This is a genomic window from Helicobacter pylori (assembly GCF_006440215.1).
Lineage (GTDB): Bacteria > Campylobacterota > Campylobacteria > Campylobacterales > Helicobacteraceae > Helicobacter > Helicobacter pylori_CS.
Genome location: NZ_VEZH01000002.1, coordinates 115,344 through 155,967, shown reverse-complemented (window position 1 = coordinate 155,967; position 40,624 = coordinate 115,344). Strand labels below are relative to the sequence as shown.

General features: G+C 33.3%; 30 protein-coding genes and 10 pseudogenes (1 of these 40 running past the window's edge). 30 read left to right on the top strand and 10 right to left on the bottom strand.

Annotated elements, in window-relative coordinates:
* Positions 1 to 138: 138 nt before the first annotated feature.
* The 20 genes and pseudogenes from FIM44_RS02230 (at position 139) to FIM44_RS02135 (ending at position 19,688) form a co-directional block, all read left to right on the top strand.
* A complete protein-coding gene (locus FIM44_RS02230) occupies positions 139 to 927 on the top strand; it encodes an integrase (RefSeq protein WP_100973870.1) in 789 nt (262 codons plus the stop codon).
* Between the two features lie 2 nt (positions 928 to 929).
* On the top strand, positions 930 to 1,160 hold the full coding sequence (locus FIM44_RS02225; protein WP_022576814.1) for a hypothetical protein: 231 nt from the start codon (positions 930 to 932) through the stop codon (positions 1,158 to 1,160).
* Complete coding sequence (locus tag FIM44_RS02220; protein ID WP_140578899.1) at positions 1,153 to 1,650, top strand: hypothetical protein; 498 nt, start codon at positions 1,153 to 1,155, stop codon at positions 1,648 to 1,650. The genes FIM44_RS02225 and FIM44_RS02220 overlap by 8 nt, the downstream gene beginning before the upstream one ends.
* On the top strand, positions 1,628 to 1,912 hold the full coding sequence (locus tag FIM44_RS02215; protein ID WP_140578897.1) for a TrbC/VirB2 family protein: 285 nt from the start codon (positions 1,628 to 1,630) through the stop codon (positions 1,910 to 1,912). Before FIM44_RS02220 ends, FIM44_RS02215 begins: the two co-directional genes overlap by 23 nt.
* A gap of 11 nt (positions 1,913 to 1,923) precedes the next feature.
* Positions 1,924 to 2,187 carry a competence protein ComB gene (locus FIM44_RS02210; RefSeq protein ID WP_140578895.1) on the top strand — a complete coding sequence of 88 codons (264 nt, stop codon included), beginning with the start codon at positions 1,924 to 1,926 and terminating at the stop codon, positions 2,185 to 2,187.
* A gap of 11 nt (positions 2,188 to 2,198) precedes the next feature.
* Positions 2,199 to 2,435: a hypothetical protein gene (locus FIM44_RS02205; RefSeq protein WP_001168532.1), complete on the top strand. Its 237-nt coding sequence runs from the start codon at positions 2,199 to 2,201 to the stop codon at positions 2,433 to 2,435.
* Positions 2,435 to 5,011, top strand: a complete 2,577-nt coding sequence (locus tag FIM44_RS02200; RefSeq protein ID WP_140578893.1) for a VirB4 family type IV secretion/conjugal transfer ATPase — start codon at positions 2,435 to 2,437, stop codon at positions 5,009 to 5,011. Before FIM44_RS02205 ends, FIM44_RS02200 begins: the two co-directional genes overlap by 1 nt.
* A complete protein-coding gene (locus FIM44_RS08555) occupies positions 5,008 to 5,148 on the top strand; it encodes a hypothetical protein (protein ID WP_000789926.1) in 141 nt (46 codons plus the stop codon). The genes FIM44_RS02200 and FIM44_RS08555 overlap by 4 nt, the downstream gene beginning before the upstream one ends.
* A complete protein-coding gene (locus FIM44_RS02190) occupies positions 5,141 to 6,241 on the top strand; it encodes a VirB8/TrbF family protein (protein ID WP_140578891.1) in 1,101 nt (366 codons plus the stop codon). The genes FIM44_RS08555 and FIM44_RS02190 overlap by 8 nt, the downstream gene beginning before the upstream one ends.
* Positions 6,238 to 7,893 (top strand): annotated as a pseudogene (locus FIM44_RS02185) (TrbG/VirB9 family P-type conjugative transfer protein). Before FIM44_RS02190 ends, FIM44_RS02185 begins: the two are co-directional and overlap by 4 nt.
* Entirely contained in the window at positions 7,890 to 9,098 is a 1,209-nt protein-coding gene (locus FIM44_RS02180; RefSeq protein ID WP_120909879.1) for a DNA type IV secretion system protein ComB10, read from the top strand. Before FIM44_RS02185 ends, FIM44_RS02180 begins: the two are co-directional and overlap by 4 nt.
* Positions 9,082 to 11,325, top strand: a complete 2,244-nt coding sequence (locus FIM44_RS02175) for a collagen-like protein (RefSeq protein WP_140578888.1) — start codon at positions 9,082 to 9,084, stop codon at positions 11,323 to 11,325. Before FIM44_RS02180 ends, FIM44_RS02175 begins: the two co-directional genes overlap by 17 nt.
* Before the next feature lie 12 nt (positions 11,326 to 11,337).
* Positions 11,338 to 12,315 carry a hypothetical protein gene (locus FIM44_RS02170; RefSeq protein ID WP_140578886.1) on the top strand — a complete coding sequence of 326 codons (978 nt, stop codon included), beginning with the start codon at positions 11,338 to 11,340 and terminating at the stop codon, positions 12,313 to 12,315.
* 16 nt (positions 12,316 to 12,331) lie between these two features.
* Positions 12,332 to 12,607 (top strand): hypothetical protein, encoded by a 276-nt coding sequence (locus FIM44_RS02165; protein ID WP_100973852.1) that lies wholly within the window; start codon positions 12,332 to 12,334, stop codon positions 12,605 to 12,607.
* A 4-nt stretch (positions 12,608 to 12,611) separates the two neighbouring features.
* Positions 12,612 to 13,556, top strand: coding sequence for a CpaF/VirB11 family protein (locus FIM44_RS02160; RefSeq protein WP_000362459.1), 945 nt, complete (start codon positions 12,612 to 12,614; stop codon positions 13,554 to 13,556).
* Positions 13,553 to 14,071 carry a replication regulatory RepB family protein gene (locus tag FIM44_RS02155; protein WP_140578884.1) on the top strand — a complete coding sequence of 173 codons (519 nt, stop codon included), beginning with the start codon at positions 13,553 to 13,555 and terminating at the stop codon, positions 14,069 to 14,071. Before FIM44_RS02160 ends, FIM44_RS02155 begins: the two co-directional genes overlap by 4 nt.
* The gene (locus tag FIM44_RS02150) at positions 14,068 to 16,311 is read left to right on the top strand and encodes a type IV secretory system conjugative DNA transfer family protein (RefSeq protein ID WP_140578882.1); all 2,244 of its coding nucleotides are present in this window, start codon (positions 14,068 to 14,070) and stop codon (positions 16,309 to 16,311) included. Before FIM44_RS02155 ends, FIM44_RS02150 begins: the two co-directional genes overlap by 4 nt.
* Before the next feature lie 19 nt (positions 16,312 to 16,330).
* Complete coding sequence (locus FIM44_RS02145; RefSeq protein WP_140578881.1) at positions 16,331 to 18,391, top strand: type IA DNA topoisomerase; 2,061 nt, start codon at positions 16,331 to 16,333, stop codon at positions 18,389 to 18,391.
* Between the two features lie 54 nt (positions 18,392 to 18,445).
* On the top strand, positions 18,446 to 18,916 hold the full coding sequence (locus FIM44_RS02140) for a hypothetical protein (RefSeq protein WP_000965788.1): 471 nt from the start codon (positions 18,446 to 18,448) through the stop codon (positions 18,914 to 18,916).
* Positions 18,886 to 19,688, top strand: a pseudogene (locus FIM44_RS02135) (nucleotidyl transferase AbiEii/AbiGii toxin family protein). The gene FIM44_RS02140 and the pseudogene FIM44_RS02135 overlap by 31 nt, the downstream one beginning before the upstream one ends.
* A 73-nt stretch (positions 19,689 to 19,761) precedes the next feature.
* Here the strand turns inward: FIM44_RS02135 and FIM44_RS02130 are convergent.
* The 3 genes and pseudogenes from FIM44_RS02130 to FIM44_RS02120 all read right to left on the bottom strand — a co-directional run bounded on the left by FIM44_RS02130 (position 19,762) and on the right by FIM44_RS02120 (position 21,497).
* Positions 19,762 to 20,427: pseudogene (locus tag FIM44_RS02130) on the bottom strand (hypothetical protein).
* Positions 20,405 to 20,782, bottom strand: coding sequence for a hypothetical protein (locus FIM44_RS02125; RefSeq protein WP_120925418.1), 378 nt, complete (start codon positions 20,780 to 20,782; stop codon positions 20,405 to 20,407). Before FIM44_RS02125 ends, FIM44_RS02130 begins: the two are co-directional and overlap by 23 nt.
* Positions 20,783 to 20,828: 46 nt before the next feature.
* A complete protein-coding gene (locus tag FIM44_RS02120) occupies positions 20,829 to 21,497 on the bottom strand; it encodes an AAA family ATPase (RefSeq protein WP_140578878.1) in 669 nt (222 codons plus the stop codon).
* A 636-nt stretch (positions 21,498 to 22,133) separates the two neighbouring features.
* Here FIM44_RS02120 and FIM44_RS08460 point away from each other — a divergent pair.
* The 6 genes and pseudogenes from FIM44_RS08460 to FIM44_RS02090 all read left to right on the top strand — a co-directional run.
* On the top strand, positions 22,134 to 22,298 hold the full coding sequence (locus tag FIM44_RS08460) for a hypothetical protein (RefSeq protein WP_000189763.1): 165 nt from the start codon (positions 22,134 to 22,136) through the stop codon (positions 22,296 to 22,298).
* Positions 22,299 to 23,187, top strand: a pseudogene (locus FIM44_RS02110) (ArdC-like ssDNA-binding domain-containing protein).
* Positions 23,187 to 25,233 (top strand): annotated as a pseudogene (locus FIM44_RS02105) (hypothetical protein). Before FIM44_RS02110 ends, FIM44_RS02105 begins: the two co-directional pseudogenes overlap by 1 nt.
* A gap of 9 nt (positions 25,234 to 25,242) precedes the next feature.
* A complete protein-coding gene (locus FIM44_RS02100; RefSeq protein ID WP_140578876.1) occupies positions 25,243 to 26,676 on the top strand; it encodes a hypothetical protein in 1,434 nt (477 codons plus the stop codon).
* Complete coding sequence (locus tag FIM44_RS02095; RefSeq protein ID WP_140578874.1) at positions 26,673 to 27,935, top strand: type IV secretion system protein; 1,263 nt, start codon at positions 26,673 to 26,675, stop codon at positions 27,933 to 27,935. Before FIM44_RS02100 ends, FIM44_RS02095 begins: the two co-directional genes overlap by 4 nt.
* A pseudogene (locus tag FIM44_RS02090) lies at positions 27,932 to 28,816 on the top strand (hypothetical protein); the annotation flags it as partial. The gene FIM44_RS02095 and the pseudogene FIM44_RS02090, both read left to right, overlap by 4 nt.
* A gap of 62 nt (positions 28,817 to 28,878) precedes the next feature.
* Here the strand turns inward: FIM44_RS02090 and FIM44_RS02085 are convergent.
* Positions 28,879 to 30,027, bottom strand: a complete 1,149-nt coding sequence (locus FIM44_RS02085) for an RNA-guided endonuclease InsQ/TnpB family protein (protein WP_140578871.1) — start codon at positions 30,025 to 30,027, stop codon at positions 28,879 to 28,881.
* Positions 29,996 to 30,464: pseudogene (gene tnpA, locus FIM44_RS02080) on the bottom strand (IS200/IS605 family transposase). Before tnpA ends, FIM44_RS02085 begins: the two are co-directional and overlap by 32 nt.
* 169 nt (positions 30,465 to 30,633) lie before the next feature.
* Here tnpA and FIM44_RS02075 point away from each other — a divergent pair.
* Positions 30,634 to 31,044 (top strand): annotated as a pseudogene (locus FIM44_RS02075) (hypothetical protein); the annotation flags it as partial.
* An 8-nt stretch (positions 31,045 to 31,052) separates the two neighbouring features.
* On the opposite strand, the pseudogene FIM44_RS02070 reads toward FIM44_RS02075, so the two are convergent.
* Positions 31,053 to 31,250, bottom strand: a pseudogene (locus FIM44_RS02070) (hypothetical protein); the annotation flags it as partial.
* A 199-nt stretch (positions 31,251 to 31,449) separates the two neighbouring features.
* Here FIM44_RS02070 and FIM44_RS02065 point away from each other — a divergent pair.
* Both FIM44_RS02065 and FIM44_RS02060 read left to right on the top strand, forming a co-directional pair.
* Positions 31,450 to 31,701 (top strand): hypothetical protein, encoded by a 252-nt coding sequence (locus tag FIM44_RS02065; RefSeq protein ID WP_000006537.1) that lies wholly within the window; start codon positions 31,450 to 31,452, stop codon positions 31,699 to 31,701.
* On the top strand, positions 31,673 to 32,476 hold the full coding sequence (locus tag FIM44_RS02060) for a nucleotidyl transferase AbiEii/AbiGii toxin family protein (protein ID WP_140578867.1): 804 nt from the start codon (positions 31,673 to 31,675) through the stop codon (positions 32,474 to 32,476). Before FIM44_RS02065 ends, FIM44_RS02060 begins: the two co-directional genes overlap by 29 nt.
* Before the next feature lie 316 nt (positions 32,477 to 32,792).
* Here the strand turns inward: FIM44_RS02060 and FIM44_RS02055 are convergent, their stop codons facing one another.
* Complete coding sequence (locus FIM44_RS02055; protein ID WP_140578866.1) at positions 32,793 to 33,860, bottom strand: tyrosine-type recombinase/integrase; 1,068 nt, start codon at positions 33,858 to 33,860, stop codon at positions 32,793 to 32,795.
* 1,154 nt (positions 33,861 to 35,014) lie between these two features.
* Positions 35,015 to 37,048 (bottom strand): relaxase/mobilization nuclease domain-containing protein, encoded by a 2,034-nt coding sequence (locus tag FIM44_RS02050; RefSeq protein ID WP_140578864.1) that lies wholly within the window; start codon positions 37,046 to 37,048, stop codon positions 35,015 to 35,017.
* Positions 37,049 to 38,039: 991 nt separating this feature from the next.
* Here FIM44_RS02050 and FIM44_RS02045 point away from each other — a divergent pair.
* A pseudogene (locus tag FIM44_RS02045) lies at positions 38,040 to 39,068 on the top strand (hypothetical protein); the annotation flags it as partial.
* Here the strand turns inward: FIM44_RS02045 and FIM44_RS02040 are convergent.
* Both FIM44_RS02040 and recJ read right to left on the bottom strand, forming a co-directional pair.
* Positions 39,029 to 39,910 (bottom strand): RluA family pseudouridine synthase, encoded by an 882-nt coding sequence (locus tag FIM44_RS02040; protein WP_140578862.1) that lies wholly within the window; start codon positions 39,908 to 39,910, stop codon positions 39,029 to 39,031. The pseudogene FIM44_RS02045 and the gene FIM44_RS02040 overlap by 40 nt on opposite strands.
* On the bottom strand, positions 39,910 to 40,624 hold the 3' portion of the coding sequence (recJ, locus tag FIM44_RS02035; RefSeq protein WP_140578861.1) for a single-stranded-DNA-specific exonuclease RecJ. The gene runs 836 nt beyond the window's last position; only the last 715 of its 1,551 coding nucleotides appear in the window; its start codon lies beyond the right edge, outside the window; the stop codon is at positions 39,910 to 39,912. The genes FIM44_RS02040 and recJ overlap by 1 nt, the downstream gene beginning before the upstream one ends.

The window sequence follows — 40,624 nt, the reverse complement described above, 5'->3', positions numbered from 1 at the left end:
ATCCAATTTTTTAAAAAGTTTAATATCTTTGGTGAGAAAAGAGTCCGCATCAATTAAACATGGATTTAAGAAAAAAGTTTTATTCTTTGAGAATGTTAGTTTCTGTCTCTAAGTCTCATAGAAAGGGACTTGAAAACTATGGCAAAGACATTAAAACCTAATTTAGATAAAGATGAGTTAAACACACTTTATAAGGCAAATCTTGCTTATGCTAAAAACACGCATGAGCATTATTTCAAATTTAAAAAAGATTTAGACTACAAACTCTTTAATCCTAGCATTATGCATGAGCAAGGTTCTATAAGTTTTGTAGGCGGACAAGGAGCTAAAAGATTATTAGACATACTCTACAAGCTCGCATTTAATGCTAAGTCTAATAAGATTGCCCTAGATAGACATTACGCCAAAATGTTTTTGCAAGTTGTATCAAGAACTCTAAGAAAGAATGTCAATATATTAGAAGAGCAAGGTTTTATTGAAGTCATTAAAGGAAAACAAAGATACTTGTATGTGTATCTTAAAGATTACAGAGAATTAGAGGGCTATAACTCCGTAGGAGCTAATCAAAAGAACAATATCCCATCGCCTTTTTTCTTACAGATTATGCGTTTCTTAGAAAAGTTTGCCAAAGAAATTGAGAGAGTAAAAATTAACAACAAAGAATGTGTTATGCATATTCCTAGCCAAGAGCTTATGCAAAGAGTTAATAATGTTGTTTTAAAATTCACGCCTATTTCTAATCCTAATACCACTTACACTTTATCCTACAAGGATTTAACAAACAAAGACATTCCTTCTAATCTTTGTTTCTATCAAACAGCCATTGTGAAGAAAAATCTCTTAAAGGCTTTAAAAGACAAAGAATGTGTAGGCGAACCTATTAACAACTCACCCAAAGTTTCAAACTACTTTCAAGAGAGTGCTTAAGAATGACACCAAGCACAACTTTGAATATTTGTTTCAATAAGAAAAACAGCAAACTGATTTTACAAATTGATTTTTCGCAAATGGATACCGAAACACAAGAAAAGTTTTTAGCGGATTTGTTTGAAAAAGCTTTACAAAAAAATCTACAAGCTTATTGGATAACAACAACTGAAACTAAGAATGAATTAACAAGAGAAGAGTTTTCAAATTTACTAAAGGAAAACAATGATTGAACTAATCTTACACAAGAAGTCTATACAAATTGATGAAACATTGCTGAATGTAAAAGAGCATTTAGAAAAGTTTTATTCAAACAAAGAACAAGAGACAATCGCAAAAACCTTAGAGAGCCAAACAGAGCTTACTTGCAGTTATTTATGGGATAAAGATTTTTCATTGCTAGAAAAGCATTTAGAAAATAGCTTAGGGCATTTTACTTTTGAGAGTGAGTTTGCCCTACTAAAAGACAAAGAGCCTTTGAATTTAGCTCAAATCAAACAAATCGGTGTTTTAAAGGTTATTACCTATGAAATGACACAAGCCTTAAAAAATCAAATCATTCATTTAACGCAAGTTGTCAATGAAGAAAATTTAGAGTTTGATGAAGAACTTGTTATTTATCACTTAGATTTTAAGCTCAATCAAAATACTTACAAAGTGTTAGCGAAATTTTGCGTGATTAAAAAGAAAGGAACATTGCATGAAAAAATTAAGGCATTTTAGAAAGCTTATCGTCTTTTTAGGTTTTTCACCTCTTTTATTACAAGCGGATATGACTACCTTTTTTAATTCCATTGAACAACAGCTCACTAGCCCTACGGCTAAAGGCATTTTAATGGTTATTTTTTTAGGACTTGCTATTTTTATATGGAAAAACTTAGATAGATGGAAAGAAATTTTAATGACCGTGCTTGCTATTGCAATTGGTGCTGCAATCTTTTTTAAAGCCCCAGCCTTAGCTAACTGGTTTATGAGTATTTTTTAAAAGAAGTCCCCATGCAATTAGTTGGTATTTCAGTTTCTAATCTCAAAGAAATCAGCTCCAAAGAAAAATTTCTTTGGCTCAATGCTAAGAGTTTTTTACTCTCAGGATTTGTGCCTTTTATTATGATACCTTGGCTAGATATATTGAACTCTTTTGTGCTTTATGTGTGCTTTCTCTTAATTTTTAGCATAGCGGAGTTCTTTGATGAATATATAAGTGACATTTTAATCGCTCATTCCAAAATTAAAACCAAAGCTAATTCATTTTACGCTTAAAAGGAAAAAATATGCAAAAAGAAGTCTTAGTAGAAAAACCTAATCCATTAACCATTTCTTACAACTTAGAACAAGCTATCTCTAGCTTAAAATCAAGTGTGAATGCGTTAATGAAAAAAGAAGCTCATTTAGATGCCTATATTCTTGTTACTAATATTAGAAATATTGTAGATGAGTTGCATAAAGAAGTTGTTTTAGCTAATCAAAGCAATAAAAACACCCCTAAAAGAAAAAGAAAGTCTTCTTAATGTTTGAAAACGCTCTTAAATATTGTAAAGAAAAAGCCATAGACCTTTTAACAGGTTTTGTTCCAAAAACCTATTCTATGACAGAGGAATGCAATATTTTAGGTTTGTATGATGATACTTTCATCATCACTAAACAAGAAAATTTAGTCGCTATTATGTCTTTACAAGGACTAAGTTATTCAAACTTAATGCAAAAAGATTTGGAGGGCTATTTTGATACAAGGCAAAATGTTTTAAACACCATTAGTAAAGACATTCAATTAAGAATTGTGACTAAAAGGCGTAAGGAATCTATCAATCAAAGTCCAAATATTGACAATATTTATGCCAAAGCTATTATCACACAATTTGAAAGCAAGGAAATCTATAAAACAGAGTATTTTTTAGTGTTTGAAACTATCACTTCTAATGTCAAGTCTTTCTTTGAAAAAAAGAAATTGGAAATGACTACTTCAATTAATGAAGAGTTAGAAGAAAGCTCTAAAGAAGATAAACAAGAGAATGAAAATAGCTCCAATGAAACTCATTCAAACACAAGCTCTAAAAAAGACAAGAAAAACAAGTTCAAAAAAAAGATAACCTTTAGCACCACAAGTAAAAGAGCCTTACTCATTCAAACCATAGAAAGAGTAAAAAACGCTCTTAAAGAATTTAAACCCACTTTACTAAATTCTAAAGAAGTATTAAATTTCTACGCAGAATACATCAATGGCAAATACATCGCCTTTAATCCTAAATTAAAGCGATTAAGCGATAGCTATATTGCATCTAATGTGCATTTTAAGAAAGATTACTTTGTCATTGAATTTCAAAATCAAAACACCTTTTGTGCGTGTGTGGGGATTAAGGCTTATGAGAGCGAAGAAATTTCTTCGCTCCCTATATCTACTCTTTTACACACCCAAATTGAACTAGATTTAATCTTTCATATCCGCTCTTTAGGGCAATTTGAAAGCCTGAATTTTTTAAAAACTAAGAAAAAGCTCACGCTTTCTAAAATAGTAAAAGCTGATATTGATAATTATATAGAATTAGTGCAAGCCAATCGTTTGAGCATGCAAGAGTGTGCTTTAAACTTAGTTATAAGGGCTAAAAGTAAAGCTAAATTAGACAAGTCTTTAAAAGAGATTTTATCCTTGCTTAATAATGCTGGACTAGGCAGTGTTACAGAAACTATAGGGCTAAAACCATCTTATTTTTCACTCTTCACAAATAACGCCAATATCAACCCTAGAATGAGACATCAAACTTCCCAAGTCATAGCATCTTTGATTTTGTTTGAGAAAAATAATACAGGTTTTAGAGCAAATTCTTGGGGGGATATGCCCTTATCTGTGTTTAAGAACCTAGACCATAGCCCTTATTTGTTTAATTTTCATAATCAAGAAGTCAAACATAAGGGCGTGTTAGCCCACAATGTCGCACGAGTAGTGGGACATACCATGATTATAGGAGCAACAGGTGCTGGTAAAACCACACTCATTAGCTATTTGATGATGAGTGCCTTAAAATATTCTAACATTGATATTTTAGCTCTTGATAGACTAAATGGTTTGTATTCCTTTACCAAGTATTTTGATGGGATTTATAATCAAGGCGAAAACTTTCATATTAACCCTTTTTCATTAGAAGATAGCGCAACTAATAGAGCCTTTTTATTGCATTTTTATGCCCAAATGGCAAAAGTGGATAGTTATGATGACCATAAGGATAAAGTAGAAGATAGAACAGCCCTTTTAAATGCTATTGATACGATGTATAGAAATTATAACGATGAAGTCAAACAAGCCAAATTTAGCAACCAAGAATTACCCCTTCCTTTTGATTTAAAAGAGTTTGTCAATGCCATTGTTAAAACCAATACAGACATTTTAGATAGTAGTTTTGAAGACTATTTAAAATCTTCCTTATTTTCTAGCCGAATGGATAGTCTAGATTTTAAAACTCGTATTAGCACCATAAATACTGATAGCATTTTACACAATGATGATGACGCTGGGCTTTTAGCCTACTATGTCTTTCATAAGATGATTGATAGAGCCTTAAAAATCAATCGTGGGTTTTTATGCTTTATTGATGAGTTTAAGTCTTACGCTCAAAATGAAATGATGAATAAAAAAATCAATGAAATCATTACTCAAGCTAGAAAGGCTAATGGGGTGATTGTTCTAGCCTTACAAGACATTAACCAACTAAGCGAAGTGAGAAACGCTCAAAGCTTTATAAAAAATATGGGGCAATTGATTTTGTATCCCCAAAGAAATATTGATACCAAAGATTTAAACGATAAATTTGGCATTAGACTAAGCGATACAGAAAAACATTTTTTAGAAAACACCGCCGTTAATGAATACAAAGTCTTACTCAAAAACATGAATGATGGCTCATCTAACATTATAGATGTGAGCCTAAGTTCTTTGGGTAATTACCTACAAATCTTTAGCTCTAATTCTAGCATGGTAGAACACATTGATAATCTCATTAAGCATTACCCTAAAACTTGGCGAGAAGTCTTTGTGAGTAACAAACACGAAAATTTTGATGACAAAAAACACTTAGAAAAGGTGCTTAAATGAAAAACATCATGCGTTTAGTTTTTGTGATAGTGGCTATGTTTCTATGTGCATGCTCAGAGAAATTCATAGAAATGAAAAAATCCCCTTGTGCGTTAAAGGACTTAAACAACTCTTTTTTAAGGGGGACACATGTCTAATTTGCAAGAACTTAGAGAGCATTTAAAAGAATTAGAAAATTCCTTTGAAATAGGCTCTTTTACTAAAGAAAATATTAAAGAATACGCTAAATGCTTTTTTATGAGTTTAAGCATGTTTTTAGAAGAACAAGAAAAAAACCAACAAGAAGAGCTCATTAAAAGCATTCAAACAAGCATTGCTAAAAACCAAGAGTTAGAAAAAATCTCTTTTGAAAAATGGGAGAATAAAATTCAAGAAAGGGTTTTGCCTAAGTTAAAACGCATTGTTACGCATAAGTTGCAAGAAAGTATCACATCTAGCATAAACACGCAATTAGAGAGTTTTAAAAAAGATGAGTTAGATTTATCTAGCGTGTTTGAAATCCAAAGAAAGAACACTCAAATAGCGTATAGATTAGCTATAGGGGGGCTTATAGGTATCATTGCTTTAAGTATAGCCATTTTTATTATGATGCCCTTAAAAGAAAACACGCCTTATTTTATAGACTTTGCTAATAGCGATAAGCATTTTGCTGTGGTGCAAAGAGCGGATACCAAAGTAGATTATGGCGAGGCATTTTTAAGAAATCTAGTCGGCTCTTACATTACAGCTAGAGAAACTATCAATCATATTGATGACAAAATCCGCTTGAATGAAACCATAAGAGAGCAAAGCTCTGAAGAAGTGTGGAAAACTTTAGAGCAGTTAGTATCAGGCAAGGGCAGTATCTATTCTAACTCTAATATGGATAGAGAAATTAAAATCATCAATATTTCCATCTATAAGCAAGGCAAACAACAAAATATCGCTGTAGCAGATATTGTAGCTAAGGTCTTTGATAAAGGCTATTTAATCTCTGAAAAACGCTACAGAGTGTCTTTAATCTATCACTTCAAACCCCTTATTCAATTTGATTATAGTTCTATGCCTAAAAACCCTACAGGCTTTATCGTAGATAAATATTCCTTGAGTGAAATCGCAAGCATTAAAGCCCTAGATAAGACTTATAAAAAAGTGGAAAGACCCCATTCTAAAATTGAATACAAAAAACAAAATCCAACTAACCCCCAAAACAACCCAGCTAATATGCCTAATAATAAGGAAGAACAATGATTAGGGCATTTAGGGGAATTAGTTTTACTTTATCGCTCTTAGCTCCCTTATTAGCAGAAAATAACATTCAAAATTATAATGAGCCTATGGATTATTCAAAAGGCGATGTTTCCTTACAACCCTTTAATAACCAGACTAACCAATAAACACAACCTAGCACTAACTACAACACACAGCCTAATTCTATGCAAACACCTATGCCAAATCAAAACCCTTATTCACAACCCACTACACCTATACAAAATAACCAACCAAATAACACACAAACTCAAACAATGCTAAATAACGCCAAGCAATTCACTAATAACGCTCTTAATAACACCAAGCAAACTATCACTAACGCCACTAATTATGTTAATGATAAACTCACCCCAAAACCTAATGATGCGCCTATTAGTGCGTTTAGTGCTAATAGCCCTTATGCAAATAAAGAAAACTCCAAACAAACTCAAAAGAGCGATGAAGTTTTAAGCGATGATAATAGCGATGAAGATAATTCTTTAAAACCTATGACAAACTTCAATGCCATCCAAGCCAATTTTTTTGCTAAAAATCGCTCTATCAAAGATAACGCCCACTTTATCCACTACACCATAGGCGATACTTTCAATATTCGCCTAAGATATGCTATGACAACCACTTTTATTTTTGATGAGCCAATCGCACAAGTGGTTCTAGGCGATGATATAGGCTTTTCTACTAAAATGCTTGGCGAAGATAAAGAGCATTTAATTTCTAATATCTTACTCATTAAGCTCTTGCAAATTGGCGTAGATAGCAATTTAACTATCATTGGAAAAAGCGGTAAGGTCTATAGCTTTTATATGTTTTCAACCACATATACTAGCTCTAAAAACCCAGCCTTAATGGTGTATATTTCTTCTAAAGAGTATTTTAAAAATTTCACTACCACTAAGAAAGAAATCAACAAAGAAAATAAACCCACTCATAGCACCCAAAACAAAGACATTAAAACAAGCCATAATGTCCCTAAAAAGATAACTAAAAAATCACCAAATATTAAAGAGCAAAACCCACTTACAAAATCTAAAAACCCTACTACCACTAAAATAGCGTTAGCAAATGCTCCCATTTCTTTAAATCGTTTCAAATCCCCTAGCTATCCACCTAGTAACGCTTTAGCTAATTCTAGAAGGGCTTCAGAAAATTTTAAAGTGATTAGCAATCAAACTAAAACTTTCAAAGAGCATAGACACAGCCAAGATGAAATGAAATATGTGGATTACTCCGCCAAAATCAAAGATGATGGCAAATTCATTAAAATTGGGGACAATGTCAATCACATCTATATCAACAAGAAAAAAATGGAATATGGCTATGTCATTATAGACAAGAAAAAACGCAAATGGTATTGCTTATGGATGTGTAAAAAGGTTGTCAAATCCAAATACAAAGATGATTTACCCACTCAAATCTTTAATGATGAGCAATTTACCTATTTTAAATTTAACCGCTCTAATGCTAGAAGTAAATTCCCTGTAGTTTATAAAGTTATAGATGACTATGATAATCCTGTTAATAGCAGAGTAGTAGGCGATTACTTAATCGCTGAAGATGTCTCAAATCAATGGAATTTAAAGCTTGGTAAAGCCTATCTTTGTATAGAAAAGATAGCAAAGAGGGCAAGATGAAACAATCCTTGCTTAAAAAGATAGGCTTAGGTGTTGGGGGCTTTGTTGTTTTAATGGCATTAGGATTGCTTGCTAATAAAGGCTCAAACAATAACAATAAAGAAGAAATCTTTCAAGTAAGTGAGAGTAAATTCCCTTTAAGTGATTATTTCTTTGAAGAAGTCAAAGAAGAGCCAAAAGAAAAAGCCAAAGAAACACCAGAAGTAACTACCCAAGAGCCTACAACACAAACTAGCCCCAATCCTAGTGTTTCAGCTAATCCTAACATTAAAGATTATAGTCATCTTAACAACAATCTTAATCAGCAAAATAATACTATCACGCATTTACAACAAGTTTTACAAAGCCCCTCTAAAATAAAGCCTAAACCAAAGCATACTAAAGAGCAATTAGAATTTTTAAACACACGCCTTAAACCTTTAGAACCAACTAAACCAGCCACTAAGCCTGAGACGGAATACGGCGTGGATAGTTTTACTAATTTAAAATATAAAGACATCGGCACTAATGAGCATAAGCTTTTAAGAACCATAACCGCTGATAGAATGATACCAGCCTTTTTAATCACGCCTATTAGCTCTCAAATTGCTGGAAAAGTAACCGCCCAAGTAGAGAGCGATATATTTGCTTCTATGGGTAGAGCGGTGCTAATCCCTAAAGGCTCTAAGGTTATAGGCTATTACAATAATAACAATCAAATTGGACAATACCGCCTTAACATTGCTTGGACTAGAATTATCACGCCTCAAGGCATAAACATCATGCTCACTAACGCAAGGGGGGCTGATGTGAAGGGTTATAATGGCTTAGTAGGCAAATACATTAGCCGAAACTTTCAACGCTATGGTATCCCCTTACTCACTAACACGCTCTCTAATGGTCTTTTAATAGGAATTACTTCAGCCTTAGCTAATAGGCAAAATAGAAAGGGTGATGGCAACCCTTTTTTTGGGGATTACTTGCTTATGCAACTCACTAGAAATACAGGCATGGGCATCAATCAAGTTATCAATCAAATGTTAAGGCAATATGGAGCGCAAAACCCCATTATCATCATTAGAGAGGGGAGCAGAGTGTTTATTAGCCCTAATTTAGACATCTTTATCCCTAAACCAAAAGATGGGGAGATTTTAGCGGAGTTCTTTAAAGAGAAAAAACCCCCAATCAAAACAAAAGAGGAAATTAACAATGAAGAAGAAATCTAATGTGTTTAAAATTTTAATGAGTTTATGTGTAGCACTTTCAAATAGCCATGCTCTTGTCATTCAGACTATGCAAGATTGGAATTTAAGAAAAAATAGCGAATTTAAGGCTTTAGTTGTTGTGGGTAATAAGGTGCAAGAAAATACCATTGCTATGGGTAATTACAAGGTTTCTAAAAACAGAGCTAATCTTTCTATTAGTGTAACTCATATTAAAAAGGGCAATGATTATAAGACCTTACAAAGCCCCACAAACGCCATTAAAGAAATTAAAAGCAAACTGGTTCTTAAAAAAGGCACAAGGATTGTCTTAGGCGGTGAAAACGATAGTGAGATGTCTAATGCCATAGGGGTGAGTAAAAGTGCGTATGTCTCTAGTAAAAATGGCAAAGGTTTTAGTGGGAGTGGGGCAAGTGGCATGGGATATGCAAGTGGTTATGGAGGCACAAGCAATAACGCTGGCTCTAATGGCACAAGTGCAAATGGAGTAAAAAATGGCACTTCTGGTAATAATGGGGCTAAAGGGGAAAATGGAAGTAGTGGAGCAAATGTAGCTAATGGCACAAGTGGTTATCAAGGCGTAGGCTCTAACCCATTCCCCCCAATTGCTGGGAGTGGAAATGGCTCTAGTGGGAGTTCTAATAGTGGCTATACCCCCTTTATGAGTGGAGGCGGAGGTATAGGAGGCATGGGAGGGGGCTTTATTCCTTTCCCTTATTCCCCCGGACTTCAAAATGGTAGTGGTGCTAATGGAATTAATGGCACTAATGGAATTGATGGCACAAGCGGAGCTAATGGGAGTAATAGTGCTAATGGAGGCACTGCTAGTGCAGATAGCCATTATACCAATGAATTTTGCACCGCTCCTATTAGAAATGGCAATACGATGAATATAGACATTGTGGATAGAAATGGCTCTTGCTTTAAAATGCAAGCTTTTAGAAATGACAATGTCTGTCAATACAACTACGACTTTGAAAATATGAAAGCCATTAAGCAAACACAATTTTATTTTATCAACAGAGAAAACAAAAGTATTAACATTGGGGGTTGTGTGGATTTATATGGGGAGCAATTTGAATTTCTTATGTATGAAGATGCCAATAAATGCAAGCTAGATACCACCACTAATAAAGGCTATGGAAGTGGCATGGCAAGTTTTTTTCAAACAGAAATTTTATTTCGTGGGCTTGATAACTTAATCCATGTAGCTAAACCTTGCACTGATTTTGCAAGTGTGCAAGAACAATTAGTTAAATACGATAATGACCCAAGCACTCGCACTGTTCAAAGAGTGATTAATCAATACTATATTAACCCCATTACTAAAGAAAAAGTCTTTATCAGTCATGATGTGGTTAGTCCTTTAAAATTTAGCTACCAAACTTATGCGTGCGGTAAATGGCAGTTTGATAACGATAAATTAGAGGCTTATCGCCCCACTCAAATTCGTATCTTTGATACGGTGTCTAACCAATACTACAATGTAACAGGCTGTGATTACACTTCTGATATGGGTAAAGTGCCTAAAATTATCCAACCTTATACCAAAATCAATGTAGAAAGTAGCGTTAAAGGCGAAGATGTAGGCGATTTAGACACTATTAGTGGCTCAAATTATGATTTGCCACAATATACCACTTTTGAAATTCAAGAAATGTCTTTAAATAGCAGTCAATGGATAACCACTTCTTATTGTGATGATGGATGGGGGTCTTGGACTAAAACACACAGCTATACAGGCTATTCTCAAGGTAATTTACGCACCCTAGCTAAATGGGTTACACAATATAAAACCATCAATCAAGGCACAACCATTGAATATATCCGCCCTAGAAATGAGGGCGATAGTGATGCAGTGTATGATACCTATAAATACTATTATGTCTCACAAGCTAAAAAAACGCTCAAACGCATTCCATCCACTATCTATGTGAATACCCCTAATTTAAGCGATGAGTATCGCAAAAATTTTGGACTCACTGTATTAAGCCAAAAGCTTAATCTCAATAATGGTGTTAAACAACTCATTAACACACAAGAATTTACCAATTGGCAAGCGACTTATTATCGCCCTAATGGGAATGGCAATCTTTGTATGAGTTATAACTTTAGCTCTGGAAATGCTTGGAAATCTAGCACTAAGGGTAAATATTGCTCATGGGCGCAGACGCCTAATGCTAATTATTCTTGTGCCTCACACAATAATTGGATTGTCCCTAACCGATAAGAAAGGAAAGTAATGGATTTACATTTAAAAAAAGCCTTGTTTTTAGCTAGTCTTAGTTGCTTGAATGCGAATGAAAGCTTTGTGGATAATAGCGATTTTTTAGCCATTATGCCTAGTGATAAAGAAGAAGAAAATACTCCACAAGTTAAATTAGAACACAAGCTAGAACAAAAAATTGCTCCACAAAATACCCTTAAAAAGCAACAATCAGCTCCTTTACAAAGTGCTGAGTTGTTACAAAGTCAAGTTAAAAGAGAAGTTAAAGAGCAAAAAAAGTCTCAAAAACACCTAGTAGCTATGCAAACTAAAAATGGCTTTTTCTTAGGCTCAGAAATTGCTATTACAGGCACAAGTTTAAAACAAAGTTTAAGCTTTATTTCTAATGATACAAATGATTTACTCACTTATAGCAAGACTTCTAAAAACGCTAATTTTAATATGGGACTATTAATAGGTTATCAGCATTATTTTGGAGCTAGTAAAAGGCATGGGATTAAAATCTCAAGCCATTTGTATGGAGGCACACCTAGTGATGTAAGCACAGACATAAAAATTTACAAATCTAAAGTTAGCGCTAATTACACGCCTTTAAATTTTGGCATAGATGTGAAGTATTTGTTTGATTTTTTAAATGTCATTAAAAAGAACCGCCATACACTAGGATTAAGTGTGGGCTTTGGCTGGCGTATGCAATATTATTTTGCAAAAATAGACCCCATAAAAACCAGCCATAGTGAGTTTATCACTAATAAACCTAAAGATATTTTTAATCATGGTTTTTATCCCACTATTGGACTACATTATTACTTAAACCATCATCAATTTGAAGTGAATTATCGCTTTGGAGGAGCAATTAACTATCAGTCAGTTATGCCTAGCAAAATTGTCGTTCAAAACGGGAATTTTAAGGGCGAGGTCTTGTTTTCTAATTTTCTTACCAAAGCGACTAATTCTAGCTACATAGCGTTCAACTACGCTTATTTATTTTAATTTTAAGGAGCCAATGATGTCAGATGAAATCACGCAAGAAAACGAGTTAGAAATTAACTCCAATAATCAAAACCAAGAGCCAAAGGAAGTAGAAAAAATGCCATTGAATAATATTCAAAAAGCTAAGGAATTAAAAAACAACGCCAATTTAATTGTTCGACGCACTGATAAGTTAGATAAGGCTATCAATAAGCGTGAAAGCTTGCAAAGAGAGTTTGAAAGACGCATTAAGCACTTGGATAACAAGATTGAAACGCTTAGTAACAATATTGAAGAATTAAAAAGAAAGTAATTCTATGGACTTAGACAAACTCAAAGATTATAGGGCTTTAAGAAACGCTATTTTAAGGCTATTGCCTTATTTAGATAGCGGTATTACAGAGCTAATTATGAATAAAGAAAAAGAAATTTGGCTCTATAAGCTTAATGGAGTAAGAGAAAAAGTCTTTGATGAAAATTTAGACAAAGCCTTTATTCTGGGGTTTGGGGAACAATTAGCGAGTTTTAGAGATTTGTTTTTTAATGCTAATTACCCCACCCTTAATACTTCCATTCCTACTTCTAGATACAGAGTGAGCATGAACCACTTTGCTATTAGTGCGGATAATGAGTTGAGTTTGAATATTAGAGTGCCAAGTGATAAAAAGTTTGATTTAAAAGCTTTCAAGCTTTCTAGTATCTGTCAATACGATTATGAGTATTTACAAAACTTAATGATTGAGGGCAAAAACTTACTCATTAGTGGAGGCACAGGCAGTGGAAAAACGAGTTTTTTAAACGCTCTAATTGAGTTTATCCCCAAACACACACGAATAGTAAGCGTTGAAGATAGCGAAGAATTAGATTTAAGAGCGTTTGAAAATCATAAATCCTTGTTAGTGGATAAAACTGAAAGCTCTAAATTTACCTATGAAAACGCCTTGAATATGGCAATGAGAATGTCTCCTGATAGGCTTATGGTAGGCGAGATTGACACACGAAATTCCATGCTCTTTTTAAGATTTGGAAACACTGGGCATAAAGGCATGGTTTCTACTTTACATGCAGATAGTGTGCATGGGGTTATAGAGGCGATTGCTTTAAATTTACAAATGAATAAAAGTGGTTTAGATGTCAATGTAGCAAAAAAATTCTTTAAAAGCAGTGTGGATATTGTCGTTCAAATTGTATTAGATAAAGCCACTAACACCAGATACATTCAAGAAATCTTACCAGCAAAAGATTTAAGAGATAGCCTATGAAAAAATATCAAAACAAACGAAAGCTGGGTAAGCGTATCAATTGCTTTATTTCAAATGAGTGTAAAGATATTTTAGAAAACTATTTAAAGGTCAAAAAGATTAGTGTTACGCAGTGTGTAGAAAATCTTGTATTAGGGCTAGACCCTAGCAAAGAAACGCTAAAAACAAAAGAATTTTATGAAAGCTTGTTTAAAGTCATTAGTATCAATCAGCATGTCTATAGAGAACTCATTGCTAATAGTAATAATCTCAATCAATTAACTAAAAACACTAACATTACCATTAAGTATAACAAACCCTTTTATTTGCAGAATTTAGCATTCTTAGAAGAGATTTTTAAGGTTATGGATACACTTAATAAAAATGTAGAAGAGTGTAAAAAAATCTCTTTGGAATTATTACTTCAAATTTACAAAGAACAAAAAAGCCAAACAGAATTTAACGCCATTTCAAAAATTCTCAACGCTCTTAATGAAAAACAATCTACTACTGATCCAAAAAAGGACAACGCATGAAAATGCAATTTGTGAAGGCTTTTTGCGTGCTTTTCAGCATTTTACTTATCCCCTTATTTTTTATCTTGGCAAATTATTACACTTTTGATGCCTTAAAGTCGTTGAGACAGGCTTATTTCTTTTCTCAAAGCGTGTTTGTAGGGCTTTATCATGGGGCAAGCATCTTTGATTTAAAATTTGAAGTCTATCTTACTATGCTAATCTCTTTAATGCCCTTTGTGGCTACGATTTATATCAATTTCCCAAAAACCACAGAAACTTCGCATGGCTATGCGAGATGGGCTAATGTTAAAGATATAGAATGCTTTAAAATTTTTAGCAAAGAGGGCTTTTGTAAAGTGGTGCATAGATTAGGGGTGCAATTTGATAATGGCTTTATTCTAGGTAAATTTGGTTTTCCAAAGCTTAGAAATGTGTGCTATGACAAGCCCTTAGGAGCGATGATTGTTGCACCCCCTGGTGCTGGAAAAACTGCATGTGTGGCTTTGCCAAATTTATTGACTTTGCCTAATAGCTGTATTATCACTGATATTAAAGGCGAACTAAGAGATAAGACCGCAGGTTATAGACAAAAATTCTTAAACAATAGAATTTTAATTTTTAATCCTTATGGTGATGATAACACTTGCTATTTCAATCCTTTTGATAAAAGGATTGTTGAAAAGATGACCTTTGCGGAGCAATTAAGGCATGTTAAAGCAGTAGGCGATGGTATTTTTGTAGATGAAGAAGACCATTGGGTATCTAAAGCTAAAGAGCTTTTTGTCTTTTTTGCTCTTTTACAAGTAGTAACCAAAGGGCATAGCTCTTTTTATGATGTCTCTATCGCACCAGCTAATGATTATGCCCCCTTAATACACCCTAAAAGCCCTTATTACAAGCAACTTTACCAACACGATAAAAAGACAGGCGAAGTTATCTTAGACCCACAAACTAACGCCCCTATGAAAAATCCCCAAGCTAATGTTTTAAAACTCTTTTTAAATCAAGTGGCTGACCAAAAATACATAGATATGAATGATGAAAAAAACTATGACCCAAGAGAACCTGAACCCCCTTATGGAACAAAAGGGGCGTTAGATGAGATTATAAGGACAGATGCTAGGAGTTTGGCAAACACTCCTGATGATGAATTTGGGAGCATTATGTCTTCTTTTAAGCGTTTTATGTATGTCTATAAAGACCCAAAAGTGCGTGAAGCTACTTCTAAAATGAGCTTTGATTATGAAGAATTAAGAACGGGCAATATCAGTATTTACATTGTAATCGCTCAAATTGATATAGGCACACTTTCTTCTTTAGTAAGAGCCTTTTTAGAGAGTATTGCTAAAAACCTTATGGTCAAAGAAAGCTCTAAACCTGAAGAGCGTATTTTTATCATTGCTGATGAATTTGTTAGATTTGGTAAGTTGCCTTTCTTGTTAGAAATGCCAGCACTTTGTCGCTCTTATAATGTTGTCCCCTTATTCATCACGCAAGATTATGCGATGATTAGAAAATACTATAGCGATGATGATTTGAAAATCTTAAAAGGCGTGGTGCATTATAACATTGTCTTTAAGATGAATAGTGCTGAAGATGCTGAGATTGTCTCTAAGGAAGTGGGCGAATTTACAAGACAATCTAAAAATTATTCTACCGAAAAAGGTCAATTGGTCTTTGGAGGTAGCTCTTCTTATAGCCATGAGGGTAGAAACTTACTCACAGCCCAAGATATTATGAATATCAATTCAGATGAAGTCATTGTTATTGTTACAGGGGCTAAAGCTACCCCTTTAAAACTTAAGGCTAATTATTGGTTCAAAGATAAAGAGCTTTTAAAAAGAGCTAATTTGCCTATTGATTTAGAAGTAGAGAGACAAAGAGTTGAAGAGCCTATACAACCCACTACAGAGATTGAAACAACCCCTAATCAAAACAAAGCTGACTTAGAACCAAGTAATAAGGGGGAAAAAGTAGAGAATGAGAGCAATGAGAGAAACACTAACGAGAATAATCCCACTACACCACAAGAGCTTGAAAATTCAAACTTAAAAGAAAGCGAGAAAGACAATGAAAGTCCCATTACCTTAGAAAATGCTAATGAAAATATAGAGCAAGGAAATCACAATGAAATTGATGAGATTTTAAAAAAGCCACTGAGTGAAATCAGTATGGAAGAGAAAAGAGCCTTGTTTAAGAAAATGCAACAAGGCGATGAAGAAAGCGAACAAGAAGTTACACAAAGCACCCAAAGTTAAATTTTAAAGGAGCAATCAAATGAATAACAGCGTCATCATTATTGAAAGTCCTAATAAGGTAGCTAAGATTAGAGAAATCACAGGAGCTAAGGTCTTTGCTACCATAGGGCATTTTATGCAACTTAAAAGCTATGATGAAAACAATAACTTTAAGCCAACCTTTGAATACGACCCACAAAAGAAAAAATGTATTTTTGAGATAATAGAGGCGTGTAAAAATAAAAAGGTTTATATTGCTACTGACCCTGATAGAGAGGGTTATGCTATAGGCTATCATTTTTATGAAAAGATTAAAAAAATAGCTAGTTCTATTTATAGAGCGGAGTTTTTTGAAATCACACCAAGTGGGATTAACAAAGGCTTACAAAATGCTCTTTTATTTGAAAACACTAATAAGCAAATGTATCAAAGTGCCTTAGCTAGAAGAGTGGCTGATATGCTTTTAGGTTTTACGCTATCCCCTTATTTAGGTAAGGCTTTAGGACAAATGAAAGGTAGTAGTGTTGGGCGAGTGCAAACCCCTTGTTTAAAACTCATTGTAGATAGAGACAGAGAGATTGAAAAATTTAAGGCTTTACCTGAAAATGAGAAAGTAAGCTATCAAATTCAAGCTAAGATTAACGATAGTGCCAACAGAGAAGTAACTATCAAGCATTGTGATGAAAAGGGCGAAGAGATTAAATTCAATGATAAAGAAGAGGCTTTAAAACTCTTTGAGAGCTTAAAGGATAATAAAGCTTGTCTTTTAAAGGATTTAAAAAACTCTGTTGTAGAGACTAAACCTAAAAAGCCCTTTATCACTTCTACGCTTTTAGAAAAAGCAAGTTCTATGCTTGGTTTAAGTATTAGCGAAGTGCAATCACTAGCTCAAAATCTCTTTGAGGCTGGACTGATTACTTACATTAGGACAGATGCGGAAAGTTTGAGCGTGGAGTTTTTAGATGAGACAGAGAGCTTTTATGCACCTATTTATAAGGACTTGTATTTAAAAAGAGAATACAAGGCTGGTAAGCAAAGCCAAGCAGAAGCTCATGAAGCCATTCGTATCACGCACCCCCACAAATACGAAGATTTAGAAAGCATAGTCTATAATGCTAGTATCACTAATCAAGACGCTTTAAAACTCTATAGATTGATTTTTGAAAGAACCATTGAAAGTCAAGGCAAGAATGCCATTTATGACAAGCAAGATTTGCTCTTTAAAATCAAAAACGAGTATTTTAAATGTTCTGTAAAGGGTTTAAAAAGTGCTGGATTTTTAGCAATGTTTTCTAAAAAAGAGCTAGAAAATGATGAAAGTAATGATGATAAAGACAATAAAGAAAAAGAACAAAACGCACAATTTAATCTAAAAATTGATGATGTGTTAAGTCTAAATGACTTAGTTTTAGCCACCATTAAAAGAAATGCCCCAAGCCCTTATAAAGAGGCAGATTTTGTCAAGCTTTTAGAAAATAAAGGCATAGGCAGACCTAGCACTTATGCGAGCTATTTGCCTACGCTTGTAAAAAGAGAATATATCAGCATTAGCCAAGATAAAAAACACATTATTACGCCTACACATAAGGGTAAAAGAGTGGTAGAAGTGTTTGAAAATGCTTATCAATTCATTATTGATTTGACCTATACTAAACAAATGGAAGAAGTGCTAGATGAGATTGTAGAAAATAAAAGCTCTTATGTGGATTTTATCAGCAATTTAAATTCTAAATGCCCTAAGATTGAAAAGCTAGAAAGAAATGATGATGAGATAAAACCTAGCAGTGAAGGACAAATCACTTATATAGAAAATATTTTAAGAGATTTGCAATTAAATTTAAGCGAAGAGTTTAAAAACTACAAAGAAGACAACAGAGTGGCTAAGGCGTTTTTAGACCGATACATTAAAGAGCATGAGTTTTTTAAGAAAAACAACAAAAAGGCTAGTAGCTCTAATAATGATGAAAATAGACCCGCTACGCCTAAACAAATTAGCTTTGCTGAGATGTTAGCTAAAAAGCATAATGTCAAGCTCCCCAAAGGATTTAAATATAGTATGAAAGTGTGTGGGGATTTTATCAATGAGTATCATAAGAAGTAGTAAGTGAAATTTTGCTAAACTAGAACCTAATTAAAACTAATGAGAGAGTTTAGCATGCTTTATATTCCACCCACTTCAAAAGAAGTCTATGTTAGCTCTATTGTGGCTTTAAATATCCATAGCCCACAAGGCACAGGAGATTGGCATAGTAGCTATGCTTTAATGGAGAATGCGTTTGATGATATAGGGGTTTATATCTATGGTGAAAAACAAGCTCATAATACTAATAAACTACTAGGCAATCTAGGCATTATAGATGGCACAGCAAGGCTCAATAAAATGGGCTATTACCCTAAACATACTCCCACTTATATTGCAGAGCATCCAAGAGCTTGTGTAGATTGTCTCTATGTTTCTGTATTGCAAACTGGAAAGCTAGGGGTTGTTATGCTAGATGAATGGTTTCCTAGTATTGAAGATAAAGAGAGTGTCTATGCTCTTATAGAAGTGATGAAACCCAAATTAAACAAGCAAGAAAGAGAGAATTTGGATAAATGGATAGCAAGAAACCCCATTATAGAGTGAGTTTAAGCGAACAAGCTCTTAATCATGAAAAACTGATGAGAGCCATTGTTAAAAATCTAGCCGACACCCCTATGGTATTAAAAGGCGGAACAGCTTTGTATCTAGGCTATGGCTTAAATCGTTTTTCAGAAGATTTAGACTTTGATTGTCATAAAAAAATCAATCTCTTAGGCAGAGTAAAGAGTGCTATTCCTAATGGCATTATCTTAAATGATATTCATATTAAAAAGACACTGATAGTGTGGGGCGTTATATGGTGCGTTATGCTACCAAAGACAATAAAGAAGAACAAACTTTAAAATTAGAAATATCTTATAGAGACGCACCAAAAGAGAGCGAAGTCAATGTGATTGAGGGAATGCGAATTGCTAAAATAGAGCGTATTATTGATAACAAACTCTGTGCTTGCTTTGATGGGGAGCATACAAGAACTAAAGCTAGAGATTTATTTGATTTGCATTTTTTAGCCAAGCATTATGAAGAACATTTTAACTTAGATTTAGCAAGTCGCTTAAAAGATTTTAGCAAAGACCCTGATAAATTAGTGAGCGATTATTTAGTAGATGTAAAACTAGATGCTTTATTAAATCAAATTATGGACTTAGAAGAAACAGCCCTAGAATTAGGGGTAATGGCTCAACTAATACATAAAAAACTTGAAAAACAATCTCATTCCCTTAATGCCTTGCAAGAGCAACAAGGCTATAGCAATAATGATAATAGCCTAGACAATTCTAATGAAAACACCTACACACCTAAGCGTAGGCGATAAGTAACCTTATTGAGTGGGTATTTGATAGTTTTTAGTTGTTTTGTCTTGTTAATTTAATTCTATTTAAAACTACTTAAATACCCTTGCTCTCTAAAATCTCTTTAAAACATTGTTGCAATTTTTTAGAAAATGGCTCTTTTTCTTTGTCATAGTCTTTTCCTAAGCTGATATAAAGTGCGGTGTCTTTGTCTTTAAAGTCTTTGATTTCTTTTGTAGGTTTATAACTCAAAAATTCTCTAATCTCTTTAGCATAACCTTTTACTAAAACTTGCAATAAGTCAATGTCATAAGAAAATTTATCTTTAAGGACATTTTGAGCGATTTCTATTAAGCACTCATCATAGATTTCTACACTTTCATTAAACACTTCTTCTACATCACTTTCTTTAATACCATTTAAAAATAGATAGTAATTAAAGAGCCTATCTTCTTTTTCTTCATTTAGCCATTCTAAATCATCTTCATATTCTTCTTCATCTATAGGCTTAAAATCACTAGGAATAGTGCTTTCATAATCAATAGGACTAAACTTACACATCAAGAGTGAAATAAGAATTTTAGGGGCATTCTCATTGCTTATCTTAGCAAACACCATATTGGCTAAGATATTAGCTAAGATTAACTTCTCTACTAAACTAGCTTGGCTGATTTATTGTTCTAGTGTATCCTTAAACTTTAAAGGGGTGTCTTTATAGATTATCTTATGCGTAAAAAATTCATTCAAGTTCATTGTTTTCATTATTGCCCTTTTCTTTGTTTTGTAATCTTTCTAGTTGCTTTAAAAGCTTTTGCTCTTGGGTATTTTTTCTGTGTTTTAAATGCCTAATAAGCGCTTCTTCAATAAAAGTGCTTCGTGTCTCTTTAAATGAGCCAAATTCTAGCAAAAATTCATCAAGTTCTTTTATCACACAAGGACTAAAGGCAATGTTAAAGCTCTTTTTCTTATCTTCATCTAACAAGCTTTTTTTACGCCCCCTTTTTTTAGGGATTTTTACTTCCTTTGTGCTAGGCTCTTGTTTTAGGGGGGTATCTTGGGCTTGTTCTTCTTGTTCTTCAAACTTCTTTTCTAGCTTATCAATTTGTTGTAAATCCATACTTGTATGCTCCTTATTGTGTTTATTTTTGTGCTTTTTAACTCTTCTAAAACGCATGTCTTTTCTCTTTTTCTAAATGGCTTTTTAATTCGTTATAAAAATTAACCCACTCATTGATAGCCTTTTTATCGCTGTATTCTATGACCCCTAAGCCTTCGCTTACACTGTGCTTATAAACAATGCGCTCACTCAAAGAGCTTTCTAAAAGTGTAATCCTATCGCTAGGATTATTTTCTTTAATAAACTCTATTAAGACTTGTCTTTCTTTAAAGGTAGGAATAATAGGCATTCTATTGATGACAATTAAGGCTCTTAGATTTTCATTAAGCTCTTGGAGTTGCTCAATTCTTTCTAGCATATTAGCTAAGACTTCAGTGTCTAATTGGCTAGGAGTTGTTGGCACTAGCACAATATCACTTAAAAACATAGCTTTTTGGGTTTCTTTGCTGTATTCCCCCTTAGTATCAATAAGGATATTTTCATACTTAGATACCATTTGTTTTAAGGTATCACTAAACCCACTACTACGATTAAATAAGCTAAAAGTTTTATATTCGTTATTTGAACGGATTTCCGTAAAAGTTTCCATAGACTTTTGGCTATCTGTATCTAAAACAACCACTTCTTTATTGTCTTTGAGTAATTGCACGGCTAAGTTTAAACAAAGCGTGCTTTTACCACTCCCCCCTTTTTCATTAGCAATGCAAATGGTCATGTTATTTTCCTTATTTTAGTTGTTTTAAAAGTATATCACAATTATATAGATTTTGAATTAACTTTAAACAATTTGATTGTTTAAGATTTTTTATATAAACATAGTAAATAATTAAACTTAGTAAGGGATAATAAACTATGTTATTTAAAGAGTATTTAGTTTTTAATTTAATATTACAATATTAAAAGAATTTATTCTTATTTAGCTTATATCATTAAACTATTAAGAAATTAAATTATCAATTAAATTTAAAGCATTTTAAGCGAACTTTCTCAAGAAATTCTAAGGTTTAATTTGTCTTTTTCATTTTTAAAAAAAGTTTTTTTAAACATTAAAAAGGAGCAAAAAACTATCATTTTAGCTTAAGATTAGCTTAAATTTTAACTTTTTTTCATTAAATTTTTAGGTTTATTTACTTTTCATTTACTTTTAGATTAAGTTACGCATTTTATGGGGTTGCATGGTTTGAGCCTAAAAAATGTGTGCGTACACACTTGTGTTTTTTGCTTAAAAATAGCTTAAAAAGTGGCATATGTGTACGCACACACTTTGAAAAAGTAAATAAGTCAAGACCTTGATTTCCTTGTAATTTTAATGGCATTCTAAAAAGATTTTTTAAAAACAAGGACAGAAAAAATGACACAAGATTTTTTAGAACTTAAAGAGGGAAAATACCCTATGAATGAATGGCAAATGATAGAGTTTATGCAAATGGGAGTAGAGCCTAAAAGCGAACAAGAAACAAAAATAGAGTTAGAACATTCCTTAGAAAATGAAGTCAATAAAAACAAGGAGCATTAAATGAAAGCGTGGAATGAAATGGATATTAAAGAGCAAAAAGAGGTTTTTGCTAGGTTTTTAGCGAGCGAAATTGCTAAAAGTTTAGAATCTGGATTAGAGTTTAAGCCAAATAATAGAGCTTATAATGGTAATGCTGGCAATGCCTATAATGGCTTAAATTCTCTTATTTTAGATGCCAAGCAACATGAGAATGGCTATGAGAGTAATGTTTGGGTAGGTTTAGATGATGCCTTAAAACTTGGGGCAAACCCTAAAGAAGTGGAGCATATTAAAAACAACACTAAGAGTAAAAATAATCCTAATGGCTTTTATGATAAGGCAAGTATTGCTTATATTAGAGATTATGAAATGCGCTATGTTAAAGCAAGAGATGAACAGGGTAATTTAATCCCCCTTAAAGACAAAGAGGGCAATCTTAAGCATTATTCTAATGGCGAAGTGATTTATGAGAATGAAAAAGTTCCTCAAAGAGACAAAGAGGGTAATATCAAGTATATGCAAGATGGCAAAACGCCCTTTTACGAATTTAAAAAAGAAAAGATAGACATAGAGCCGACTTTAGAGATTAAAAATCTCTACAATGTCAATGTTTTTCAAACGCTAGACAAAACTAAGCTTAAAGAATTAGACCCTAAAACTTTAAGAACACAATACATTAGCAATACTTTCTCTATGAATAATCAAAATTTGGTGATTTATGATTTAATCCAAGCATTTGAATGAAAAGCAGTATAACAAAGTGCTAGATTATGTCAATCAATATGGGGCAACCCATCATGAAAAAAGAAAGCAACACAAAATCTATCAAGAACCACAGCAACAAAAGTATGACCACTACTTTGCTAATGATGAAGTAGTGCTTACTCAATCTAAAGGCAGGGGCAGATAATGCAAGATTTTATCAATGGATTTTTAAAGACGTGGAAAGCTTGGAGTGATGATGGAAAGGACGCTTTTTTAGAGAGTTTTTTAGATGAAGTTAAAAATTCTAAAAATGACCCCACCAATTTTTTAGGCATTTTAGAACAAGAAATCAAGTCTTTAAGCCAAGAGGGCTTAAAAGATGACATTTCTTCTATACTAGAAGTCATTGAGAGCATGAAAAATGAAATCTCTAATACAAAAGACAATGAAAATGTAAGCGATTTTTTTTAATGCGTTCCAACAAGAAATCAATGAAGAGCAATCTATCTCTAATGATAATCCAAGCGAGTTTGTAGAAAGTTTAGAAAAAGTGATTGTTGAGACACAAAATGCTAATAAACATGAGATACAAAATTCTAGCGAAAATGAAGTAGAGCTTACAGAAGAAAAAAGCTTTTTAGAAATGAGCGAAGATGAGTATTATGAATACCAACAAGAGCAATACATACAAATGAATGAAGATGATGGCATTGCACGAGTTAGTGCCAAGTTAGAACAACAAGAGCTTGAAAGAGAAGAGACTGAGCTTGAAAGTAAGGCACTACAAGATTATGAAGAAAATCAAATTCAAAGAGTTGGAGAAATTAGTATTGCAGAGCATGAAAATAAGCTTGAAAAAGAAGAGCTAGAAAGATACGCCCTAGAGAGCGAAAATAAAACCCTAGAGCAATATTATGAGAGCCAAAACCCTGATACTCTCTATGAGCAACAAGTTTTTCAAGAGCAAGAAAAAGAGCTTTTAAACCAGCAAGACTTAGAATTAGAGACATTAAGAGATAATAATACCAAGCAAGGTTTGGATAATGAAAGTGCAACACTTTTAGAGAGTTTGCAAGTTATAAGAGATGAAACAAACGAAGTTATCACTTTTTTAAATCCTAATGAGCTTGAATTGCTAAGACCTACAGGAGAAAATACTACAAGTAAAATCGCTTCTATTGCTTTAGAAGAAAGCAATAAGCTTAATGAAAAAGAGCCTAACACACAAGAACAAGGCGAATACGCACAAAAATAGCAAGAAAAGAAAACACCTAGCAATGATATAGACCTTAAAGACAAATACGCTAGTTTGCATAGTTTCTTTAAACAAACCGAGCTTGATATTAAGCAAAAACGCATTAAGACTAAGCTTGATTTTAAAGAGAGCTTTTTAAATTACGCTAAAAACCACATGAATGAAGATGAATTGAAAGTCTTATTAGTGGTAAGCCAAAAAGAGCCAACCAAGCTCACTAAAGAGCATATCAATTTGATTAAGGATTGCTTAGAACAAGCGCATGGTAATAAGCACATGCAAGATAAGGGCTTGCAATTAAGCGTTAAGTCTATCTTGGGACACCAATTAGAAAAAGAACACCACGAAGTCTTAAAAGATTATTTAGCTAAATCTAAAGATAGCTTAGAGCCTATGGATAATAGAGTGTATGAAGTGATGCGAAAGCATTTAGACAAGCAACAAGCAAAAACACTCAAAAATTTAGATAGCGCCACTCAAAGTGTGGGGGCAAATGCTATTAAAGAGCAAAATAAGGCTAATAAAAATTCAGAGCAACCTAAAAACTCACAAAATGAGCCAAGACAAGAGACTGCTAACGCTCAAACTAATAGCACCGCTACACAACAAGAAAACACAAAACAAAACCAAGCTATAGAGCAAAATGGCACTACTCAAGCAAAAGAGCCACAATCTAAGCAAGAGCCAAAGAAAACCTTGCATCCTGATGAACCATGGCTAAATTATGACCCTAAAGCTCACAAATGCTTACAAGAACGCCAAAAAGAAGAAATCCAAGAGAAAGCACAGAGTAATAACAGCGATGAGCCTTGGATTGAGTTTGGTAAAAAAGAACAAGCTAGAGCTAAAGCACACTATCAAGCTATGCTAGAAAAAGAAAAAGCTAAAGAATTAGCTAAAGAGCAAAATAACGCTCAAAAAGAAGTGAAAAAAGAAATGCCAACTATAGATTATGGCTACACACAAAATACGCTCTCTAAGAGCAGAAGGCGTTAGGAAAATCCTATGAGTTATATCCCTAATCTCACTGCCTTGCCTTTGCATGAGATTTTATTAGATAATGGCTATGTTATCAACAAAAATAAGCATAGCAAGAATAACCCTTGCTTAAAGCATGAAAACGAAGAGGGAAGTTTAGTCATCTTTAAAAATCAAAATAAAGATGGCTCAATTAGTTACACCTACAAAGAAACTCATACCGATAAGGTCGGTAATATCATTACTTTTTGTAAGGATAGAAATATCAGCGTTGAAGACTTACTCGCTGGGAAGTTAGAAGGCTATCGCAATAAAAAAGATACTCTACAAGCAAGGGATAACTCTAGCGAAAATAACGAAGAAATTCAAAAAATCATCAATGAGTTTAAAAACCTTAAACCCTATGATTTACAAAACGCTACACTCATTAAAAAGCGTGGCATTGATACAAAGCTATTAGAGCCTTATAAAGAGCATTTAAAAACGGACAATTTTAATAATCTTATCCTTGCTACCTATTTAGCTTTTGAGAATAAAAATCTTAATGTCATACCCATTCATCAGTGTGGGATTAACAAACGCCTAAATACTCCCTTAAGCACAGACAAAGAGGGCAACATAAGAGACAAGCCATTAAAATCTATCGCACAAGGAAGTAAAGGCATAGAAGTCTTGTTCCCTAATAATTTAAGCTTAGTTAAAAATGTCATTGTTACTGAAAATATCTTTGATAGTCTAGCTTATTTAGAGTTACAAGGTTTAGAGCCTAAAGAGAGCGTTTTGATTAGCACCGCAGGGCAATTTAATGCACAAAAATTAGAACTCTTTTTAAAAAGTTTTTTTAAGCAATTAAAAGGGCGACAACAAGGAGCGTATAACCATTATCTAAAACAAGAAGAACAATGGCAAGAATTAGTGAGACAAGGCAGGGCTAGTGATGATTTTAATAGCGTGGTAGTAGAGACTTACACCGACATTATTAAAAATTATCAAAGAGAAAAAAATGCTCTTATTTACAACAAGCAAGTTGAAAGAACTAGAGAATACAGAAAGCCTAAGCCTGTTAATAAGCCACAAGATAGTTTTAATGTCATCTTAGCCTTTGATAATGATATTAAGGGTAAAGGATACAAAGAAAAATGCGAGGGTATTTTATATGCTCTTACACAGCAATTCCCCACTATTTATACGCCTTTTTCAAAAGATTGTAATGATGATTTGAAATTAGCACACATTATAGAAAATAAGGCGATTAACATTGACACTATGGCGGAGTTTTTAGAAAGCTATTTAGAAAAATTAAAAGACAACTACACTTCAACACAAGAAAAGGAAAATATCATGGATAAATTAGAACAAATTGATAGCATTAAGCCCTTTAATGAAAGGCTTAAGGGCATTTTAGAAAATGCTAAAGAAAATTTACAAGCACAAAGTTGTGTTAAAGGGAGGGGGCGATGAATTTTTTTGACACCCTTATGGGCATGTTTGTTGAGCCATCTCAAAAAGTAGCCAAAAGTCTTGCTGAACATGTGGGTAGCTTTTTTCATGCACAACTCATTTTAAACACCATTATTACTATTTTATTTATGATATGTGCGTATAAGCGTGTGAAAGAGGGCGATATGTTTGAGTTTAAAACCGCTATGGGAGTGGTTGTATTCATCGTGTTTGTGGGGTTTATCAATTGGGGGATTAGAAATCCTAATGATTTTAACACCTATTTCATTAACACGATATTTTATCCAGCTGAAAAGCTTGCTATACTTATCGCTCAAAGCTTAAATGATGGCTTAGAAATTCCTACCAATGCTAATGCTAGTCCTAGTGAAACCTTTAATATAGGCAATCTAGTTTCAAGTGCTTATGCAATGATAGTTAATCTGTGGGATAATGCTTTTGATGGTATTAGCATGTTTAATTGGCTCACAATGATACCTAAAATAATCATGTTTTTTTTAGTGATTTTAGGGGAATTATTGTTTTTAGGCTTATTGCTTATTATTGTGTTATTAGTTACAGCAGAAATTTTTATGTGGTCAGCATTAGGTTTAATTGTATTGCCTTTAGGTTTAATCCCCCAAACCAAAGGCATGTTATTTAGCTATCTTAAAAAGCTCATTTCCCTTACTCTTTATAAACCTTGTATGATGTTAGTAGCTTTTTTTAATTATGGAATAATCTATAAAGTCAATGCTTTAATCCCCACTAAACACGAAGTCACACAAGGCTTTTATGGCAATGCGGATAAAATGGCAAATGAGGGAAAAATTATTGATGCCTTTGGCAATGTCTTAAAAGGAGATTGGAACTCTTATATAGCCCATAGTTCTATTGTAGGCTTTTTAACCATTATTGTTTTAGGTTCTGTGATTTGTTTCTTTCTAGTCAAACGAGTGCCTGATTTTATCAATAATATCTTTGGCACAAGTGGAGGCGTGGGGGCAGTAACAGAAATGATGCAAAAAATTGGCATGACAATAGGCGGAGCTGTATTTGGGGGTAGTGCAGTTATGGTTGCTAATCAAGTTAAGCAAGCCTATCAGAGTGCTGGGGGCGGACTAGCAGGACTTCAAGCTGGAGCTAAAGCTCTTGGACTTGCTGGACTAAGTGGAGGGGCAAATGCTGTAAATGCAAGAAGTGCTAAAGCTGGTGTGAGACACTTTGTAGCAAGTGTTAAAAGTGGCTTTGGATTTGATAATGATAAAAATAACAAATGAAAGGTTTAAAAATGAAAAAATCAATTTTTAGTGCACTTTTTAGCACTCTTCTATGTTGCAAAAGTGTCTTTGCAGAGGGGGAAACTCCTTTGATTGTCAATGACCCAGAAACCCATGCAAGTCAAGCCACTATCATAGGCAAAATGGTAGATAGTATCAAAAGATACGAAGAGATTATTTCTAAGGCTCAAGCTCAAGTCAATCAGTTACAAAAAGTCAATAACATGATAAATACGACTAATTCTTTGATTAGTAGTAGTGCTATCACTTTAGCCAATCCTATGCAAGTTTTACAAAACGCTCAGTATCAACTTCAAAGCATTAGATACAACTATGAGAATTTAAAGCAAAGCATAGAAAATTGGAACACACAAAATTTGCTAAGAAACAAGTATTTATCGCAACAATGCCCTTGGCTTAATGTCAATGCTCTTACTAACAATAAGATTGTCAATCTACAAAATCTTAATAATCTTATTTCTAAAAATGGCGAACAAACCCAAACCGCAAGAGATGTGCAAAATTTAATCCAATCTCTAAGTAGCAGTGGCTATGAAAACATGCAATCACTTGCTGGGGGATTGAGTGGTAGAGCGTGGGGAGAAATGTTGTGTAAAATGGTAAACGATAGTAATTATGAAAGCGAGCAAGCTCTTTTAGCAACAGGCAATAGATCAGAAGAGCAAAAACGAAGATTTTTGCTTAGAGTAAAGAAAAAGGTTAATGATAATAGGCAGTTAAAAAAGAAACTTGACCCATTTCTAAAAAGACTTGATGTCCTACAAACTGAGTTTGGTGTAACTGACCCTACAGCTAACCATAATAAGCAAGGGATACATTATTGCAGAGAAAATAAAGAGACAGTTGACATACTCCCCATAGCTAAAGCTAGGGGATTCTAGCTAAAGCATGAGGAAAATTGGGATCAAGCAAACTCAGCCTACTAGGTAGGTCTTACAAATTCTACCCCAAGAGTTGATGCCCCAACCCTATGAATATTAATAGACGCATTTAAGTCCCTGTCTAGTTCCAATCCACAATATTTGCAGTGGTATTCTCTTTCTTTATCTGTTTTGCCTAATTTTTTAATGTCTTTATTAAAGTTTTCATCAACAGATAAGCAATTAGAACAAGTCTTAGAGCTAGGATAGAATCTATCAATCTTAACGACATGAGCCTTGTTTTCAAGGATTTTCACAAACTCGCTAAAAGCTATATCGCTCACTTTCCTACCCCAAAGTTTTTGCATAGCTTTCATGTTCAAGTCTTCAATAAAAATGCTTTGGTATTTTCTGCTTAACTTCAAAGCCAATTTATAAAAGAAATCGGTTCTTAAGTGTTTGATTTTTTGGTGCAGTTGGGCTAGTTTCTTTTTAGCTTTTTTAAAGTTATTAGAACCCTTAACTTTCTTGCTAAGGTTTTTACTAAGTCGTTTAATCAAAGGCAAGTATTTAGAGAAAAATAAAGGCGATTCTATCTTGGTATTGTCAGATCCGGTTAAAAAAGTCCTTAACCCAAAGTCAAAGCCCACGCTTTTATCGCATGCGGTTTGCTTGTTAGGGTTATTTTCTAATTCACAGACTAGACACAAGAAATAATCGCCCATATTATCTCTTTTAATGGTTAGAGTTTTTACTTTCCCTATCAAAGCATAAGTTTTAATGAACTTGTAGCTATAACCATTAAAAGAAACAACATTGTCTTTTATCTCAAACCCCACTCCCTTATTCAACCCTGTCTTTTTATCAACTTGGCTTTTGAAAGTGAAAGATTTGTAGTTGGCTACTTTTTTAAATCGTGGCAATTTGGCTTGTTTCTTAAAGAATTTTTTAAACGCTTTATCTATCCTTTCAGTTAAATCTTGCAGGGTTTGTGAGCCTAGTGTTTTTAAAAAAGCATAACGATGGGTCTTTTTCAATTTGGTGGTGTGTTTTTGCAAATCGTTAAGCTTTAAATACTTTTTGAAAAGTCTATAATAGCGTTTGTGCAAGGCAATGCAATGGTTATAAAACACGCCATAACGCCTTAATAGTGTGTCTATACGCCTATTCTTATCGTTATTATAGAGCTTTTGTTTGTAGGTTATCAACATAACTTTTCCATTTTTCTTTTTGCTTAGGGCGGTTGCTGTTTTGTTGGTTTTCAATGTATTGTTTGACAACATTCAAAGGCGCACCCCCCCACTGTTGAAATGAAACAGGAATTGGTCCATAAAGTAGGTAGTTTTGTTTTTAAGTGGTTAAATTCTTGTCTTAATATCCTACTGCTACGACCTTTAGCGGTTTTAATGAACTTCATCACTCCAAAGCTTGGATCAATGTCAGCTAAAATGTGGATATGGTCTTTATCGGTTTGCATCTCTATAATCTCTACTCTTAATTCTTTAGCCACTTCTTGAATGATTTCTTTCAATCTCATTTCTACAGCTCCCACTAAGACCTTACGCCTGTATTTAGGACACCACACGATATGGTATTTGCAAGAATAGACAACATTATGATTGCTTTTGTATAAAACAGCGTTACTCATATTTGTAGTATATATAAAAAAAATAACTAATACAAGATATTCATAACATTACCCTTATTTTTGTGTATGATATTGACTCTAATACCCCTATTCCATATTGGCACGCCTAAAGGCGTTTCGCCTTGTATCCCCATAACTAAAAGCTAGGGGCTTTAAGGCGTTAGTTTTGGGTAAATGCGACCCTATTGATAATGTATTTAGAACAACTCGCTTAGATAACGAATTAGAACAAGAAATCCAAACGCTCACACTTGATTTAACCAAAGCCCCCAATAAAGACGCTCAAAGCCAAGCCTACGCAAATTTCAATCAAAGGATTAAATTACTCACTCTAAAATATTTAAAAGAAATTACCAATCAAATGCTCTTTTTAAATCAAACAATGGCAATGCAAAGCGAGATTATGGCAGATGATTATTTTAGGCAAAATAATGATGGCTTTGGGAAAGAAGAAAACCATATAGACAAACAATTAACGCAAAAAAGAATAAACGAAAGAGAAAGAGCTAGAATATACTTTCAAAACCCTAATGTTAAATTTGACCAATTTGGTTTTCCCATTTTTAGTATATGGGATTAAGGGTTTATATTCAAGTATTGAGAGCCGTCCACCTTAGCATTACAGCTAGTCAGCGTATCTTCTTTGATATTGTGTAGTTTTACTCGTTTCAATAAGTCTTCATCGCTTAATAAAGGCTTTGCCATTAAGGGAGCAGTAGCACCTAGTAAAACCCCAGCTAATAAGCTTGTTTTTAAAGTTTTATTCAAACCATTTAATTTAATCATTTTTCTATTCCTTTTAACTTAACTTGAATTGTAATCATTATAGCATAGAAATTTAAAGAAATACTAATAATAATTAAATATTAAGTTATTTTGTATGTATTTAGTAGAATTTGGTTATTCTTTTATAACTAATTAAGTCAAACCAAAACCAACACAAAATTTGCTAAACTACAATCAAATCAATTTAGGGAGGATAAAAATGTCATTTGCCCCTATGTTATTAGCTACAATCAATAACTCTATTGGCAATAAAGATAAGCATGTGAGTTTAGAGTATCTTATAGGGCTTTTTATGGATAAAAAAACAACTAATCTAAGCAATACTGACAAGTATATTATAGGCACAATTCAAACAGAGGCATTAGAGCAAGAAATAGAATGGTTTTCACAAGACTATCACATTCCCATGGAGAATATTTTACATGTCCTTTCTATCAATCCCTATCAATGAAAAGAGCCTTAGTTTTATCAAAAACAACTTTCAAGCTCAAATTCAAGCCCTAGAACAATTTTATCCCATTATTAAAAATGCTTTGAATTTAGGGCTTAATCCTAGTAGTATTAAGTTTGGAGGAGGCACAGCTTTGAGCATGTATTACTTCCAGCATAGATTAAGCTTTGATATTGATTTGTTTGTCAGTGATGCTCAATGTTTGGGATTTTTTAGCCCTAAATTATGGATAGATAATTGCAGTCATTTTGATAGCACAAGATACATAGACCAACATAATCATATAGGCGTAACGAATAAAGACAACATTAAAATAGATGTTTTAGTGGATTATGCTAGTAATGAGAGATATGTAGATAATTCTAAAAAGATTTTTGCTTTTGATATTTATATAGAAAGTTTAGAAAATATTATCGCTAAAAAGATTACTTTTAGAAAAACTGATAATAAAACAAGAGATATTTTTGATATAGCAGTGGCTTTGCATAATGACAATAATTTATTTGACAAGCTTTTAAGTTCTCAAAAAATAACTAAGCAAGACTTACTAACTCTTCAAAATTCTTTGCAAGAGTTAGATAAAAAGCGTTATAGCATAGAAATAGATATGGTAGAACCCATTTCACATTATAAAGACCTTTCTTTAAGTGCTTATGATTTTTTAATAGACAAAATAGACCAAATTAAAACAGCGACTTACTCAAATTCCCATGACAACGCAGATGATTTAGACAATTCCAATGAATACACCCCCACACCTAAGCGTAGACGATAAACAATCTTGTTAAGTAGATATTTAATAGCTTTAGTTAATCTATCAGTATTTAATAGAATTTAGTTATTTGTGTTGTTAATCAAATATATTCTTAATGAGTAACAATAATCTATAATTACATTGTTTTTAGAATATTTTGTAATTTAAGCTAACTCTATAAAATCTCAATGATTTTAACAACCCTTATAAAACTAATCATTTTTAATTAGCAATAAAACATTAAATAGTTAATTAAAATTATCTAATGCTAGATTATTTATCTTAATAAGATTATTTAAACTAATTACACTAAACTACCTAATCAATTTTAACCACCTTACTTCTTGTTCTCTATCAAACTATCAAACACAAGAGCCACTTTCTTGTTATGCTCTTGTGTGGTATGAATATAAATCTTAGTAGAGAGTAAGGAACTATGCCCTAACGCCCTTGAAGTTAAAACCAAGTCTTGGGTTTCTTGATAAATGAGTGTTGCAAAACTATGCCTAAATAGATGTAAGCCTGTGCCATATTGCTTATAGTGTTTGATTTGAGCTAGTTTAAAGATTAAGGGGATAAAGTTATAAAGCGTTAAAGAATTTTGTGCTTTTTGTTTGTCTTTTTTAAAAAGATATGCCCCATTAAAATATTTTAGTCTATATTCATCACTAAGCCAAGCATTCAAGCTTGGTTCTAACAAACTCTTTTTAATATAAGCTTTTCTCTCTTTTCTACCTTTACCTTGAATTAAAATAGAGTAGTTTTGCTCTTCTACTTGAATGTGTTTTAATTCTATGTTTAACACTTCGCATTTTCTAAGTCCCCCAAGTATTACAATAAGTAGAATACACTTATTGCGTTTTTCAAAGCTTGTAGCTGGCTTATAGTCTAAGAGTGTTTTTAAAAAACTCTTTAAGTCTTTATCGTTTAAATGTCTGGGTAAGCTTTCTTTGGTCTTAGCAAAGGCTAGGTTTTTAAGCGTAAAATCAAAGCTATAACGCCTTTTTCTATCCAAATAATCAAAGAATTGTCTTAAATACATCACATATTTAGCCATAGAGCTTGGCTTTCTATTTTGAGCAAGTTCAAAAAGAAAGTTAATGACTTGCTCTTCGCTAAGCACTCTAAAACTTCTTAATTTGAGATCATCTTTAAAATAGTTGAAGAATAAAAACAAGCCTTGCATCATTATAGTGTGTTTAATGCCTTGATTATAAAGAATATGACAGAGTTGTTTTAATTGCTCTATATTATGACATTTTAAGATTTTATCTTGTGTGTCTAGGATTAAAGCCATATCCTTCACATCTTGAATGGGCGTGAAGTTTTTAGCCTTAGTGTATAAAAAGGCTTTGAGATTACAAAAGAGTTCTCTCTGAGATTTAGTGAGTTTGTTATGTGGCATATTGCTCCCTTATTAAAATATAAAAAGAAATCTTAAAGAATGAGAGTTTTATGTTTTTTAGTTTGTTAGGTTCTAAAAGCGGTATTTTTAAAAATTTTGCATGGCTCCTTAGAGATTTGAAATTCCGCCTTTAAATCTAAATCTCTAAAAAGTTCCGCTTTTAACTAAGGCATAAAAGCAAAATTTCGCCCCCTTAAAAGTAAATAATCAAATACATAGTTATTTGCATTACTCACTAAATACAAAAATTGAATTTGTCAACGATTAAATAGTTTTTGAAAGTAAGCTTTAAGCGCTTTTTAAGGTTAAGAAGTGCGTGTTTATGGGTATTAGATATGAAAGCGGAACTTAAGTTCCGTATAGTTATAAAAATATTAAGGGAAAGAAAGTTTTACCTTTCTTTCCTAACCTATTGAGTAAACATGTTATTAGTAAATATCATGTCATGAGGGGGATTTCTTTTTTTTAAAAAACTTGATTAAATTAGACAACTAGGAACTTGCTAAAGGAAAAAAAGAAAAATCAAGAAAAAGAACTTTTGATTAAAAGAGACAAACTGACTGAAAGAGCCATAAGGTTAGTTGTGGCTAGGTTTAGTTTAAGGAAAGTTTTTAATTTCTTTTATTAGTAAAAATAAGAACAAAATCAAAATAAAAGAAAAATAGGAATTACCTATCAATGACATGTTAGTTGTGGAAGGAATGATTAGTCAAGGCTTGTGTTATTTAAGTTAGGTTGTAAGCGGTTTGTCTCATTAGCATTTAGGATTAGAAAGGTTTTTGTTTAGAGTGTGTAGGGTTAAGGTTTGTTTCTAGCTCTTAGTATTAAAAGAGTTAAGTTTGATTTGATAGTAGGTTCAAGGGTTAGGTTTAAACTTGTTTTATGATTATGTTTAAGAAAACTTTAAGGTTTTAAATTTTTGCGTGCTACTTAAGAAAAATTTAAGCTCTACAAGGCGTTTTAAAGCGTTTTTGTTTTTAGGTTAATAGTTTGTCTTATCTTATGGCTTTATTTTGATTGTGGGGCATTTTAGAGTGCTTTATTTGTATATCTGTTTAAATAAGCTAATTTGTGAAAAGAACAAGAATAAACCCCTTTAATCAAAGGGTATATTCTTTATTAAGAACATTAAAGGCAACCATCGCTTGAGAGCATTATCTATTACGCCCTTTAAAGTTTGTGTTGTCATTTTGTTTTAATCCAGCATGAGCTTTAGGGTCATCATCAAGCTCATTAGAGTGCAAGGTGTTAGCTTGTTGTTTAGCTAATTCTTTAGCTTTTTCTTTTTCTAGCATAGCTTGATAGTGTGCTTTAGCTCTAGCTTGTTCTTTTTTACCAAACTCAATCCAAGGCTCATCGTTATTAGGCTCTTTTGTGATAGCTTGAATTTCTTTTTGCTCTAGCTTAGTATCTTTAGCGTGTTCTAGGACTTTTTCAAGGTTTAGGTTGTCATAGTGGGTTAAAAACCTATTAGCTCCTATGATTTCATTACAAGTATAGAGAATATCCTTAGAAATTTTAGAAAATTGTTTAATTTGTTTGAGAAAGCCTTGTTTTTCTTTTGGAGACAATGAAGTTTCTCTATAATGTTTTAAAGATTTCACATAATGTTCTTTGGCTCTTTCAAATTCTTCTTCTTTTTGTTTTAAATCTTGTTCTAAAAAAAGTAATCTCTCTTTGGCTAATAAAAGCATGGTGTTTTGATAGTCTTGTAGTTGCTTACTCACTAGCTCATAAGTGTTATCATTAAGCTTGTAAGTGGGGTCATTTTGCTTAGTTTTAAAGCTCTCTAGCATGAATTGATATTTTCTAGCACTAAAATAAGCGTTTTTAAAAGTTTTGAGAGTGGGGCGTTTATCTTTAGAAAGTTCTAAGGCTTTGGCTAAAAGAATAGGATTAGTTAGAGTGTTGTATTGGGTGTTTTGCTTGGTTTTAACTTCATTTCTTAGCTGGGCTAATAGTAAGTGTGAGTTTTTATCTAAAAGGCGTTTGTCTAGGTGTTCAAGCTTATTTAAAAGCATTTCTTTTTTCTTTAAAACAGAATAGCCCTTAGTCTCTCTTTCAAAGTCTCTGTCTAAACCATTGAGAATAGCAAAATTCTTAAAGGCTGAATGGTTTTGTTTTTTATCTAATTCTTTTTGATAAAAGCCTAAGAGTTCGTATAGCTCGTGTTTGTTAGTGTTTTTTAAGTGTTCGCTTACTGGTTTTCTCTTATCTATCCTGTCAATATCTAGCTGTTCTTTTTCATCATCGCTTGTGTCTTTGTGATTAAACAGAGCGATTTTAAATTCAGAAATCTTTTGTTTTAAAGGGGTGCTGTGGTTATTTTGAATGTCTAGGGCTTTTGCTTTGTTTTTATATTTGAGTTCTTGTAAATACTCGCTTTGTAAAGCCTTGTTTAAGTCCCACTCATCTTGTGGGGATTTGATTTGTTCTAAGGCTTTTTCTTCTTTTTCCAAGTCTTGTAATTGTTGTTTGACATTGTCTAGCTCTTTAAATTTTGGCTCATTGACATACAAGTATTCTTCGCTCAATAAGTGGTCATTCAACCTATAAGCAAACTCACTTCTTAATTCATTAAAAAATTCTTTACAATCTTCATGCCCCTTAAAACGCAGTCTTCTTCGTGTGAGCTGATTAGTCTTATTGATAAAACAATGGATATGGGCATGGTCTTGATGAGCGTGTGGCACAAGGGCAAACTTGTATTCAGGCAATCTTATTTTTAAGCTCTCCCAAGTAGAATGTAAAAGCCCTTGCATTGTCTCTTCATCTGGCTTATCTTTGATAGAAAAAACTAAGTGCATAGTCTCGTTATAATCTTTAGTCAAATCAAAGTCATTGAGCCAACTCTCTAAGATGAATTGTTTATCGCATTCTAAAAACATTTCATTGTAAGCTGTTTCGCTATTTTCTAAAGCATAATTTAGGGCATTTTCTAAGTGGGAGCGTTTCATTTGCCCTATGTTTTTAATAAGCACAGGACTAGCTGTTTTTGTGCCAACTAGATTAGATTTAATAAACTTTGAGTTAGGGTTAAATTGATTGAACTTAATGAGCAATCTTTTATCTACTTTATCGCTATCACTAAATCTAGGCTTTTGCATATGCTTTAAAATATCATCTAAGAAAGATAAGTCCATAGGGCGACTATCTAGCTTAGTATCTAATATAGCCCTATCTAGCATACAAACCCTTTAAGACTTAACAACATTGCTAAATTTTTATCTAATTCGCACACTTTCAAGCTAAACTTCTTTCCATTACTAACAAGGCATTTAAAACGCCCAAATTTTATTCAAGCTAACGCTAATTTAAGAGCTAGACTTTTGATTTTAAATCTAGCGATTTTTCAATTCTTTGTAGCATAGCACAAAGAATTGAAATTACTAAATCAAAAAAGGTGCAGGATAACACCATGTGTGCATACACATATGGTTAAAACTTCGTATTCAAGGGACTTGGAGCTAGATTTTTAAAAAATAAGAGTTTTTGCTAACTTTTTGCCTAAAAAGTTTTTAAAAAGTGCTTTGATAGATGAATTAAATTTTTAATCTAGTAAGAGAGAAAAATTTCATTCAAAAGCTTTAACCCCATTACTCAATTTTTTAGGCAAGGGCTTGTTAGAAACGCTATAAAAACTTAGAGATTTTTATTGAAAGAACTTGTAGTTAAAACATTAAGAACTAGATAGCCATATGGTAAGAACTTAGTAGCCTAACACCATTAAAACTTACTAGCAACTCATATAAGAACTACCAGCCCATTTCATAAGAACTTGCAAGCTAAATGCTATGAACTGACAAGCAAGTAGTAAGAACTTGTAAGCAACAATTAGGGAACTAAGGGCTACACGATAAAAACTAAAAGCCACAAGTTAGAACCTAATAGCTCACATTAAGCAAAGAACTAAGGGGAAATAGATTAAGAACTTATCTGCTCTAATGATATGAACTAGGTTGCTTGTATGATTAAGAACTAGGAGCAAAACACCATTAAAACTTACTAGCAACTCATATAAGAACTACCAGCCCATTTCATAAGAACTCACAATCAATATTAAAGGAATGAAATTATTCTTTAAGCTTTTGTTTAAAAAATTTATGCTACATTTTAGTAATTTTTTAATTGACTTATATTGAAACTTAGAGAACACTTAAAAATTCCATTCTTTTAGGAATTATTATTTTTTTATTTATGCTTTATCCTATTTTAAGTAGCATCACATATAATGAACCTAGTCAAGCGATCAAAACAGCTCACACAAAAACAATTCTCGAAACTTTGCCAGATCTAATACCAGATCTAATAAAAAATAATCTTGATAGCCACCAACAAGAAATAAGCGATTTGCTGAGTAGCAGTAAGGATAAAATGTATAGCAAGGTGGACGCTCAAATAGACAATCTTTTTGATCCAATAGAAAACAATGTGGATAAGTTCTTGGACTGGCACTACTCTCTCAAGGGAAATTATAGCGAGCTTGCCCTTCTTGTAGCTAAAAAGCTCGGCTTGAGCGTCGAAGACGCATTATTCAATAAATTGCAGGAAAAATTTTTAGGGGCTGATTACAAACAACGATTACAAACGATGACAGACAACATTTCTGATGCTTTTATAAGCTTGTTGTGCCAGCACAAAAAGGATACAGAAAAGATCGCCACACAAGGAGTGGCTGATATTCCTCAAGTTGCAGAATCTTTAAAAAATATTGATGACAGAACAGAAAGAGATTTGAAATTAAAAATGGGTTTCGCAGCGGCAATAGGGTTAACGGCTGGCATGGGTGCTGGTGCGCTTATGAAAAGGCTAGCCCCAAATCTTGTGGAAAAGCTTGGCACTAAATTAGGGGCTAAATTCCTCGCAAAGTTTGGCATAGCCGTGGGTGGCGTCTTATCAACTCTTGGGGCTGATGTGGCTTTTAATTATATTGATGAATGGCTCCATAGGGATGATTTTAAAAAAGAAATTTTGAACAACATCAATGAAGTGAAAAAAAATCTGAAAGAAAGCTACAAAACGGGTTTTGATAACAGCATTACCAAATTCAGCCAAGGACTTCAAGAGGATTTAAAAAATATAGAAACAATAAGCGTTAAAGCGCACATAGAAAAACTTAAACAAACTCCAGAAGAGAACAACCAAAAAAAACAACCAATAAAAAAAGGTCAATCCTTTAAAAACGGCATGAAGCGTTTTGGCATTTGAGAAGTGATTTTATAACTCGCTCCTTTAAATTCAAATTCCAAACTAGAGGCATGGAGCATGAGTAGTGGGGCGTTATCTTCACGCTTTAATTGGAGGTATTCTCTCGCTTCTTCATCAGCCACCCCATAAAGCCCCTCGCCCACGATCCTGTGATTTATACTGCTCAAATGCAAGCGGATCTGGTGCGTGCGCCCGGTGAGTGGGGTGATTTTGAGTAAGCTTATACCCAAAAAAGGATTATAGTTTAAAGGTTCAACAAGCGTGGTTGAAGGCTTGCCTAAAGGAGAAATTTTAGATCGAATGTGCAAGTCTTTTTGAATGTTTTGTGGCGTCAGAATGGGTTTGTCTATGATGATACTTTTATCAACCCACCCATGCGTTAGCGCTAAATAAGTTTTTTTCACTTTTTTTTGCATGAAAAGCGTTTTTAAATCCTTAGCGCTCTGTAAGGTTTTACCCGCTAAAACCAACCCGCTCGTTTCATAGTCCAGTCTGTGGGCTGGGTGGGCGTTTTTGCCAAAATGCGATTGGATACAATCTAGTAAGCTTTCATGGTAAAAATAGCCTTTAGGGTGGGTATAGACTTGATTGGGTTTGTCAAACACGCCAAAATCTTTCGTTTCAAAAACAAGCTTTCCTTGTTTTTCATTAGGCTTGAAATGAATCAAGCTAACGATCCCTTGAATCATTTGAGATTTACGCACGGCTTGTTGGTTATGTTTTAGGCGTTGTTTGTCAAGGTGGCGTTGGGCTTCTTTTAAAGAGCATTTTAAAACATCGCGCACAAAAAACAAGGCTTTGGTGGGTTTTAAAATTTCAAATTCTTCTTCAACAAAAGGCACTACAACAAACTTTTAACAAACATTTTAGGCTCATTAGAATACTCGTCTAATTCCACGCTAAAAAGCACGCTCACCTTTTCGCCCGCTTTCAAAAACCGCTCAGTGTTAAAATAAATAGCCTCTTTGATGCATTCTTTATCCTTAAAACGCAAAACCTGGTGGCTTTCTTTGATGATTTTTTCTTCTATGACTTCTAAATTTTTTGCTTGGAATAAAGGTTCAGGGTTTTCTTGCCCATAAGGCTCGCCCGTTTCTATAATCTCTAAAAGCTCTCTGTCAATGTCTTTTAATGTTAGCGTTAAAGGGGGCTCTGTTTCACAAAAAGGTAAGACTTTAAAATCAAAATTTTCTAAAGTTTCAAAGAGCGAGATGAGATTGTTTTTTCCAACGCTCAACCCGCAAGCTTGCCTATGCCCCCCATAGCCGAGCAACAAAGAAGAAACCCCATTCAAAGCGTCAATCAAGTCAATATTTGAAGAGCTACGAGCGCTCCCTTTATACACCCCTTCTTTAAAGGTAAAAACCAGGCTTGGCTTTTGAGTGGCTTCCACTAATTTTGAAGCCACAATCCCCAGCACGCCCTCATGCCAATTATCCTTAAAAGCGACGATAATTTTTTCTCCAACCATCGCATGCTTAAAAGCCTCTTCAAAAACCTGCTGTTGGATCATTTTACGCTTCATATTGCATGCTTTCAAGCGTTCATACAAAGAA

Coding starts and splice junctions, on each gene's coding strand:
- FIM44_RS02230 (WP_100973870.1), top strand. CDS start 139: ATGGCAAAGACATTAAAACCTAATTTAGATAAAGATGAGTTAAACACA.
- FIM44_RS02225 (WP_022576814.1), top strand. CDS start 930: ATGACACCAAGCACAACTTTGAATATTTGTTTCAATAAGAAAAACAGC.
- FIM44_RS02220 (WP_140578899.1), top strand. CDS start 1,153: ATGATTGAACTAATCTTACACAAGAAGTCTATACAAATTGATGAAACA.
- FIM44_RS02215 (WP_140578897.1), top strand. CDS start 1,628: ATGAAAAAATTAAGGCATTTTAGAAAGCTTATCGTCTTTTTAGGTTTT.
- FIM44_RS02210 (WP_140578895.1), top strand. CDS start 1,924: ATGCAATTAGTTGGTATTTCAGTTTCTAATCTCAAAGAAATCAGCTCC.
- FIM44_RS02205 (WP_001168532.1), top strand. CDS start 2,199: ATGCAAAAAGAAGTCTTAGTAGAAAAACCTAATCCATTAACCATTTCT.
- FIM44_RS02200 (WP_140578893.1), top strand. CDS start 2,435: ATGTTTGAAAACGCTCTTAAATATTGTAAAGAAAAAGCCATAGACCTT.
- FIM44_RS08555 (WP_000789926.1), top strand. CDS start 5,008: ATGAAAAACATCATGCGTTTAGTTTTTGTGATAGTGGCTATGTTTCTA.
- FIM44_RS02190 (WP_140578891.1), top strand. CDS start 5,141: ATGTCTAATTTGCAAGAACTTAGAGAGCATTTAAAAGAATTAGAAAAT.
- FIM44_RS02180 (WP_120909879.1), top strand. CDS start 7,890: ATGAAACAATCCTTGCTTAAAAAGATAGGCTTAGGTGTTGGGGGCTTT.
- FIM44_RS02175 (WP_140578888.1), top strand. CDS start 9,082: ATGAAGAAGAAATCTAATGTGTTTAAAATTTTAATGAGTTTATGTGTA.
- FIM44_RS02170 (WP_140578886.1), top strand. CDS start 11,338: ATGGATTTACATTTAAAAAAAGCCTTGTTTTTAGCTAGTCTTAGTTGC.
- FIM44_RS02165 (WP_100973852.1), top strand. CDS start 12,332: ATGTCAGATGAAATCACGCAAGAAAACGAGTTAGAAATTAACTCCAAT.
- FIM44_RS02160 (WP_000362459.1), top strand. CDS start 12,612: ATGGACTTAGACAAACTCAAAGATTATAGGGCTTTAAGAAACGCTATT.
- FIM44_RS02155 (WP_140578884.1), top strand. CDS start 13,553: ATGAAAAAATATCAAAACAAACGAAAGCTGGGTAAGCGTATCAATTGC.
- FIM44_RS02150 (WP_140578882.1), top strand. CDS start 14,068: ATGAAAATGCAATTTGTGAAGGCTTTTTGCGTGCTTTTCAGCATTTTA.
- FIM44_RS02145 (WP_140578881.1), top strand. CDS start 16,331: ATGAATAACAGCGTCATCATTATTGAAAGTCCTAATAAGGTAGCTAAG.
- FIM44_RS02140 (WP_000965788.1), top strand. CDS start 18,446: ATGCTTTATATTCCACCCACTTCAAAAGAAGTCTATGTTAGCTCTATT.
- FIM44_RS02125 (WP_120925418.1), bottom strand. CDS start 20,782: ATGGATTTACAACAAATTGATAAGCTAGAAAAGAAGTTTGAAGAACAA.
- FIM44_RS02120 (WP_140578878.1), bottom strand. CDS start 21,497: ATGACCATTTGCATTGCTAATGAAAAAGGGGGGAGTGGTAAAAGCACG.
- FIM44_RS08460 (WP_000189763.1), top strand. CDS start 22,134: ATGACACAAGATTTTTTAGAACTTAAAGAGGGAAAATACCCTATGAAT.
- FIM44_RS02100 (WP_140578876.1), top strand. CDS start 25,243: ATGAGTTATATCCCTAATCTCACTGCCTTGCCTTTGCATGAGATTTTA.
- FIM44_RS02095 (WP_140578874.1), top strand. CDS start 26,673: ATGAATTTTTTTGACACCCTTATGGGCATGTTTGTTGAGCCATCTCAA.
- FIM44_RS02085 (WP_140578871.1), bottom strand. CDS start 30,027: ATGTTGATAACCTACAAACAAAAGCTCTATAATAACGATAAGAATAGG.
- FIM44_RS02065 (WP_000006537.1), top strand. CDS start 31,450: ATGTCATTTGCCCCTATGTTATTAGCTACAATCAATAACTCTATTGGC.
- FIM44_RS02060 (WP_140578867.1), top strand. CDS start 31,673: ATGTCCTTTCTATCAATCCCTATCAATGAAAAGAGCCTTAGTTTTATC.
- FIM44_RS02055 (WP_140578866.1), bottom strand. CDS start 33,860: ATGCCACATAACAAACTCACTAAATCTCAGAGAGAACTCTTTTGTAAT.
- FIM44_RS02050 (WP_140578864.1), bottom strand. CDS start 37,048: ATGCTAGATAGGGCTATATTAGATACTAAGCTAGATAGTCGCCCTATG.